Below are 57,671 nucleotides of genomic sequence, written 5' to 3' on the forward strand. Positions count from 1 at the left end.
CGCCCCGCCGTCCAAATGTATTTGCTGGACGGCGAGCCGCCGCTCGGCGGCGCGGGTGATGGCTGCGGGCGCGAACACCACTGCCGCGTCCAGGTGTTCGGAGCCGACGTCGTTGACGGCGTCGGTCGCGTCGCCGACGACGGACATGGTGATGCTCTCGAAACGGGGCAGGCTGCGGGCGGTCTGCCAGTAGCCGGGGTTGCGGGTGAACACCTGACGGCCGTCACGGGCCCATTCGGCGAGCAGGTACGGCCCGGCCCCGACGGGTCTGCGGCCGACGCCGACCGGGTCCCTGCGGACCGCGGTGGGCGATACGAGGAAGGCGAGATGGCGGGCCACTGTGCGGTCGAAGTTCGCGTTGCTGCGCCGCAGTTGGATCTGCAAGGTCAGCGGGTCGGTGGCCCGCAACGACGAGATGTCCGCGGTCGCGGGGAGTTGCAGGGAGTGGTTCGTGGAGTCGCGGTGGCGCTCCCAGTTGAACCGGACGGCCTCGGCGTCGAACGGCGTCCCGTCGGAGAACGTGATGCCGGGACGGAGCCGGAGCGTCCACGCCGTGCCGTTCTCCCGCGGGGTCAAGGCTTCGGCGATGTGCGGCTGCACGGTGCCGGTGGCCGGGTCCGACCAGACCAGCACGTCGTAGACGGCCGCCAGCCGGTTTCCCTCGACAGCGCCGAAGGTGTGGGTGTACATCGGGTCCATGCTCGCCGCGTCGGTGGGAACCGCGACGGACAGGGAACCGGCCCCACCGGGCCCGGAAGTGACCGGCGGCGACTCTTCGCCGGGGTCGGAGTCGGAGCACCCGGCGGCCACGGCCGCCGTCGCACCCATGGCAATAGCGGAGAATCTGCGGCGACTCAATACGCCGCGTCGTGAACCTGTGGGCATGGCGGAAGAAACCTCTGCAAGTGGGGCTCAGGCGGGCAGGGGGTAGATGTCGACGGGGGTGCGCATCACGTCGTCGTGGTCGGCCCGGCACACGGGCCCGGTCGCGGATGGCTCCGCGCAGCCGGACTTCGGTGTGCGAGGCGCCGACCAGGTGAGGCACTCGTCGTGCCCGATCGCGGGATTTTCATCACCATCGCGTCGACGGCGCAGAGAGCAAGCCCTCGTACGCCGCGGTCGGCCGCGCCGACCGGCGCCGGGTCCGTCGGACCGTTCAGCTGCTCTCAACGGTCATTTCGTCGAGCAGGCGGCTGAGTTCCGTGGTGTCGATGCGGTTGCCGCTCATGGTGACCAGTTGACTCAGCGGCAGCGACTCGATCATGGCCAGGATCGTGGGGTCGGTCCCAACGGACGAGCCCTCCGCCTCGCGGAGCGCCCGGAGGAGGATCGGGCCGCCGTCGGGGTGTGCCAGCCACTCCCAGATGGCCGAGTCCCACGTGACAGGCAGGGCGAGCGACGGCGCGTCGACGGTGGCGGTGGCGGTCAGGCGCAGGTCGCGTGACGACGCGCCGACGCCGATCGTGAAGTCGCCGGCTTCGAGGACCCAGCGGTCGTGGGTGATGCTGAAGAACGACAGGTCCCGGGCATGGAGTTCGAATTCAACGGGGGTGGACTCCCCGGGCTGGAGTGCGACCTTCGCGAACGCTTTGAGTTCCCGGACGGGTCGGTCGACCGACGCGTCGACGTCGCCGACGTACACCTGGACCACCTCTTTGCCGGCGACCGGGCCGGTGTTGGTGACATTGAGGCGGACCTGGAGGACGACGTCCTCGCCCTCCCCGTCGACTGTGGTGCGCAGGTCGGAATAGCCGAAGGTGGTGTACGACAGGCCGTGCCCGAAGGGGTAGCCGACGGCTATGTCCTGGGCGTCGTAGTAGCGGTAGCCGACGTAGAGGCGCTCCCCGTAGGCCACGTGGCCCTCGCTGCCGGGGAAGTTGAGGTGCGAGGGATTGTCCCGGAGCCGCAGCGGGACGGTCTCGGCCAACCGGCCGCACGGGTTGGCTCGCCCGAACAGCAGGTCGGCGACCGCGCCGCCCCCGGCCTGCCCGTTCAGCCAACCTTCCAAGATCGCCCGTGCATGGTGCTGCCACGACGCGACCTCGACCACCCCGCCGTTGGCGAGGACGACGACCACGTTGCGGTTGACCTGTGCCACGGCGTCGAGAAGCCGGAGCTGGACCTCCGGCAAATCGATGCTGTCGCGGTCGTAGCCTTCGGACTCGAAGCCCTCGGGCAGTCCGAGGAACACGAGCGCGACATCCGCTGCTTCGGCGGCGGCCACCGCGTCGGACAACAGGGCATCGTTCTTGTCCCCGGACAAGGTGAAGCCCGGCGAGAACGACAGGCGCAGGTGCTCTCCGGCGGCCTGGGTGAGAGCGTCGAGGGCGTTGTCGACCCGGGTGGGGCGGACCTTGGAGCTGCCGGCCCCCTGGAACCGCGGCGTGCGGGCGAACTCCCCGATCACCGCCACCTCCGCACGGGCGTCCGGGTCCAAGGGGAGGACCGCGTCCTCGTTCTTGAGCAGCACCGCGGATTCCGCGGCGGCCGTCCTCGCGAGAGCGTGGTGCTCCGCGAGGTTGACATCCTGGACCGGTGGTTGAGGGGCGGCCGTACGGTTGATCAGTGTGAGCAGGCGGGTCACGGCTCGGTCGACAACTGCTTCCTCGATACGCCCGGCCCGCACTGCTTCGACGAGCCGGGCGGCGCTGGCGCCGTTCGTCGACGGCATCTCCAGGTCCAGACCCGCGGCCACCGCCTCCACGGGATCCTTGACCGCCCCCCAGTCGGACACCACCAAGCCGTCGTACGCCCATTCCCCGCGCAGCACTTCGGTCAGCAGCCACGGATTCTGCGCGGCATGCACGCCGTTGACCTTGTTGTACGCGGCCATGATCGTCAGCGGCTTCGCCGCGGTCACGACGTGTTCGAAGGCGGCCAGGTAGATCTCCCGCAGCGTGCGGACGTCGACGTCGGCGCTGATGCGCATGCGGTTGGTTTCCTGGTTGTTGGCGGCATAGTGCTTCACCGACGCTCCCACGCCGGTGCTCTGCACGCCCCGCACCAGCGCGGCACCCAGGCGACCGCTGACGACCGGGTCCTCCGAGAGGTACTCGAAGTTGCGCCCACACAGGGGCGACCGCTTGATGTTGATCCCGGGGCCGAGCAGGACCGCCACCCCGGTCGCCCGGCTTTCGGCCCCGAGCGCCTCGCCGACACGGGTGAGCAGGTTGACATCCCAGGACGACCCAAGCGCCGCCGCGGTAGGAAAACAGGTGGCCGGCAGGCTCGCGTCCAAGCTGAAGCTTTCGGCCTTCGGGTCATGCATGCGGACACCGTGCGGGCCGTCGGTCAGCACGATCGAGGGGACGCCGCACCGCTCGACGTCCGCCGTTTCCCAGGCTCCCCGCCCTGACAGCAGCGAGGCTTTCTCCTCCAGGGTCAACGCCGCGAGAACGTCTTCGACATCGATCTTTGTGTGCATGGGCAATCCTTTGACTCAAGTCGAGACACGGCCGCATATCGGCGACCGGCAGGTGAGCGCGAGTCCCGCGTGTGCAGCCGGGTCGGGCGGACGGCCTGCCGCAGTGCGGTGTCGCGGGTCGGCCGTTCTGCGGGTCAGTCGCTCGTATCGGAGCCTGCGAGGGCACGTGCGATGGGAAGTTCGGCGATGTAGGGCCTGAGCTGCCCGACCCACGCCGCGTATCCGGCGCCGGTCAGATGGAGGTTGTCGAGGGTGTACTCGGGTCGGAGTTGTCCCGTGGCGTCGGCGAGGGCGGGCCACAGGTCGATGTAGGTTCCCGCGGCGTCTTTCGCGATCCGCCGGTACTCGGCGTTGAGCGTGCGGAGCATGTCCGCCAGCTCGGCTTGCCGTGGCATGACGCTCTGGACGAACAGGGCTGTTTCCGGGGCACCTTCGCGGATCGCGGCGACCAGGTGTCGCATGCGTTCCGCGGTCTCTTCTGCTGTGCGCCGGGGTCCGCGGGCAAGGAACTGCTCCATACCGGTACCGGTGTCCAGGTCGTTGGTGCCGACAAGCAGGAACACCGCGGCCGGATTCACCAACGTGGTGTCGAGACGCGCGAGGACGTCGTCGACGGTGTTGCCCCCGATCCCGCGGTTGAGCACCGGAAGCCCGGGAAACCACTCGTGCCACAAGCCACCCTCGGTGATGCTGTCACCGAGGAAGACGACCTGATCAGGCAGTGGGACGAACTGTTCGAACTGCGTGGCGCGCATGGTCATTTGCGCCGCCATCCCGGCCAGGATGCCCTGCCTGAGGGGTTCGGGGATCACGGTGGCTTCCCTTGATCGGTTGAGTGCGTCGGTGCCGTCGGCTATTCCACGGTGACCCATATCTCGGCCGGTTCGCAGTCGGTGGCGGTGGCCAGGAGGCGGATCTTGCCGGGGCCAGTGGGGCGGAGAACGGCCAGGGCCCGTCCTTGGTAGGTGTGGCGCTCGGTGGCGTCGAACCGTTCCTCGGTGGACGGTTCGGCGCTGCCGAACCCCTGCAAAACACCGGCACCGGAGACCTCGACGCGCACCGGCCGGTCGGCCGCGGTGTGGCAGGTTGCGTCTGTGTCGATCAGGGTGAGGGTGATGTAGGCGACGTCGCCGCCGGCCGCAGTGATGACCGGTCGGTCGGCTTCGGCGCGCAGCCGCAGCGGGCCCGTCGCCGACCTCAGGGCGTGGCGGCCGGTCTCGACGCCGTCCCGGTAGGAGATGGCGACGAGTTCGCCCGGCTCGTAGACCGTGTCGAACGCGGTGCGGAACCGCTGGTCCGCGCCGACCGGGTGCCGTCCGAGGGAGTGTCCGTTGACGATCAGCTCGACGTCGTCGGCGCCGCTGTAGACCTCGACGACGATCGGCGAGCCCTCGTGGCCGGGCCAGGTCCAGCTGGAGAGGGTGTCGCTCCACGCCCACGGGGTGCCCGCGTACGTCTTGCCGTGGTGCTGCGGCCGTTGGACGGCGATGTAGGGGCGTGGACTCACGCCGAAGACGATCTCGCGGTAGTAGGAGGCGGGGCGGCGGTGGCCGGTGATGTCGATGTCGCCGCAGTCCGCGGTCAAATGGGGATAGGGGGCCACGTGGGTGGGCCGCGGGGCGTCCTCGGTGAGGTATTGCGGCCGGCCGATGCCGACTTCGCCGAGATAGTCCCAGCCGATCCAGGTGAAGTCCCCGATGACGTGCGGGTGTTCGGTGACCAGTCGCCAGTTGCCGTCGATCCGGGTGGGGAAGGTCTCGGTACCGACGATGATCCGGTTCGGGAATGAGTCGCAGTCGAGGGCGTAGCGGGCCTCGCCGTAGTTGATGCCCGCGACGTCGAGGACGGCGAAGGACTCTGCGGTGCGCCCGGTCACCAGTTCGGAGGCGCTGATGCGGCTCATGCCCTCGCCGGGGTCGGCGGCCATGAGCGTGTTGATGCCGGCGCCATCGTCGGACTGCTGCCTGAGGGCGGAGAGTTCCGACAGGACGGCGAGCATGCCGTTAATGCCGTTGGTCACGTAGCGGGTCGGGTCGAGGGAGCGGACTTTCTCCGCGAGCTTGCGGCCCAGCGCGGCCCCGACCGCGGATCCGGTCTCGGGGATCTCGTTGCCGATCGAATACATGATGACGCTGGGGTGGTTGAAATCCTTGGTGACCATCGCCTCGATGTCGCGTTCCCACCACTCGGCGAAGTGCAGGTGGTAGTCGAACTCGCTCTTGCCTGAGGTCCACACGTCGAACGCCTCGTCCATCACCAGCATCCCGAGCCGGTCGCACGCGTTCAGCATCGCCCGGCTCATCGGATGGTGCGACATGCGTATCGCGTTGAATCCGGCGTCCTTGAGGATCCGGACACGGCGTTCCTCGGCGGCGGAGAGCGTTGCCGCGCCCAGGACCCCGTTGTCGTGGTGCACACACGCGCCGCGCAGCTTCACCGGTTCCGTGTTGATCCGCAGCCCGCGTACCGGGTCCAGGTGCAGGGAACGTATGCCGAACGTGACTGTCTCGGCGTCCACCTCGCCGTCATCGTCGGTCAACGTGACGCGGGCTGTGTGCAGCGCGGGCGAGTCCGGGCCCCACAGCAACGGGTCGCTGATGTAGAAGCGTTGCCGGGCGATCGCGGGCTCTCCGGGCAACACCGTGACCTTCGAGACGTCGGTGGCGACGACAGTCCCGCCCGTGTCACAGACCTCGGTGGCGACGGTGACCGTCCGGATCGCGATGGAGTCGTTCTCGACCGTGCAGGCGACCTCGACCACCGCGAGGTCCCCGTCGACGTCCGGTGTGGTGACGCGGACCCCGTCCGGCGCGATGCGCACCAGATCCCCGACAAGCATCCACGTGTCGCGGTAGATGCCCGCGCCGGTGTACCACCGCGAGTCCTGGTGGGACCGGGCCTCGACGTGTATCTCGTTGTCCTGCCCGAACCGCAGGAAGCGGTCGGCATCTATACGGAAGTGCGAGTAGCCATACGGGCGCTGCCCCGCGTAGTCCCGGTTGATGTGGACGACCGCATCGCGGTAGACGCCCTCGAACTCGAAGAAGATCCGCTTGCCCCGATACTCCTCCGGGACGAAGAAGGTCTTGCGGTACTCGAACGTCCCACCGGGGAAGTAGGCCCCGGCGCCGCCCTCCGTCCCAGACCCACCGACCGGGTTCTTGCGTTCCTGCCCGATCAGGGCGTCGTGCGGCAACGTCACCGGCTGGTACGGCACCGAGGTACCGGACATCTCGGCGAAAAGATTGACTTTCGTGCGGACTTGCCAGTCGTCGTTGAAGGAAACCCGGATCACTTCGATCTCCAGTGTTCGGAACCAGTCGCGGCGGTGCGAGTGGGTGCGTACGAAGCCACGGGCCTACGTCATCGGGATGCTCCTGCGGCCGTGTCCGACAGGCGAGGAGCCGTTGCGGTGCCGCTGCGTTCGATGGCGCGTTCGTCGGTACCGAGGTAGCTGGCGATGACCTTGGGGTCGTTGCGGACGGTGTCCGGTTCGCCGGCGGCGATGACACGGCCGGTCTCCAGGCAGTAGACGCGGTCGGAGATGCCCATGATCAGCGGCATGTCGTGCTCGATGACCAGCATCGACGCGCCGAGTTCGCGGCGGATCTCCTGGATCAGCGGACCGAACGCCTCCGTCTCGCGCTGGGCGACGCCGGCGGTCGGCTCGTCCAGGCACAGGACCTGCGCGTCCAGCGCCAGCAGACCGGCGAGTTCGACTATGCGGCGCGTCCCGGTGGACAGGTCGCCGATGAACGCGTCGGCGTACCGGCCGAGTCCGAGGAAGTCGACCAGGTCGTCCGCGTCGGACTTCTTGGCGCGCTCGCGCTTGAAGGTGTGCGGCAGGTACAACGCGGTGGACAGCAACCCGGTCCGACCGCGCGCCTCCAAGGCGATCTGCACGGTCTCACGCACGGTCAGCTCCGGGAAGAGCGCCGCCGCCTGGAAGGTGCGGCCGAGCCCCGTCCGGGCGCGAGCGGCCGGGGCCATGCCCGACACGTCGCGGCCGAGAAGTTCGACCGTGCCCCTGGCGGGGACGAACCCGCCGATCGCGTTCATCAGCGTCGACTTGCCGGCCCCGTTGGTGCCGATCAGGCCGACGATCTCGTTCGGCCGCACTTCGATCGACACCCCGTCGACCGCCGCCCGGCCGCCGAATCGCACCTTGACCCGGGACGTTGCCAGCACGGGCTTGTCGGCGGGCAGCGGCTCGCGGACCTTGCGGACGAGCACGACCGGTGGCGCGGTCGTGGTCTTCGTCGTCGGGGCGGGACCGAGCTTCCTGTCCGCCCAGGCGAGCAGGGCGTCACGTGCGCTGTAGCCGATCTGCACCAGGCCGCCGGGGAAGTACAGCAGCAGGATCAGCAGACCGAGGCTGGAGGTCAGCATCGGCACGAGCTCGTTGTCGGGGAAGATCGCCGGGAGGCCGATCACCCACAGCGACCCGAGGACCGAACCCGAGACCGACCCGAGGCCGCCGATCACCACGATTGACACGAGGACGAGGGAGTCGTCGCCGAGGAAGTACTTGTCGGCGTATGGCACGGTCTGCACCGCACCGGCCAGCAGCGCGCCGCCGAGCCCGGCGATGCCGCCTGCGAGGGCGAACGTGCGCAGCTTCACCCGTGCCGCGGCGACCGTGTACGCCGCCGCTGTCGCAGGGTTGTCCCGGACGCCGATCGTGGTGCGGCCGACGCCGGATTTGCGCAGCCTCGCGACGACGCACATGACCAGCACAAGGACGATCAACACGAGGTAGTAGTAAGCGCGTTGGCTGGTGACGTCGATCCCGAAGACCGAGCTGCGGGGGAAGGACGCGGTGTCCATGCCCTCGTCGTGGAACATTTCGCGGCGGTAGAAGAACTGTTCAGCCGCGATCGCGAACGCGAAGGTGCTCACTGCGAGCAAGAGCCCGCGTACGCGTAGTGCGCCGGCGCCGATCAGCGCCGCCAGCGCGGCGGTCACGAGTGTCGCCACCAGCACTGCCGCCGGGAACGTCAAACCCCGGAAGCTGTAGACGCTGTCGCCCGCCTCGATGCGCAGGCCGCGGTTCAGCGCCGCCGCAAGCAGCGCCCCCAGGCCCGCGAACGCCATCTGTCCCAGGGAGAGTTGGCCGGCCCAGCCGGTGAGGATCGTCACCGAGGTGGCGCAGATCGCGTACGCCAGGATCACCGTGTAGGTCAGGTGCCGCGACGGCTGGGTCACCAAAAGCGGCACGATCACCGCGACCAGGCCGAGGAACAGCAGCGTGGCGCGCTCCATGTGCCGCACCCACCACACGCCCTTGAGGCGTTCGGGGACCGGCTTGATCTTCGGGGCGAAGGAGAACGACGACGACTCGGTGTCGCGCCCACGGCTGACGAAGAACACCGCCACCAGCACCAGGACCAGCAGCACCAGATCCGTCAGACCCGGCTGGTCCAGCCAGTTGAACTGGATGAACGACTGCAACAACCCCAGCAACACACCCGCACCCAACGCGATGGGGAACGACACCATGCGCGCCAGCACGGCGGCGGCCAGCGCCCGCAGGAGGGTTCCCGGGCCGAGGGTGGTGATCTGGGTGAGCGACGTGTTCTGCGCCGAGATCAGGATCAGGCACAGTGTCCCGAGGAGTCCTGCGATCGCCCACACCGCCGTCGACACCAACTTGGGGCTGATGCCGTTCAAACGCGCCAGTTCCGGGTTCCCGGCGGACGCCTTGACAGTCTTGCCGAGGATCGTCCGGCCGAGGAACAGGGCAAGCAGGACCGCCGCGACCGGAACGGTGACCAGGATGCTCATCTGAGCGCTGGTGACTGTGAGGTCATCGGTAGGCGACCATGTTCCAGACCACGGAACCGGGTAGACATCGTTGGTGTAGTCGTCCATCTCGGGCAGGGATGTCACGATTGTCAGCGCGAGTTGGGCAACGCCGATGGTGGCGACCAGGACGATCACGCGCGGTGCGTTGAACAGCCGCCGCACGACGACCAGGTCGACTATCGCGCCGAAGATCGTGCCGACGACCAGGGCGATCGCCAAGGCGATCCAGTACGGCACGCTGTAGCGGACAACCAGCAGCGCGAACAGCACGGACCCGATGAGGCCCATGTTGGCGACGGCGAAGTTGATGACGCGGGTGGAGCGGTGCACGAGCACGATGCCCATGGCGAGGAGCCCGATGACCAGGCCGGTGACCGCGCCGTCGAACAGCAGTTGTGTGGTTGGCATTTCCATGGGTGTCAGCCGCCTTCCCGGCCGAGGAAGACCGCGCGGGCGAGGTCGTCGCGTTCGGCGAGTTCGCGGGCGGGCCCGGTGAAGCGGACCTGCCCCTTCTCCAGGAACACCGCACGGTCCGCGATGGCGAGGGCGATGTTCAGCGACTGCTCGACGACGATGATCGTCAGGCCGTCCTGCTTGAGCCGCTCGATGATCGCCAGGAGGTCCTGCACCACCACCGGCGCGAGCCCGAGGGAGAGTTCGTCGATCAGCAACACCTCGGGATCGTGCATCAGCACCATGGCCAGCGCCAGCATTTGCTGCTGACCACCCGACAAGGATCCCGCGACCTGGCCTTGACGGTCCCTCAGGTCCGGGAACAGGTCTAGCACGTACGCGAATCGCTCGTCCCGACGCGCCGCATCCTTGCGGAACCGGAACGCCGCCATCTCCAGGTTGTCCCGGACGGTCATGTCGGTGAACACGCCCTTGCCACCCGGCAGGAGGTGGATCCCGTACCGGCCACGCTGCTCGGGTGCGACGTAGGTGATCGTCTGGCCGTTCAACCGGACCACCCCGCGCTCGGGGGTGCCGAGGCCGCAGATCACCTTCAGGATGGTCGACTTGCCCGCACCGTTCGTGCCGAGAAGGGCCAGGGTCTCCCCGCGCTTGACATCGAACGCGACGTCGAACAGCACCTGTACCTGGCCGTACGAGAAGTCGATGTTGTTCACCTGGAGCACCGGGATCGTCTCCGGGTCCTGCTTCTGCCGCTCGTTCTCCTCCAGCTCCTCGCGCAATTCCTGGACCACGAGGGAGAGATCGTTGCGGATGGTCTTGGCGCCGCGCAGCATCAGGAGCCCGCCGATGGCGCTCGCGGGTATGCCGATGACCAGCATGGCGACACGAGGGTCGTACGCGTCGCTGATCAGGCCGGACAGGATCGCCCCGCCGGTGGCGCCGATGAAGAAGATGTACAGCGAGCCCAGCGCCGTGCCCAGACCACGCAGGCGGTACGGCACGACCGACTGCATGATCGGGGCGGTCATCGCGAACGCCACGGAGCTGAGCATGCCGCCCGGGATCGCCAGCAACATGAACGCCCAGCCGGTCGGCATGAACCACTGGATCGGCAACAGCACGGCGCCCGGCAGGAGCAGGTAGCCCAGCAGCGCCACCGCGCGGGAGGGGTCCTGGTGGTAGAGCCGGTCGTACCACGGCCCGACGAACGGCAGCAGCGCCAGAACCGCCACGCCGGTCGCCGAACCCCACACGCCGCGCTCGAAGGTGGACATCCCGAAGTGGTCGTCCGCCCACAAGCTGCTCAGGATCGCACCGGTGAACAGCGTGAACCCGAGCGCGGAGAACGCCAGGATGGCGCTCTTCATCGTCTTGATGCGCAGCAGCCGCGCGAACGCAGCCTCGATCGAGATCGGCATCGGTTTCTTGTCCTCGACGACCTCGCCGAGGACCGACTTCATCTCGTGCTGCCCGCGCTTGGGCTCCGGGAGCCGGAACGCCCAGATGGCCACGAACAACGTCGGCAGCCCGAGGATCAGGAACGACCAGCGCCACCCGTCATCACCGCCGGCGAGCGTGGCGATGCCCGCGACGAGCAGGGGACTGAGTGCTCCTGCCGTACGCGCGGCGCTGTAGTTGAGCGCGGACATCCGCCCGCGCACCCCGATCGGGTACGTATCCGCCAGCAGGGAACCGTTGACCGGGATCGTGCTGGACTTGGCCACCCCGACGCCGAAGCGGGTCAGGAAGAACAGGAACGCATTGGCTGCCATCCCGCAGGCGAGCACCATGGCCGAGAACATGATCCCGGCCCAGCCGATCACGCGGCTGCGCCGGAAGCGGTCGGCCATGTAACCCATCGGCAGCGCGCCCAGCACCAGGAACGCACCCGACGCCGCCGAAATGAACACGATCGCGGAGTCGCTCAACCCGAACGCGTCGCGGATGTCCGGTGCCAGGATCGACAGCGCCGCGGACTCCAACTCGTCCATCGTCGCCAGCGTCACCAACGTCATGAAGGTCATCGACCCACCGGCGGCGAGTCCCTGGCGAAGCGTCACATGCTGGTCGCCGACACCGGGGAGCAGTTCGTCCGCGAATAGCACCTCACGCTTCGCCTCCGCCTGGCGAGCCTGGCGTTCGGCTTCCGCGTCGATCAGTCCGGCGGCGAGCCCGGCCGCCGAAGTGGTGCCTCCGCTCTCGGCGGGCCCGGTCGGGGCACTCACGGCGTCGGCCGATTGGCGCGCGGGGACAGGACATGGGACATGCGCATGAGGTACTCCGAGAGGACGGGGGGCGGCGGGCGAGTGCCGGTGCGGGCTATACCGTCGGGCGCTCGCGTGGACGCGTTGCGGCCGGATTCGGGCGGGTGACCTGACTGTGGGGGGCTCGCGCCGAACGGAGTCGGCCGGGGTGCCGCCCGGCCGTCACGACGAGGGCGGCCGGGCGGTGTGCCGGTGGCTCGGACGGGGGTGGCAGTCTGTGTGCCAGGCTGCCCGGGAGGCCCGTCAGGTGGTCCGGAACTTCTTCGCGGCCGGGTCGTAAGTGAACAGGCGCGGCGGGACCGCGCCGTGTGGGGTCTCGCGGGTGTAGTCGGCCTTGTCGCTCAAGCTCGGGATCTGCAGGGGGCCCAGGGTGAAGCCGGCGTTCTGGAAGGTCTCGTAGTTGAGGTCGCGGCCGGCCTTGTCGGCGATGGCCTTGAAGAGCGTGAGGTTGCGGCACGCCGTCTGCATCGAGGTCTGCGGCGAGGGGGTGCCGGCGGGCAGAGTGGCGGGGTCGACCGTCAGCTTGCCCTTGAGGTCGGGTATAGCCGCCTCCACGGTGGCGATGCATTCCCGGAGGGCGGGGTCGTTCCAGTCGACCTTGGTGCCGGCTGCGGTCGCGTTGGTGAGTGTGGAGAAGTCGTGCTGGGCTTGGTCGCCGGTGTAGATCTCAGCGCGCGTGACGTCGGTGAACAGCAGCCGGGGGCGGTACGAGGTCTTCTCCAACTGCTTGGGGAACTCGCCGCCCATGCCGCCAACCACGACGATGGTGTCCGCGCCCGCGGCCTGGAACTTCTGGATGAATACACCGAGTTGCTGGGACACCGCCGCAGCGTCCCGCATGGACGCGTCCATGATGCCGGTCTCCACCGGAGTGACGCCGAAGTCCCGCAGCGTCGGAAGAACAAGGTCGTTGACGGCGGCCTGCTCGTTGACGGGGCCGACGACAGCGACCTTCTTGCCCGCGAGGGCGTTGTTCGCGGCCAAGACCTTCACAGCGTCGACGACAGCGTCGCCGTCGATGTCGGAGAACCACGGGGCCTGGGCGGCGGCGTAGTTCTTGTCGCCGAGTGAACCGCCGACGACCGCCGTCTTGTTGGTCTGCACGTAGCACATCGGCTCGTTGGCGTTGAACGTACCGATCGCCGCGAACACCTTCGCGTCCTGCGTCAGCTTGACGCACGTCTCCTGCGCTGCTGCCGGGGAAGCGACGTTGATCGCGCCGAACACCGGCTCGATCTTGCGGCCGTTGATGCCGCCCGCGTCGTTGATCTTCTTGATCAGCGCGTTGTACGTCGCCTCGTAGTCGCCGTGGTCGATCTTGAGGAACTGCTTGACCGCGGAAAGGTCGGGGTAGGTGATGCCGAGCTTGATCGAGGTGTCGGTCACCCCGGGAGCGACCCTCGGCGCTGGCGGCGCGACAGGAGCGCCGGAGGCGGTGCTCGCGGGGTCGTCCTTCTTCTCCGCGGTGCAGCCGCTGACGACGAGCGCGGCAGCCGCGGCCAAGACTGCGGCGGCGCGAGTTCTGGAAGAGTGCGATCTCATTTCGGGGATCCGTTTCTCGTCGGGGAAGAGCGGGTGTTCGTCCTGGGAAGTCGGCGCGGACTTGGCTTCAGAGAACGCATGGGCCGCCGGGCCGCGCTGTCGGGGTGGAACGAGCGGAGACCACATCGGACCCCTGCCTGTCGTCTCGGGGCACGTCCGTTCGGGCCGCCCAAGCGCTTTGGCTCGCGGTCAGTTGAAGTCCTCGACATGCCACTCGTCGTGCCAGTCGAGTACGGGCATGTCGCCGTCGAAGCGGATCGGCAGCCAGACGTAGTCGGCGATGGAGGTGTTGGCGTCCAGCAGGTCGGACAGCCCGTCGGGCACTTCGCGTTGCTCGTCGGCGGTCGGCAAGCCGCCGCCCGACGTCATCGCATCCGCCATGCCTTTTACCACTCGGCCACAGATCTCGGCGGACAGGTTCGGCAGCCACCGGTCGGCCAGCGCGATGTACAGGTCCTTCTTGTGCGGGTGCCTGAACACTGAGGAGATCTGCGAGCGGTACGACGTACCGGTCGTATCGCCGGGGTGCGGGTCGCCCAGCACGGTCCACGGGCCGTGGTAGCTGTCGGCGACGGCGACCTGCGACGAGTTCGGGACGTAGCCGGACGTCCCGGAGGTGACCAGGTAGTGCTTGGCGCCGCGCCGGAAGTACGCGGGCGCCTCGCGGACGAACGGCGGGTGTGGCTGCGGGAAGTGAGTGGAGTAGTAGCCGGTCACGTCCGTGTAGTCGGCGGTCAGGTCCGCGCAGATCAGCTCGCTGTGCACGCGCTCGAAGTAGTAGTAGCCCTTGCCGTCGTGCGGATCCACGACCAGGTCGAAGTCGCCCGCGCTCATGCCGAGCGGGCGAAGTCCCGTACGCACGATGCGGTATGGGCCTTCGATGGCCTCGGCGACCAGCACCGTGGACTCCTGGATGTCGCCCATGATCTTGAGCCAGCACACGAATCGTCCGGTGCGCTTGTCATGGATGATGTGCGGCCGGTCGACCTGCTTCGACGGGTGCAACGGGCTTGCGAGATCGTCCGGTTCGGGTGGGATGATCAGCCCGCGGTCCTCCCAGTTGTAAAGGTCCTTGGACGCGTAGCAGCGAATGCCCCAGTGCCAGATTCCGCTGCCGGGGACGGTCTTCTCCTTGTTCTCCCCGTACCAGTAGAACGTGCCATCGACGTGCAGGATCGACCCACCGTGTGCCTGGATGCGCTCGCCTTTGGTGTCGAGCCAGCGCGTGCCCGGACGGATGCTTTCCTGGGGCGGATTGCCCACGTGCTGGTCCCTTCGAGTCTTCACTGGTCGCGCCGGGTTCCGCCGCACCCGTGTTTCGGGCCTGTGCGACTCGGCGACGCGTGGTCGTCGCGGCGCCTTCGGTGCCCACCCACCCATCCCTCCGCGCGGGTGCGGGGCGAGGGCTGCTCTCGGCGGTACCCAGCGCTTGTAATGCGATTTACTAATGCGAATCAGGACGCTAGGCGGCTTGACGGCGCACCACAAGACATCCGCCTGTAACGTTTCAGTAACCTCCGCGTATGGTCGTAACGGCGGGACTCCGTGTAGCACTCATGTACGGAGTGGCTCACCTGTGCGCCTATCGCGCGCTCGGCTCTGGAGCCCCAGAAAGGAGGCGCTCAGTAACACTCCTCTGGCTTTCCTGGTGCGAGAGCCGAGGGCCGCGGTAATGCGCTTAACTGGCGCCCTATCCTGGTGTGTGCGGGCTTCCCAGCCCGGTACTCCGAGCGATGAGAAGGCCATGACCCGACCTGTCAAGCGCATCACCAGCAAGGACGTGGCTCGCGCTGCCGGTGTCTCCCAGACCACTGTGAGCTTCGTGCTCAACAACCGCGCCGGTCACGCGATCCCGGAGGAGACCCAGCGCCGTGTGCTGGAGGCCGCCCGGCGCCTGGACTACCGGCCGCACGCCTCCGCGCGTAGCCTCGCCGCCGGGCGCAGCGACATCGTCCTGCTCTCCGTCCCGGACCTGCCCATCGGCTCGGGCATCAGCCGGTTCATCGAGCAGCTCGCCGCAGCCCTCGCGGGCCACAGTTTGACCCTGGTCACGCACCTCGCAGGTGCACATGGCCGCCCCTTGCCGGATGTGTGCGCATCGGTCGGCGCGTCGGCGGTGGTCGGGTTCACGTCGTTCGACACCGACACTGTCCAGGCCCTGTACCGGGCGGGGGCCGACGTGGTGCTCCCGTCGGACACCGACGAATCCTCGGCCATGCTCCCCATCGGCCGCCTCCAGGCCGAGCACCTGATCAGCCGCGGACACCGGTGCCTCGGCTACGCACTGCCCGAACACCCTGGCATGCTCCCGATGGCTGAACAACGCCTTCGCGGCGTGGCTGACGCCTGCGCGGACGCCGGCATCGACCCGCCAGTGGTCGCGAGCACCAGCCTGGAGGTCCCCGCCGCAGCCGAGGCCGTGGCTCGCTGGAAGCGGGAGTCCGTTACCGGAGTCTGCGCCTTCAACGACGACACAGCCCTAGCGGTCCTGGCGGGCATGCGCGAACACAGCCTCACCGCTCCCACCGACATCGCCGTCATTGGCGTCGACGACAATCCCACCGCACCCCTGGCCGACCCGCCGCTCACCACTGTCGCCTTCGACCTTCGCGAGGCAGCACACCGCCGCGCCGTCGCCCTCGTCGCCGCTCTTTCAGGCGAAACGCCCAGCCACGCGGAAGCCCCTTTGAACGCCCGTTTCGTGCAGCGCTCCTCCACCTGACACACGCCCCCATGTCAGCCCGGATGCCCATCGACCACACAGGCGGCACTCAGCTCACGCGGAAATCGCCGGCCCCTGCTCCAGGCACCCCTGGCGCTTTGACGTGCGGGGCTCATACGAACGCCAGCTGTGCCCAAAGCAATCAGCGGCGCAACAGTGTTGATCATCTGCTGCAACTGGTCAGCACCGTCGGCCGGCACGGAGGAGGACAACGACTTCTTGGTGCGGAGTCTCCTGGCTTATCCGATGGCGGATATGTGGGCGGCGGTGCGCCAGGCGAGGGCCATGATGGTCAGGACGGGGTTGGCGCCGCCGTTGGTGACGTGAAGGCTGGCGTCGGCGACGTAGATGCGATCGGTGCCCCAGACTTTGCCGTTCTGATCGGTGGCACCGTGGCGGGGCGAGTCGGACATGCGGGCGGTTCCGGACTGATGCTGGCCGCCCGACAGCGCCCTGCGCATCGCAGCACCGGGCTGCCAGACGCGGGTGGCTCCTGATGCACGCAGCCATTCCTGGGACCGTTCGGATAGGAAAGCGAAGGTGCGGAGATCCTCGGGATGCTGGAGGCCTTCGAGCCGGGCAACGGGGAGTCCGAGTTCGTCGGTCACGGTGGAGGCGATTCGGACACGTGCGTCGCGAGTCGGAATCTCCTGGATCGGTGCCCAGACGTTGATGGTGCGCCGGTAGGTCCCGGCCGTGGCACGGCGGGCGTCAGGCCCGGCCGGGTCGATGCCGGGGGGCAGGCCCATCAGGTAGTGCAGGGCGGGGGTCTTGACGAAGTCGTGGCCGAGCAGGCCACCGCCGACGATCCCGTCGTTGCCGTGGGAGAAATGGCGGATAGCGGTGGAAGGGCCGGGGCCGAGGCCGTTGTGGACCTCGGAGTCGAACAGGCCGAACGCCACAGCATAGGTGTGGCCCTGCAGACAGTCGCCCACCCAGTCGTTGCCCAGCTCGCTCACCTGCAGCAGGCGGGCGGTCTCGATCGCTCCGCCGGCGAGCACGATTCGCCCCCCACGGATGACGCGCGAGGCACCGCCGGCGGCGATCTCGACATCGCCGTTGTCGGACACCCGAGTGGCCTGGGCTTCGGTGATCAGGTGGGTTCCGAGGTCGATGGCGTGGGGCAGGACTGTGCTGTGGGTGCCGTTGCGGGCGTCAACGGGGCAGGCGAAGCCGATGCACTGGCCGCAGCGTATGCACGCCTCCCGGCCGTTTCGGGGTTCGGTGTTCAGCAGCAGCGGCACCGGGCCGGTCGGCCAGCCGAGCGCTTTGGCGCCGACGTCAAGCACGTTGGCTTCGGAGGTAGGCGGGAAGGGCGCCATCGGGTAGTCGCGGTTGCGGAACCCTTCGCCGGGGTGAGCGCGTCCGGCGACACCGACTTCCCATTCCACCTTCTCGTAGAACGGTTCCAAGTCGTCGTAGGAGATGGGCCAGTCGGCGAGCGCTGACCCGTCGGGGACGCCGTACAGCGAAGCCATCCTGAAATCGTCGGGGAGGAACCGCCATGCCTGGGCACCGAAGAAGCGGGTGCCGCCGCCGACGGTGATCGCGTTGTGGTGGTAGCGGACGTCATCGGACTGCACGGCCGTCTCGCCGTCCTCGCCAAGCACCGCCCGGGGGTGCCCAGCCGGGGTGTCGAGGTCGCCACCGGAGAAGAACCGGTGGTTGCGGACGTGGTCGATCGCCAGATCGCGGGCGCCGAACCACGAGCCGCGCTCGACCACCAGGACGGACGCTCCGCTATCGGCCAGGACAAAGGCAGCCACCGCGCCACCTGCGCCGCTGCCGACCACGATCGCGTCGTAGTAGGCGCGCAGGTCGCTCAGCGCCCATACGGGCGGGCGCGTGACCAGCGGCACCTCGACGGTCGGGCGACCCGCGGGGTAGGGATCGAATCCGACTTCGGCCCAAGCCCCTGAGTCGGGGGCGGCGTAATAGTCGATCAGTGGGCGGTCCATCGAGTTCGCCTTCCGTGAAAAGTACGGTGCAGGTGGTGCGGTGCGCCGACGGGGCAGAGCGGGACGCACGTACGGTCGTCATGGGACCGATGCGACGCCGCTCAGGACGAGGTGGAGGGGGTGCCGTCGGCCAAGATCCGGGCGCGGACGGCGTCGAGGGTTGAGGCCAGCGCGACGGTCTCATCCAGGGTCATGACCGGGCTTTCGGTGAGGCCTTGAGCGAGGCAGCGGTGGACCTCGTCGATCTCGAAGCGCAGCCCGTTGCCCTCGTAGGAAGCGTCGATCCGCTCGGATCCGCCCGCATGAGTGGTAACGGTGAGCGCTTGGGGCCAGTGCATGGGCGCCGGGATGTCGATCGTGCCGTCACTGCCCACGATGCGAGCGGTACACGCCATGCTTGTGCGGATCGCCGCCTTGACCACGCCGAGTCCTCCGTCGGAGTGGCGAAGCACCGCTGCGACCTGCTCGTCGACACCGGTTCGGCCGATGATGCCGTCCGCGACGACGTGCGCGACTGGCCCCAGCACCAGCGAGCAGAGTTGAACAGGATAGACACCGAGATCGAGCAAGGCGCCGCCACCCAGTTCAGGGCGGAACAGGCGGTGCTCGGGGTCCACCGCCATCCGGAACCCGAAATCGGCCTCCACCAGGAGCGGCTCACCGATGCGACCGCTGTCGAGCACGTCGACCAGTCTGCGGTAGGAGGGCAGGAAGCGGCTCCAGATCGCCTCCATCAGGAACAACTTCCGTGCCCGGGCCTCGCGTGCCATTCGCCGGGCCTGCACGGCGTCCAGCGCGAAGGGCTTCTCGCACAGCACATGCTTGCCGGCCGCCAGGAAGGCGAGGGTGTCCTGCTCATGCTGTGACTGCGGGGTCGCCACATAGACCACGTCGACATCCGGGTCGTCGGCCATCGCGGCGGCTGCCCCGTACCTGCGCGCGATCCCGAACCTGTCCGCGAACGCCTCCGCCCGCACAAGCGAGCGGGACGCCACCGCAACGATCTCGCCGCCCTCGACCGATCCCATCGCCTCGGCGAACCCGGCCGCGATGGTGCCTGGCCCCACTACGCCCCACCGGATCATCGCCATCCCCTTCTCCTCCTCGAAACGAAGTCCGCAGCGGCGACCAGGCGAACTTGGCCGCGGCCGCGTGCTGTTCTTCGCGCCGGCCGTCCCATGGCACCCGCCGACAGGCGTGTGTTCGACCGTCGGCGGAAGCCACATTCGCCCGTCGCACGCGGGCCCGTGCTTGTCATGTTGTGCTCTTGGAAGAAGAGGGCTCTTCCGTCATGAGATTCAGGCGCTTGGCCCGGCGGATTCGCTGCTTCTTCGGATCCGCGACGGGAGCCGCCATCTGCAGTTTGCGGGTGTAGGGGTGCTCAGGAGCTGTCGCGACGTCAGCCGCTGTCCCGATCTCGACGATGCGCCCCTGGTGGAGAACGGCGATCCTGTCACTCACCTCGTTGACGACGCCGAGGTCATGGCTGATGAACAGGTAGGCCACACCGGTTGCACGCTGGATGTCCTTCAGCAGCGTGAGCACCCGAGCTTGCGTGGTCACGTCCAGAGCGCTGGTGGGTTCGTCGCAGATGATGACCGCAGGGTCCAGGGCGAGTGCCCTGGCGATGGCGATGCGCTGCCGCTGTCCGCCGGAGAACTCCCGGGGGGATCTCCGTGCGGAGTCGGCGGGGAGTCCGACGGCGTCCAGTAGCTCCTGTACGCGCGTGCGTCCGTCTCGGGCCCCGGCTGCCAGGAGTGGTTCGGCCAGGATGTCGCCGATCGACATGGACGGGTTCAGCGACGAGTACGGGTCCTGGAACACGACCTGGATGTCTCGCGCGACTTTGCGTCGGCGGGCCCGGGAGAGGTTGTTGATGGTCTCCCCGCGGAATTGGATCGAGCCGGCCGTCAAGGGCGCGAGCCCGAGGATCGCGCGGCCGATCGTTGTCTTTCCCGATCCGGACTCTCCCACCAGGCTGAGTGTCTCCCCGGGATCGAGGCCGAAGGAGACGCCATCGATCACCGTGGTGTCGGCGCCCCGCCGCCCGCCGTACCGTACGACCAGGTCTTCGACCTTGAGAACCGTGTCCGTCACGTCACACCTCCGCGATTTCGACGCGGCGTGCGGACGCGAGCAGTTCTTGCGTGTAGGCCTGCGTGGGTGCTTCGAAGAGGGAGTCCACGTCGCTCCGCTCCACTATGCGCCCGTCTTTCATGACGCTGACGTTGTCGCAGAGGTCTGCGACAACGCCGAGGTTGTGGGTCACCAGGATCATGGCGAGGCCGCGCTCGTCACGCAGTTCTCGCAGCACCTCCAGCACCTCGGCCTGCACGGTGACGTCCAGGGCGGTCGTCGGCTCGTCCGCGATGATCAGGTCCGGGTCGGAGGCGAGGGCACCGCAGATCAGGACGCGCTGTGCCATGCCGCCGGAGATCTCATGGGGGTACTGCCGGAAGACTCTCTCCGGCTTCTTGATGCCGACCCGGGCGAGGAGGGCGAGCAGTTCACGCTCGGCTTCGCCCTTGGTTACGGTCTTGACCGCCCGCAGGCCGTGGGTGAGCTGCGCCCCGATGGTGAAGCAGGGGTCCAGGTTGGACATCGGCTCCTGCGGAACGTAGGCGATGCGCCGACCACGTGCCTGACGCATGAGTTGCCCACTCGCCAGCAGGTCCTTGCCGTCGAGGAGGATTCGCCCCCCGAGAATGACCGCCTCACGGGGCAGGATGCCCAGTGCGGAGAATGCGATCTGGGATTTGCCCGATCCGGACTCGCCCACCAAGCCGTGGACTTCGCCCGGTCGGACGTCCAGGTCGACGCCGTGGACCACCTCCCGTATGCCGGTCGCACCGTCCGGGTATCCGATGCGCAAGCCACGAATGGACAGGATCGCTCCTGCGGCGGGTGCCGGTGCTTGTACGAGGGCTTCCGTGTTCTTCTCGCGTGCCTGCCGGGTCGTTTCCCGGAGCCGGCGTGGTGAGGGCATCGCTCGGTGCGCCGAGGACTGGAGTGCGTCGCGCAAGGCGTTGCCCAGCAGGACGAGGGCCAGGATGGTCAGGCTGATGAGGAGAGCGGGCCATGCCACACCGGCCTTGCTGGTGTAGATGTTGCTGAAGGAGTCCTGCAGCACCGTGCCCCAGGATGGCGTGGAGGGATCACCGAGTCCCAGAAAGCTCACGCCGGCCTCAATGCCTATGCCCGCGGCGAGGACGAACGAGCTGTTGATGACGACCGGGGCGCGGACCGCCCAGAGGACGTGGCGGCCCACGATGCGCGCATCGGAGAGACCGACAACTTTCGCCGCGTCGATGTAGAGCTCGCTTCGGACACCCACCACGACGGACTTGACCAGTCGGTAGTACGTCGGTGCGATAAGGAGTCCGAAGACGAGCATCGCAGCGACGATGTTGGGCCCGGTCCTGGCGTAGAGGGCAAACAGAAGCAAGACCCCGGGCAGCGTCATGACGATATCGGAGACCCAGTTGGCGACGGTCTCGACCCTGCCCCGGTAGTAGCCGGCGACGAGGCCGCTGGTCACGCCGATGACGAGTGAGACAGCCAGGAGGAGCCCGCAGGCCAGCGCCGTCTGCCGCGTGCCTGACATCAGCCGCGACAGGATGTCCCGGCCTGAGGCGTCCGCGCCCAGAACGTGCCCGTCACTGAACGGCGGCGCGTTCACCGCGGACAGCTCCGCGGTGTTGGGGTCCACCGGCGCGAGCCAGGGGCTGCCCAACCCGAGGATCACGACGGACAGCAGGAAGGCCAGACAGCACGCGGCGACCGGGTTGGTCATGAGCCGGCGGAGTACGGAGCGTCCGTTCACGGTCGGCTCCGACTGCGGCTCTGCCGCCGGGGCGAGGTCGGGCACACTCACCGTCATCGTTTCCTCGCCTTCGGGTTGAGTGCCGCGTTCGTGAGGTCGCCCAGCACGTTGACGACGAGGACGATGACGATGGCCACGACGAGGACTCCCATGACCACCGGCACGTCCCCTTGTTGGGCCGCCTGGTTGCCGGCTTCGCCCAGACCCGGGAGTGCGAAGATCTGTTCGACGAACACCGCCCCGCCCAAAAGGGCGATGATCTGCAGGTTCAGGGCCATGAGCCCGGGGCCGCCGGCGTTGCGCAGAACATGGCGGAAGATGATGCGGGACTCGCTGATCCCCCGCGCCCGCAGCGTGCGGACGAAGTCCATCGAGAGCGTGTCGATGACCGCTCCGCGGAACTGCGAAGCCGCACTGGCGACCGACCCCGCCAGCAGAGCCAGTACGGGGAGCGTGACGGATTCGAGCCAGCCAACGGGGCTTTGATCCAGGGAGACGTAGCCGGTGGCGGGGAAGAGCCGAACCGAGATGGCGAAGGCGAAGACCAGGCCGATCGCGATGACGAACGCCGGGATCGCGGCCCCCAGCACGGCCAGGAACTGGACCACCCGGTCGACCCAGCCCCCGCGGACGGCGGCGACGACACCGATCAGGACGCTGAAGACGGCCGTCAGGATGATCGACAGCAGGACCAGGGTCAGGGTCACCGGCACTCGGGAGGCCAGCAAGGAGTTCACGGACTGTCCCGTGAAGAACGACTCGCCCAAGTCGCCGGTGACTACCCCCTTCAGCCAGTCTCCGTACTGCACGAGCAGTGGCCGGTCGAGACCGAGATGCTTCATCTCCAACCGGACGTCGGAGTCTTTGGCCTCGGTACCCAGGACCGCCCGCGCGATCCCGGAGCCGTTGCCGTACATGAGTGCGAAAGTGGTGAAGCTGACCAGGAGCAGGATGACCACCGCCCGGGCAAGCTTCTTCAGCAGAACACCGAACACGTCCGGCTCCCATCCCCTCCCGGCCGGGGGTTACTTGAAGTCCCGCAGCAGCGGGTTGAGGGCGTTGAAGTCGGTCGCCTCGGGCACCTTGATTTTGGAGCTGTAGGCGTAGAACGAGTCCGGGTACGCCATCGGGACGAACCATGCCTGGTCGACGATGTAGCGGTTGATCTCCTGTTGGATCGCGACCGACTCCTGACCCTGGCTGGTGACGAGCCTGTCCCAGAGCGACTTCACCGTCGGGTCGGCCTGGTGCATGACGTTCCAGATTCCGTCAGGCTGCACGTAGTCCTTGATGTCCTGGAGGGACTCGCCGTAGTTGCCGAGCGGCCACAGGGGCACGGGGTACTTGCCGCTGAGCAGTTCCTCGATCGCGTTCGGCCCGGACAGCGTCTCCTGCTCGACCTTGATGTTGAGCTGGCCGAGCTGCTGAGCGATGATGGGCACCAGTTTCTCCATGCCCAGACCTGCCATGACGGGGAACGTCAGGGTGAAGCCGTTCTCGTAACCCGCCTTCCTCATCAGCTCCTTGGCCTCGGCGACGTTGTAGGGGTAGGGGTCCTTGAGCCCTTCGATGTACGCGGCCGACCCCTGGCGGAAGATCTGATGCGCGGGGGTGGCCTTGCCCTGGTAGAAGTCCTTCGCCATGGCTTCCTTGTCGAAGACCATGTTCATGGCGCGGCGGACGTTCAGGTCACCCAGCGCCGGGATCTTCTCGCCCATGTGGTCGGTCAGAAGCAGCCGTGTGGTGGTGCCGCGCATGGTGAGGATTTCGAGGCCGGAGGACTCGGCTTCCTTGTACATCGACTGCTCGATGAGGGTGCCGTCGATCTGGCCGGTCTTGAGGGCGTTGAGCGCTGCGGTCTGGTTCTTGATCACCTTGATGACGAGCTTCTTGTACGGGTAGGACGCGGTGTCCCAGTAGGCGTCGTTCTTGGTGAAGGAGTACACGGAGCCGCTGGTCGTTGCGGACTCGTTGAGCGTGTAAGGGCCGGAGCCGACAGGGGCCTTGTTGAGGTTGCCGGAGGCCAGGTACTTCGGACTCGCCAACTTCGTGTCGCCGGTCACCTTCAGCAGCAGCGGGTCCGGCTCCTGCACGGTGGCTACCGCGGTCAGCGCATCCGGGGTGGTGACCTGTACCTTGGCGAGCCGGGCGGCTTGACCGCCGTGGGTCCCCTGGTATTCCAGCGTCGCCTTGAAGGCCGCCGAGTCGACCGGCGTGCCGTCCGAGAACTTCATGCCGGGCCTCAGATGGAACGTCACGCTGGTGTTGGTGGGGTTCACCTCCCAACTCGCGGCGCCGTCCGGGTACGCCTTGCCGTGAGTGTCAAACCGCACCATGGTCTGGTAGACCGCGTCGGCCGACCACCCCTGGAATCCAGGCTGGTTCGCGGGGTCCCAGCCCTGGATGTCGGCAGTGCTGCCCAGCACGAGCGTGTCCTTCGTGCCACCAGATCCGGATGAGGAATTCGTGTCGGTGCACCCGCTCAGCGCCGCCAGCGCGGCCAGCGCCGTCGCCACCGTCAGTGATATGTGAGCGAGTCTTTTGGTGCGCCGCATAATCGGCTCCTAGGGAAGCAGGACAGGGATGGCCGAACATGGCCGCAGGAACCGGTGGAAACGTCATGCACCTAACGAAAGGTTCGAAGTGGCCGATACCGGCTCTACTGCTCGTGGAACGTTTCAAGGGGAGGCTAGGCAGCGAGCCAAAGCCGGTCAAGGGAGGCCGTTGTCATTCAGCGGTAACGGTTCCGTAACGCGCATTTGTTGACGGCGCCATACTGCGGCTCCATTAGGCACATAACCTGCGGGTTTGCCGCGCCCGCCCTCTCGACGGCACACGGTGGTGGGCACCGGACCCCGCACGCCGACACCCGCTCGGTACCACGGCAAGGATCACGACGACCGTGGATCGTTCCAAACGCATGGGAGCCGTAAGTAGGCTTGTTTGCCCCGCTCGTCAGGCCGAGCGGCGGGAGGACTTGCGTGCTGCCGGGGACGCGCTCGTTCCACGAGGCATCAGCCGAGGCGAGACGACGTAATGCACAGGCTGCGTCCGGCCGTTCAGCCGCTCCAGCAGCAGCCGCGCGCTCGTCTGGCCCGCGAGGTGGCCCGACTGGTCGACGGTCGTGAGGGAGACCCGGCCGATCGTCGAGGTGTAGATGTTGTCGTACCCGGTGACCGTGATGTCCTGCGGCACCCTCAGGCCGTGCTCCTCCGCTGCCCGCAGGGCGCCGAATGCGGCGATGTCCGCACCGGCGAAGACGGCGGTCGGCGGTTCCGACCTGGCGAAGGCTTCCAGGGCGGCCCGGTATCCGCCTTCTTCCGAGTAGGTGGTCTCGATGACGTCAGGTTCGAGACCGTGTCGCTTCATCGCATTGACGTAACCGTCGCATCGCGCGGTGTGAGACAGGACGAAGGGCCTCTTCAGGCGCCCCGTGGGTTGGCTCGTGTGCAGGATGCGCCTGTGGCCCAGGCCGACCAGGTGATCAACCATGAGTCGCGCGCCGCCCTGGTCGTCGTCAACCACTGTGTCGTAGTGGGCGGAGCCGCCATGACGTGCGACCACCAGAGTGGGCAGCCCCGACGCGAGTTTCTCCAGCCACGAGGTGGCCACGGTCGGCGCGATGACGACGAGGGCATCCACCTGCCGATCGATGAGGGCTTCGATACTCCTTTGCTGGCGCTCCGGGGGGATTCCGCCGGCGACGATGATCTCCTGGTACGGGCTCGGATCAAGCTCCTCCGCGATTCCTTCCGCAAGCTCCGTCTGGAAAGGGGACGAGAGCTCGGTGAGCATGACACCGATGGTGTAAGAGCGTCCTCGCATCGCGCGGGCGGCGGCCTGAGGCCGGTACCCCAGCTTCTCGATCGCTGCAGACACTTTGGCCTTCATCTGCGGGCGGACGCCGGGGGCGTCGCGGATCACGTTGGAGACGGTGGAAACCGAGACCTGCGCCTCTCGCGCGACTTCCTGGATCGTTGCACGGCGGACCTTGGGGGTTGACGAGGTACCCGCTCTGCCGACGCGCCGCGGTCGCGTCTGGCCACCGTTCGAAACGCGCACTTCGTCGAGCGATTCAGGTTCAACAGCGTCGTTTCCCACAGGTGTCATGGTACAGGCGCATGATGCTCCGCAGGTCGGGCCGGTCTGGTGCTGGTGTCTTCCTAAGCGCTTCTGCTTATGGAACGATACAAAGCCCGGGGCCCGCCTTGAGAGCCCCCTGGGTTCCCTGCGTGACAACGTGGACGTCCCGTCTCGGGCCCGATCCCAGTGCTGAGAAGTCTGGAGACTTGCATGGTCGTGGCTGCCGCTCCCCGCGCACCTCGGTTCGAGCACCGCACTGACGATGGACCTGTGCTTGGTATGGGAACAGGTACCCCCCGCCTGTCGTGGGTCGTCCCGACGGCGAGCGAGGGCTACGAACAAACGGCGTACGAAGTCGAGATCACGCGCGAGGGCAGGCGCGAGAAATACCGGGCGGACAGTGGTGAGCAGGTGCTGGTGCCCTGGCCGGCCCCGCCGCTCGCATCTCGCGAATCCGCGGAGGTGCGGATCCGCGTCGCGCACAAAGCGGAATGGAGCGAGTGGAGCGAGCCCGGCGTCGTGGAGGCCGGCCTGCTCGACGTCTCCGACTGGGCCGCGGCTTTCGTGAGCCCGGTCGGCATCGGCGGCATGCACGCGCCCGCGCCGATGCTGAGCGGTTTCCTGCACGTGCCGGGCGATGTGGTCATGGCCAGACTGCACGCCACGGCTCACGGTGTGTACACCGCCACGCTCAACGGGCGCCGCGTCGGCGACCTTGTCTTGGCGCCGGGCTGGACCGCCTACCAGCACCGGCTGCGTTACCAGACGTACGACGTCACGGGCCTGGTCCGCCGCGGGCACAACGAGCTGGATTTCCTACTGGGCAACGGCTGGTACCGCGGTCGGCTTGGCTTCCAGAGCGAGCGGGCGCTCTACGGCGACCGACTTGCGCTGTTGGCGCAACTGGAGGTCACGACCGCTGACGGCCGCGTGCACATCCTCACCACCGACGGCTCGTGGACAGCGCGCGAGAGCGAGGTGCTCGCCGATGATCTCTACGACGGCCAGCGTACTGACCTACGGCGACGGGGCGCGGGATGGCACCCGGCCACGGGCGGCGTCGAAGTGACGGAGGGCGACCTCACCCGCCTTGTGGCCTCTGAGGGGCCCGGCGTGCGGGCCGGCTCCACCTTGTTCCCCGAGCGGGTGTGGACCTCGCCCTCGGGGCGAACACTGGTTGACTTCGGCCAAATCACTGTCGGGTGGGTGCGTTTGCGTGTCGGCGGCCTCCAGCCAGGTAGCGAGGTCGTCGTGCGGCACGCCGAGGTTCTGGAAAACGAAGAGCTCGGCACCCGTCCGCTACGCACGGCCAAGGCCACCGACAGCTACATCGTCACGGGCAATGAAACGGAAGTCCTCGAACCGTCACTGACGTTCCATGGCTTCCGGTATGCCGAGGTGTCCGGCGTGCCGGGTCTGCGCGGTGAGGATATCGAGGCGGTGGTGGTCGGGTCGGACCTGCGACGCACCGGGTGGTTCACCTCGTCGCACGAGTTGCTCGACCGGTTCCACGAAAACGTGGTCCGCAGTATGCGCGGGAACTTCGTCGACGTGCCAACCGACTGTCCGCAACGGGACGAGCGGCTCGGCTGGACCGGTGACATCCAGGTGTTCGCGCCGACGGCGGCCTTCCTGTTCGACACTGCGGGCTTCCTCGGCTCATGGCTGGCAGACCTGGCAGTCGAACAGCAACCCGACGGGTCCGTCCCGTTCGTGGTGCCGGACGTGCTGCGCAGCCCCTCGCCCACGGCTGCCGCCTGGGGTGATGCCGCGACGGTGGTGCCGTGGGTGCTGTACGAACGCACCGGCGACCGCAGCGTACTGGAGCGGCAGTTGCCGAGCATGCGCGCCTGGGTGGACCGGATGGCGAACCTAGCTGGATCTGACCGGCTGTGGACGGGGGGCTTCCAGTTCGGCGACTGGCTGGACCCGACCGCGCCACCGGAGGACCCCTACCGCGCCAAGGCCGACCCTGACGTGGTCGCCACCGCGCATCTGGCCCGGTCGGCGGAGATCGTGGCCGAGGCGTCCCGAGTGGTGGGCCGGCCCGAGACGGCGGACCGCTATGCGGCTCTGGCGGCCGAGGTTCGGGCGGCTTTCGCCCGTGCCTTTGTCACATCAGCAGGCCGTGTCCTGTCCGACGCGCAGACCGTCTATGCGCTGGCCATCGAGTGGGCGCTGCTGCCCGACGAGGAGCAACGCAAGGAGGCAGGTCGCCGATTGGCGGACCTCGTGCGCACCGGCGGTTTCCGTATTGGGACCGGCTTCGTGGGCACCCCTCTGGTCACCGACGCACTTACCTCGACCGGGCATGTTGACGTCGCTTACCGCCTGTTGCTGCAGACCGGCTGCCCCTCGTGGCTCTATCCCGTAACCATGGGGGCGACCACGATCTGGGAGCGCTGGGACAGCATGCTGCCCGACGGGAGTATCAACCCCGGTGAGATGACGTCGTTCAACCACTACGCGCTCGGCGCGGTCGCGGACTGGCTGCACCGGCGGGTCGCCGGCCTCGCACCCTCCGCGCCCGGCTACCGAGAGATTCTTATCCACCCCGTGCCGTCCGCTGCGCTGACCTCCGCCTCCGCCCGTCACCTCACCCCGTACGGCGAAGCCCGCGTGGCCTGGATACGCGCCGACGGCATTTTCCGTCTGGAGGCACGGGTCCCCGTGGGAGCCACCGCGCAAGCTTGGCTGCCCGGCGCCGATTTCCCCGAGACGGTCGGGCACGGCGAGCATCGCTGGGAGGTGCCCGACCCGTTCCCGCTTGTGCCCGAGCCGCGTACACCGGTCACTGTCCGCGACGTGCTCGACGAACCGGCGACGTGGTCCGCCGTAGCCGCTGCGGCCTCCCGGACAGGGGTTGCCCCTGGCGGAGAGGTGGAGACAGGCCGCCGACTTGCCGCACACCTCGACGCGCCCGTGGCCGACCTCCCCCGGGCCCTCGCACCCCAGGAGTTCACACCCGGCGCAAGTGCCTTCAAACGTGAGGTCGACGCCATCCTCGGATCGCTCCCCAATTGAGAGATCGCCGCGACGATGCACACCACGAGAAACGATCGTGCGGATCGACCCCGTAGATGTCGACGGACAATCCGGCTTCAGCCGGGTCGAGTTGGTGCCCGGTGAATCCCGCCACATCACCTTCAAGGTGGCAGCCGCTCAGCTTGGCTACACCAATGTCGCCCGCGACTTCACCGTCCGAGTGACCGGCATGTTCGCCGAAGGGGCGCATCGTCCACTTCAGGGAATTCTCCACGACGGGGAAGCAGCCGATCGTGATCACCAGAATGAAGGGGCAAGGCGTGTATGACTCCATCCGTCCGGGGCGGATCTGGCTGGACACCAACGGAAACCGCATTCAGGCGCACGCCGGCTCCCTGCTCTACGAGGACGGCACCTACTACTGGTACGGCGAGAACAAGGAGCACACGAAACCGGGTGGTGACACCTGGACCTGGGGAATCCGGTGCTATTCCTCGACCGACCTCTACAACTGGACGGACCTCGGGCTCATCATCCCCCCGGTTCTCGACGACCCGGAATCGCCTCTGCACCCGTCCCAGATGATCGACCGCCCTCATATCATCCGCAATCCGCGCACCGGCAAGTACGTATGTTGGCTCAAGATCATGGGTGTCGGCGACGAGCAACTCTGCACAGTCCTCACCGCTGACTCGCTGCTCGGCCCCTACGAGATCGTTCGCACGGGACTCAGACCGCTGGGGATGTTCGCGGGCGACTTCGACCTTGCCGTCGACCCGGTCGACGGCAAGGGCTACTACTACTTCGAGCGCGTCCACAGTGAGTTGATCTGCGCCGATCTCACCCACGACTACACGGACGTCAGCGGTCACTACTCGACCCACTTCCCTCGTCGCCACCCTCCCTTGGTGCGCGAGGCACCCGCGTACTTCCGACGGAACGGCCGGCACTACCTGATCACCTCCGGTACTTCGTGGTACTTCCCGAACTCCTCGGAGGTCGCCGTGGCGGACACCTACCACGGCCCGTACACCGTCATTGGAAACCCTCACCCCCCGGCTGCGACGCGTACCTCGTTTCGGTCCCAGATCAGCTCGGTCTTCCGGCATCCGACGCAGCGGGACCTCTACATTGCGCTCGCGGACCGATGGCTCCCGCAACTGTCGGAGGAGGAGTCGGACCAAACCGAGGCCTTCCACCAGCACTACTCAGACAAGGAAGCCGGGAAGTGTGGTGCCCCCATCACGCTTCCGCAAGCAGATACCTCGATCGCGGACTACGTATGGCTTCCCCTCCGCTTCGACGGGGAGAGGCCGGTGATCGAGTGGCACGACGAGTGGCGTATCGAGGACTTCAGGACACGGTGACCGCGCCGGAGCAAGTCCGTCAGAAGCTGAACTCGCCGCCAACCATGTGTGCCACTTACGATCGCATGCGTCGACGCTCATGGTCGTGCCGATCGTTCCCGAACGGTAGACATTTCGAGGAAGGTATCGATGCCGCTGCTCAGGTCGGCGGTGCAGGCCGGCTCCGCACCGTCAACCATGGGGTGCCGACAACCCTCCGCTCCGCCCATCGTGCTGCACCTCCACCAACACGGTGCCCACTCCAACGAGTTGGATTCGGCTCCTGGCGGCATCGCTGCTCGGAACACCAGCCGGTCAGGATGCCTCTTCCGCTCCGGGGACGATGACAGCACTCAACCCTCGGCAACAGCGGCTCGACCACCGCATACAACTCGTCGCAGACCACCGAAGCTTCGCCCGAGCCAATGTGAGTCACCATCAGGTGTCGGCGTGCTGGGTTTATCCGGTGGCGGCGGCGTAGGTGGCGGTGCGCCAGGCGAGGGCCATGATGGTAAGGACGGGGTTGGCTCCGCCGTTGGTGACGTGGAGGCTGGCGTCGGCGACGTAGATGCGGTCGGTTCCCCAGACTTTGCCGTGCGGGTCGGTGGCGCCGTGTCGAGGGGAGTCGGACATGCGGGCGGTTCCGGCTTGGTGCTGGCCTCCGGACAGCATTTGTTTTGCCGTGCCCATCTGCCAGGTGCGGGTGGCGCCGGACGCGCGGAGCCATTCCTCGGCGCGTGCGGTCAGGAACGCGTGCGTGCGCAGGTCTTCGGGGTGTTGGAGTCCTTCGAGGCGGGCGACGGGCAGCCCGAGGTGGTCGGTGACGGTGGAGGCGAGGCGGACGCGGGCGTCGCGGGTGGGTATCTCGTGGACGGGAGCCTGGATGTTGATGGTGCGCCGGTAGTTGTCGGCCAAGGCGCGGCGCGCGCCGGGTCCTGTGCGGTCGACGTCGGAGGGCAGACCGAGGGCGTAGTGCATGGTGGGGATCTTGATGAAGTCGTGGCCGAGGAGGCCGCCGCCGACGATGCCGTCGTTGCCGTGGGAGAAGTGCCGGGTGGCGACGGAGGGGCCGGGGCCGTAGCCGTCGTGGACATCGGTGTCGAAGAGGCCGAACACGAAGGCGTACAGGTGTCCTTGGAGGCAGTCGCCGACCCAGTCGTTGCCCAGCCCGCTGAGTTGGAGGAGCCTGGCGGTCTCCACGGCGCCGGCCGCGAGGATGATCCGTCCGGCGTGGATGACGCGTGAGGTTCCGTCCGCAGCGATCTCGACGTCGCCGCTGTCGGAGATCCGGATTACCTGCGCGTCTGTGATCAGGTCGGCGCCGAGGTCGAGGGCGCGGGGCAGGACGGTGCTATGGGTGCCGTTGCGGGCGTCGACGGGGCACGTGAACCCGACGCACTGTCCGCAGCGGATGCACGCCGAACGGCCGTTGCGCGGCTCGGTGTTCAGCAGCAGCGGAACCGCGCCGGTGGGCCAGCGGAGCTTCTCGGCTCCGGTCTGGAGCACCGTGTGCGCGATGGTCGGGGGGAACGGCGCCATCGGGTAGCCACGTTCGCGGGGGCCTTCGTCGGGATGGGCGCAGCCGGCGACGCCGAGTTCCCATTCGACCTTGTCGTAGAACGGTTCGAGGTCGTCGTAGCCGATGGGCCAGTCGGCGAGGGCGGATCCGTCGGGGACGCCGTACAGGGAGGCCATGCGGAAGTCGTCGGGCAGGAACCGCCAGGCCTGCGCGCCGAAGAACCGGGTGCCGCCGCCGACGGTGATCGCGTTGTGGTGGTACCGCAGATCGTCGTACTCCACGGCCACCTCGCCGCGCTCGCTGCCCTCGTCGGGCACCGCGCGCGGGTGGCCGGGGGGTGTGTCGAGGTCGCCGCCGAAGAAGAACCGGTGGTTGCGGATGTGGTCGGCCGCCAGGTCCCGGGCGCCGAACCACGAGCCGCGCTCCACCACGAGCACCGACGCCCCGGCGGACGCCAGCACGAACGCGGCGACGCCGCCTCCGGCGCCGCTGCCGACCACGACCGCGTCGTACCGGTCCCGCAGTCCGCGCAGTTCCCGCGTCGGCGGGCGCTGCACCAGGGGCACGTCGACGGGCGGGCGGCCGGCGGGGTAGGGGTCGTAGCCGATCTCCTCCCAGGCGCCCGAGTTCGGGTCGGCGTAGAAGTCGATGGGTGAGCGGGTCATCGAAGCGCCTTTCGTCACAGGCGTGTTGGCTGGGCGTCCACCGGCGGGGCGGTCCGCGTGGCATTGGCGAGGACCTGGGTGCGGACGGCGTCGAGCGTGGAGGCGATCGCGACGCTCTCGTCGAGTGTCATCAGCGGGCTCTCGGCGAGTCCCTGGCCGAGGCAGCGGTGCACTTCGGCGATCTCGAACCGCAGCCCGTTGCCCTCGTAGGAGCCGTCGATCCGCTCGGCGCCGCCGGGGCGGGTGGTGACGGTGATCGCGTCGGGGCAGTGCATGAACGCCGGGAGGTCGACCGAGCCGTCGGTGCCCGCGATCCGGGCCGTGCAGGCCAGGGTGGTGCGGATCGCGGCCTTGACGACGCCGAGTTTGCCGCCCTGGTGCCGGAGCACCGCGGCGACCTGCTCGTCGACGCCGGTGGCTCCGATCACACCGTCCGCGACCACGTGCTCAACGGGGCCGAGCACCAGCGAGCACAACTGGACGGGATAGACACCCAAATCGAGCAGAGCGCCGCCGCCGAGCCGCGGGTCGAACAGCCGGTGTTCCGGCTGCATTGGCCACCGCATCCCGAAGTCCGCCTCCACCAAGAGCGGTTCGCCGATCCGCCCGCTGCCGATGACGTCCTCCAGCGCCCGGTACGCCGGCAGGAAACGGCTCCACACCGCCTCCATCAGGAACAACCCGCGGGCCCGCGCCGCGTCCGCCATCCGCCGCGCCTGCCCGGCGTTCATCGCGAACGGCTTCTCACACAGCACGTGCTTGCCCGCCTCCAGAAAGGCGAGGGTGTCCTGCTCGTGCCGCGATGCCGGAGTCGCCACATAGACGACGTCGACGTCTGGGTCGGCAGCCAGATCCGCGTAGTCGCCGTACCGGCGCGCGACACCGAACCTGTCCCCGAACGCCGCGGCCCGGTCGATTGAGCGCGACGCCACCGCGACGATCTCCCCGTCGGCCACGGATGCCATGGCCTCCGCGAACCCGGCCGCGATTTCACCCGGCCCCGCCACACCCCAGCGCACCGTTCCCAACCCTGACCTCCCAAATCCGGTAAGCCACCGGCCTCGTACCGCCCCAACGGCGCACTCGCGGTGGTGACACCTCCAGGAATGGAAACGAATCATTCAGATGAAAATGCCTGGGCGGAGCACTGGTCGGCGAGAGCGGGCACTGGTTGGCGATGCGCATTACTAATGCGCTGTAGCAAGGTCGCATTCGGCGCTGCTCATGACAAGACGCACGTTGGCAACAGTCCGATAACGGAAGCCGCTGGAAACATGGCCCACCAAAGGCCGGCTCCTGGACGGTTGCCGCCCGGGGTGCCCGGCACGGTTCCTCCTGTCGCAGTTGGGGCGTTCTTGCGGGCATCGCAGGCTGACGTGTGGGCTCTCAAGCGGGGGCGGCATCAGGCGCCCACGCCGACGGGCTCCACGGGACCCGAGCACGCGGTTCCGATGCGTGTTGCCCGTCCTCCCGGATCGCGGCGACGAGGTGACGTGACCGGTGGGCGTCGGCGCCACTGCGATCCGGCCGGCACGACGACTGCTACTGGTCGCGATCCCGGCCGACGGGCACGCCGTCGCGGCAACGTCTCTGCTCCGAAGGCGAGTTGCCATTGAATGGGCACGTGGCCCGCACCGCACGGCCGTCGCCCGAGACCACCCGAGCGCCACCGATCACCCGAAGCCGACAGTCCGTGCGGGCGAGCTGCCGCGGCCTCGGGTCGGGCGGTCGACACGATCTGCGACCTCCCTCTACCTTTGACTTACTAAGTAATTAGTAAGTAATCTGGAGGTCTCATGAAACACCCACCGACAGTCGACGTTCCGACCGCCTTCGAGACCGCGGTCGCGGCGGTGCGAGCCGGAGACACACCCGAGACGCAGGCCAAGCTGCTGTTCGAGGAGCTCTCCGCGGGCGAGCGTCTGTGGCTTCTCGACGGCGACACGCCGTTCTGGGAGGGCACTGCCGCCATCCGTGCCGAGGGCTACAACGCCCGCCCGTATGTGCACGGCGCGGTCGACCGTCTCGGGATCCCGGGAACCCGCTTCGTCGATGGCCCGCGCGGGTGTGTGGCCGGGAGGGGTACGGCGTTCCCGGTGCCGATGGCCCGCGGGGCGACGTGGGACGTCGCCTTGGAGGAGCAGGTCGGCGAGGTCATCGGCCGTGAGATCCGGGCGCAGGGCGGCAACTTCTTCGGCGGCGTCTGTGTCAACCTGCCCAGGCACCCCTCGTGGGGGCGTGCGCAGGAGACGTACGGCGACGACCCCCACCACCTCGGGGAGTTCGGGGCCGCGCTGACCCGCGGCACGCAGAAGTACGTGATGGCGTGCGTCAAGCACTTCGCGCTCAACTCGATGGAGAACGCCCGCTTCAAGGTGGACGTGACCGTCGAGGAATCCGTGCTCCACGACATCTACCTCCCGCACTTCAAGCGGATCGCCGACGCGGGTGTGGACGCTGTCATGACGGCGTACAACTCGGTCAACGGCGAGTGGGCCGGGCAGAACCAGGTCCTGCTCACCGAGGTGCTGCGCGACCTGTGGGACTGGCGCGGGATCACCGTCAGCGACTTCGTGATGGGCCTGCGGGACGCGGCAAAGTCACTCAATGCCGGCCTGGACCTGGAGGAGCCCTTCGCGCAGCAGCGCGCAGCCCACCTCGCGCGGCAGCTCGAAGCGGGGGAAACCTCCTGGGAGATGGTCGAACGGGCCGGGCTGCGGCTGCTTGCCGCGCAACTGAGGTCCTACGCCCGCCGCGTGGACGGTGACTTCGGGCCGGACACGATGGCGTCGGCCGAGTCCCGGGCGCTGGCCCGCACCGTTGCGGCGCGGTCCATGGTGCTGCTGAAGAACGACGATGTCGACGGTGTTCCCGTGCTTCCGCTGGAGCCGTCCCGGGTCGGCTCGATCGCGCTGATCGGCAGGCTGGCCGTGGCGGCGAACATGGGCGACCACGGCTCGTCGGACGTCCGTCCCCCCGCGCACTGCACACCGCTCGACGGCATCACCGCCGCGTTCCCGGACGCGGTGGTCACCGTCGTCTCCGACGACGACCCCGAAGCCGCCGCGACCGCGGCCCGCCAAGCGGACGTCGCGATCGTGGTGGCGGGCTACGACGCCGCCGACGAAGGCGAGTACATCGGCCCCGACGTGGTGGCCGACCCGAGGATCACCGCGCTGATCCCGCCCCCGCCGCCGGAGATCGCCGCCGCCATGTCCACCACCCCGCCGCCGGACGCCGCCGACGCGCCCTGGGGTGGCGGCGACCGCGCGTCCTTGACCCTCCGCGAGATCGACGAACGGATCATCCGCGCGGTGTCCGCGGCGAACCCGCGGACCGCGGTCGCTGTCGTCGCCGCCGGCGCGGTCACGACCGAGGCGTGGCGCCACGAGGTCCCTGCCGTCCTGCTGATGTGGTATGCGGGCATGGAAGGCGGCCACGCCCTCGCCGACGTCCTGACCGGGGCCCACAACCCCACCGGTCGCCTGCCGTTCTCCGTCCCCGTGTCCGCCGACCACCTCCCCCCGCACGACCGCGACGCGACCGCGATCACTTACGGGCGGCTCCACGGCCAACGCCTCCTGGACCACCTCGGTGTCGACGCCGCCTTCCCCCATGGGTTCGGGCTCTCGTACACCACCTTCGTCGTCACCGCCGCCACCGCCCTCGCGGTCGATCCGGGCAGCGTGCGGCTGAGGGTCGACGTCGCCAACACCGGTACGCGCGACGGCCGCCACGTGGTCCAGGTCTACGGCCGGCGCACCGAACCCGACCACGCCGACGAAACCGCCCTGCTGGGATTCGCCTGCGTCGACATCGTTGCGGGCGCGACCGCCTCCGTCGACGTCGACGCGTCGCTGCTGCCGCTCGCGCGCTGGGACAGCACACAACGCCGACGCGTCCTGCCCGGCATCAACGCGGTCGCACTGGACGTCGGCGCACACGCCCGTGACCCCCACGCCGTCGCCGTGCCACTGGCATCCGACGATGACGCCCCCTCACCTCGCGCCTGACCTGTCGGCCGGTTCATCCGCAACTGCGGGCCGCGCGTGGACGTCGAGCGCCCGCGCGCGGCCCGCAGCCCCGCAATGTTTCCGTTTCCCCGACATGCCAGGATGACCTGTGCCCACCACCGACCACGGATCCGGCGTCCGCGAACGCCGCAGCGCCGAACGCCGCCGACGCATCATCGACGAGGCGATCGAGGTCATCGGCCGCCGCGGCTACTACGGCTTCAGCATCCAGCAAGTCGCCGATGGCTGCGGCCTCACCGTCGCGGGCGTCCTGCACCATGTCGGCAGCAAGGACGGACTGCTCCTCGCCGTCCTCGAAGACCGCGACGAACGCGACGCCGAGTTCATCGCCGCCCGACACGACGACGACACCGAACCGCGCCACTTCCGACTGCTCGGCAGCCTGCGCGACATCGTGCACCGCAACAGCAACCGACCGGAAATCGTCCGCCTTTACACGATGCTGCGCATCGAGTCGCTGGACCGAGGCCACCCGGCCCACGACTACTTCCGCACCCATGACCAGAAGATCCTCGACGCCCTCGCGGGCGCCCTCACGGACGCCGTCCCCGAACCGGTCTCCACTGCACGCCAGATCCTCGCCATGATGGGCGGCCTCGAAGAACAGTGGCTCGGCGCGGAACAGGGCTTCGACCTCCTCACCGAGTGGGACCGCGCCATCAGCCGCATCATGCCCGGCAACACGCCCCCGAGTTGACCCACGCGGCACTGTGTTGACGGCGTCGTGCCGTGCAGCGGCAGAGCACTCCGGACGGCGTGGATGAGGCCCAGTCGCCCACGACCGGGTTCTGCTCAGGAGCCTGGGACGGCACGGGCGTGACCCGGTGCGCGGGGCGACGCTTCTTCTTCCGTGGTGGGTGACTGGGTCATTGGTGCGGAGTTGCCGAGGCGGCACCGGCTTTGCTGGGGCGGGCGCGGCTCGGGTTCATGGATCGCGCAGAGATCCGCGCTTGTTTTGCACGGAGCCCGGGTCCTTGAACCGCGCCCACCCCGAGATCGGTCACAGACGGGACCGGGACGTACGCGCGTTAATCGGCGCGGCGGCGCAGCGGTCGTGTGGGACCGGCACGCCGGTCCCGGGGGCGTGTCACCGGGTCGTACCCCAGGAGCGTGCGACCCGGAGGGCGTTGGCCACGATGGTGAGTCCGGGGTTGACGCCGCCGCTAGACGGCAGCAGGGAGGCGTCGCTGACGTAGACGTTCGGTGATCCGTGCAGGCGTCCGAAGCGGTCGGTCGCGCCTCGGGCCGGGTCGTCGGCCATCCGGGCGGTTCCGCAGGCGTGTTCGGTGGCGGGGATCCGGGGCGGCGGGGTGCGGGAGGTGCTGCCGGGCCTGGCCATCAGGTCCATCGGCTGGGAGCAGTCCGTCGCTTCGAGCCATCTCATGGATTCCCTGGCCAGATACCGGTTGTTGTCCTGGGTGGCTTGGACGTTCGGTCCGGTCACGATCGGCGCCGGGACGCCGTCGCGGTCGCGCAGTGACGGGTGGAGGCGGACCCGCCCTTCGGCCGAGGAGAGTTCCTGGGCCATCGACATCAGGCCGATGAGACGCGGTGCGGTGTCCCGCATCCATCGCTTGTGGCCGGTTCCGTAGAGGTCGGCGCCGAAGAGTGCCGCCAGCGAGGACAGCATGAGCGGGTACGGGCAGAACATGTCGAAGACGACGCCACCGCCGATGGGCGCCCGTCCGTCGTGCACGAAGTCGAGTGTGCCCACCGAGTGGCCCGGGCTTCGGAACAGGCCCACCGGCTCCGGGGCGAGGCCGACCACGAAGGTTGCCGAGTGTCCGTGCAGGAATCGCCCGACGTTGTCGTTTCCCAGGCCACTGGCCTGCAGCAGGCGCGGGGTCTCGACGGCTCCCGCCGCCACGACGACCCGGTCGCAGGCCACCGTCCGCTCGACGCCGTCCACCAACAGCCGGACGCCGTCGGCTTGTTGGGCGCGGTGCGAGACCCCCACCACGGGCGCGCCGGCCAGCAGGTCACAGTTTCCGGTCCGCAGCGCCCGGGCGAGAAACGTGTTCTTCGCCCCGTTCTTCGCGTCGACGGGGCAGGCGTGGCCCAGGCACTGGCCGCACTTCGCGCAGGGCGGCCGTCCGTCGCGGGTGACGCTGTTGATCGCGAACGGAATGGGACCGGTGTTCACGCCTATGCGCTCGCCCGCCTTCCGGAACAGTGTCCGTACGGGGTCGTCGGGCAGCGGGGGCATCGGGTATCCGCGGGAGCGGGGGGTCCTTGCGCTCAGGGCATCGTCGTGCCCCGCGACCCCGAGTTCCCATTCCGCGTCGCTGTAGAACGGTTCCATCTCCGCGTAGCCGACGGGCCAGTCGAGGACGTCGGCTCCTTCGGGCGTGCCGTAGGTGCTCTCCATCGCGAAGTCCTCGGCGAACATGCGCCAGGCCATGCCCTGCCACAGCCGGGTTCCCCCGCCGACGGTCATGGCGACCAGGCCCCAGACATCCCCGCCGGCGGTGGCGTCGACCGACCACTCCGAACCGTCCGCGAGGACGGTCACCCGCGGGTTGCCCGGGCCGGGCCCCACCGAGGTGGCGTAGACCGCGCGCTTGCCGTGCAGGTGATCGCTGCGAAGCCGGTCGGTCGGCATCAACGGCGCCCGTTCGACCACCAGGACATCCGCGCCGTCGGCGGCGAGCACCGATGCCGCGACCGCCCCTCCCAGGCCTGAGCCGATGACGACCGCGTCGTACCGGGGCTTGAGCCGGGTCGGCGCGATGGTCGGGGTCGGCGTGTCGGGCCGCCGGGTCGGCCCCGGATCGAAGCCGAGCATCGCCCACCCGGCAGGCGGGTGAACGCCGTCCCTGCCGTAGAAGCCCTCCGTTGCGACGCGCACCGCGGCGAACACCGCCTCCCCGACGGCCGGGTCGGCGGCAGCCGCGGCAAGGAGCCGGTCCTGCTCGACGGTGTCACGATCGGCGAAGTCCGCCCCGTCGGCGCACGCGTCGGCCAACGCGGCGGCAAGCCGCTCCAGCGGCTCGTGGCACCACGCGAGGTCCGCGTCCCACTCGGCGCGCAGGTAGTCCCCCACGCCGCCCTCCCACCCGCCCGGCCACTCATCGGGCGGGATGACCCGGTCGACCACCGCCCGGAACAGGTGCTCGTTCGCTGCGAAGCTCACGGCTTCACCACCTCCACAAATGTTTTGTCTGTGCGCTTTGCGGCGCGGATCGCGATCTCGGTGCCTCGCGTGGACGCCGCCGTGGGCTCCGAGCTCCGCCCATCTCGCGGTTCCTGTCGACGAACTCGATCTCGGCCGGGGCGTTCCAGAGTCAGAACGCCCCGGCCTCGTCCTCCGTGGAAGCCGACTATGGAGCCATGAATGTGATGGTTGGATGATCGGCGAACGGTAGCGATTCCTCGACGCGGCGAGCCTCACCGCGCGAGAACGTCCGGGACACATCGATGGCCTGATCCCGACGTCGGACGCTGGAAGCGTCGCAGCGTATCCCCGACGTCAGGCGGGCGACCGGCATCAGAATGCGTCTACACGGACCACGCCACGAACCCGCGAAGCCCGTCTGCTACTTGAAGTCGGCCGTGCTCTTGCCCACATCCGCGAGTGTGACCGGTTTCGGATAGTTACCGGTGAGCTTGACGACGGGTGCGTCGCAACGGTAGGCGCCGTTGTCGGGCTCGAAGTCCGCCGGCTTCCACCCCTCGGGCGTTGCGGTCACGACGTTGAAGCAGGCGACCGGCACATCTGGGCCGGACACGTCGAGTGGTGCCTGGAGACCGCCGCCCGTCCAGGCCGTCTCCTTCTGCGCCGTCTCGAAGACGCACTTACGGGTGAGGTTGTCGCCGCACGACGACGCCGACTTGGCGAACAACAGCCAGGACGAGAACGCGCGCACGGTCGCCAGCGTGACCTCACTCCCGGGCGCGTACTTGGCGTACAGGTCGACGACCTTCTGGGTCGCGGGGTTCTCGGCGGCCTTCTCCAGCGGGAACACACCGCTCAGGTCCGCGACGTTGTTCTGCCCCGCCAGCGCCTGGTTGCCGGCGAGCTGGAGGAAGTCGTCGCCGTAGGCGTTGCTGTTCGCGTCGATCCAGTCGAGCTTGTAGCCGATGGTCGTGAGCGCCTGCTCCAGCTTCGCGAGCTGGTTGAACTGGCCGTAGAACAGCAGGCCCTTGACGTTCTTGTTCTTGATCGACTGCGCGTACGGTGTCCAGTCCGATACCCCCTGCGTCGGGTACAGGTCGCTGTACGTGACCTGGCCGCCGGTGGCCTTGATGCCTTCCTCGGCCATGGCGACCAGCGGTTTGACCGTAGGGGAGTCGCCGCTGATGACGCCGACAGCGCCCGCTGAGCCCGGGTAGGCCTCCTTCAACAGCCAGTTGTAGAAGCCCGAGTAGGTCAGGTACGTCGTGTTGCCGGGCTGAACCGATACCTGCAGATCGGAGCCGGAGCTGTCCAACCCGACGGGCTGGGCGGGGAAGTCCGGCAGCATGCACGACAGCCGGTCCTTGACGCCCATGCTGTCCAACGCGGCGCCGCCGCCGACGAGCGCGAAGTCGTCACGGCACGCTTCGGTCATGCGCTGGCGGACTTCCATCATCTTGGTGTCGTGGACGTTAGCGACAAGCTTGCGGCCGTTGATGCCGCCGGCGTCGTTGCACCACGAGGTGAACACCTTCGCGGCGTCGCCGAACTCCTGCTTCTTCGTGAAGCCGACGTCGCTGAAAACACCGACCTTGATCTCGCCGGCCGTAACCCCCTGAGCGGGCGAACCCGTCGGGCTACCGGGCCGGCAAACGTTCTTCAGATCTCCGATGTCCGCTGACACGGCGGACGATTGCGCATCGGTCGGCGCCGACTCGGAGTCGGAGCTGTCACCGCGGTCCGAACATCCCGCGGCGAGCAGAGCAGTCACCGCCAAGGCGGCGATCAGGGTTCTCTGTGTTTCCACGCACTGCCTCCTCAAAAGGCTGGTCCCCGCAACGGCGTACGGGTGGCTTGCGCTCGGCCCGTCCGGTTCGCGGCGGCGCGGAACGAGCGCGGGTTGCGGCGCGAAAGCCGGTCGCGGCTTCTCAAAGCAACGAGAGGCCGTGTCCAGGCACAGCGGCGGCCGGACCTGGACGACCTGCGGTTTGAGACGGGCCGCAGCCGCCCCTGGCTTAGGTTACTAAGTACTTAGTAAGTATGAAAGGGGGCTTGTGAAGGAGTCATCATCGTCCGGTGCTCCGACGGCGTTCGAGGCCGCGGTGGCGGCCGTTCGCGCCGGAAACGCCCCGAGCGCGCGGCTAGGAAGCTGTTCAAGCAGCTTTCGTCGACAAGCGCCGTGGCTCCTGGACGCCTCCACTTTCCGCCGCATGTGGTCCCCTGGACCCGGTCCAGGCCTCAGCCCGTGATCCTTCGGGGATTCGGACTCGACGTCGAACGTGGTTTCTGAACTTCTCGGATCGCGGCGACGAGTTGTCGTGATCGCTGGGCGCCGATACGCAGGTCCTTGCGGAGGGTCTCGGCTGAGATCGGACGCCGGTGTGCCTGCCAGTGTCGTAGGTCGGCGGCGCGTGCCAGGGCGAGCAGATCTTCCTGCCCGCCCGCTGCATCGTCAGCGCCTGAGGACGCCGCGTCGTTCATGGCAGATACCTGTTTGACAGTTTTGACGGTTGGTCGATCGCTTTCAATCCGCAGAGACGCCGGCTCCTCCGTGGTAACTCGTTGGTTGAGAACTTCGAGGAGCCCGGGGCCAACCTCCGCCCAGCCGATGAGCAGAAGGGGCCCGACCGCGTCGAACGCTGCTTTGCCGTAGTGCTGGGTGATCAGTGGCTCGGTGACGTTCAGCGCGAGGGTCATGACGCTGGAGAACACCAGGAGCCGTCGTGCCGGCCGCGTCACGGTGGCGTCTGCGCCGTCCAGGACGAGCCGTCGGATCGCGAGGAGCAGTCCGAGGATTGAAAGGTCGACGGCTGGGGCGACCAGGGGTGCGACCCAGGGGAGTACGCCGAGGCGTAGGGCGAGTGCCCAGACATTGCCGAAGCCGAAGAGGAAGGTCAGACCGACGACGGCGCCCATGATCAAAGTGACGGCTCGGACCGCGGATTCCCGAGGATCGCGGGGGTGGTCGGCTGCGCTGGGCGGGGGTGCGGTTGCGGTCGCCATCACAGCACCGCGATCTGCTGCGCGCCTCGCGACATGGCATGTGTGTAGTGTTCGAGTCCCCCCTCGGACACATAATTGCCCCACGAACTTCGGTTCCAGGGCAGCATCGATCGGCACCCGTGCTTGGCCTCGGCCGAGGCGGGTGTTTGTCGTTTCCGGGGTCTGCTCTGTCGATCACCTTCCTCATTTCTCGGTGCTGGCTGTCGGTTGCGCGCTGACCGGTGTCCGGTGCCGGTCGGCGCTGGGAGTCATCGACCGATAACGATCCTCTCCTTCCGTTCGGTGTCCGCGGTCACGGTGCGACCGGCTTGGTCGTAGATCAGGCCGATCCCGTCGGCGCGGAGGTGGGCGAGTGCGCCCGTGGGGTCAGGTGCCGTGTCCTCGCCGGTGCGCATCAGATGGAGCGTTGGCAGATGGGCGAGGATCTGGTCTTCACGGGCGTATGCGTTCGGCGTCCGGTGTGGATCACGAGGCGTGGCGCTGGAGTGCCCGTGGCGGCAGCGGTACGCGGCGCGGCCGTTCGACCAGCACGACTCCATGAGCCGACTGCAGTGCCCGCAACGAAGCAGGCCGGCGAGCCGGTACGTCCTCCCGACGGCCTTCTTCTCGGCTCGGATGGCCTGTGCGGCGACGAAGTCGGCTTCGCTGACCAGGGCCGGGTGCGCCTGCTTCTCGGAGATCACCCACTCGTCGGGGGTGTTGCGGCGCATGACGTCGCGGTGGCCGAGGTTGGTGTTGTCCGGGTCGATCAGTTCGTGGTCGGTGCGTTGCCGGTTCCACACCTGGCGGCCGGTGTACCTCGGGTTGCTGAGGACGCCCTGCACCGAGGTGAGCGTCCAGGCAATCGCGGTTCGGTGCGGGTTGCGTTCGCGGTCGGCTGCTGCTGGGCACGGGACCTTCATGTCGTTCAGCGCGCGGGTGATCCTGGCGACGCTGTGGCCGGCGAGGCGTTGTTGGAACATCCAGGTGACGATGGGGCCGGTGTCCGGGTCGATGTCCATCTGTCGTAGCTGAACGCCGCGGCGGGCGAGTGCGCGGTTCGGGTGCGGTCCCGCGTCCACGAGCCGGTATCCGTACGGTGGTCGCCCGCCGAGGTAGCGACCTTGGTCGCGGGCCTGGACCAGCATCGCGGTGCGTGAACGGACACGAGCTCGGGTGACCTCGCGCTTGGCCAGGACACCGAGCAGGACCATCAGTTCGTCGTGGGCTGCGAGCTGCGGGTCGACCTCGCCGCCGAGCTCGGGCAGCCAGACAGGGACGCCGTAGTGCTCGAAGACCGGTGCCATTGCGGCGAACTGCTGCCCGGAGAAGGCGCGTTCACTCGATCCGATGATGATGGCGTCGAACCCGCGGTCCGGGTCGGCGAGAGCTGCGAGCAGAGCAGCAGCCTCGGGGCGTCGGGGCCAAGGCAGCGAGCGGCTGTGGCCGACGTCGAAGTACTCCGCCACGATCCGCCCGTGACCGGAGGCCACGGCATCGGCGCGCAACCGCTGCCACGCCCGTGACGTCACCGGGTCCTGGTGGTCCTCGGTGGACACTCGGCCGTAGAACGCGAACCGCAGGCCGCCTGCAGGGGCGGCACCGTTCACGCGTGCCCCGGGCTGGCAGGCCCATGCGGCCAACTGGCCCCGGGCAGCACCGGATTCGATCCGGCCCGTCACCGCGCTCGCCGTCATGGCCACCCTCCAGAACGTCAGCCGTCTTGCCCGGCAGCGTTTCCACGGCGTACCGGAATCCCACCGTCCGCCACGCCAGTTGGTCAGATCGAGCGATCCTGGTTTCGGTTCGGGCGCGTTGGGACAGCCGCAATCTCTCGGCGATGTCGTGGGCAAGATGGGCGTCTCTGCCACGCGCAGCACGACCGGCCGAGGCGTTGCGCTGACGAGCTTCTGCGGGAGTCCGCCAAAGCCGGGGCGGTTCACTTGTCGGATGGTCCCGTGGGATGGATTTCGCGGTTCTGGTGCCGGAGATGCGACGGCTTCAAAAACGCTTTTCCGGATCTTCTGAAGGGGTGGCCGTGGATGACGTGCTGGAGCGGATTCCCGCACGGCGGCGGAACCCAATGCGGCGCAGGAACGGAGCCGGCCGAGGAACTGGGAAGCCGTTCGGGCTGAAAGAAGGGACTCGGCAGCGCGGAGCGGGTGCTTATCCGGTTGAACGCGCAGCTCGAAGCAGAGGCGGACGAGACGTCCGGGCCGACTGCCGGGAGGATCGCGGGCTCGGCGGTGCTGCTGGTGCCGTACCGGGAGAAAGGCATGGACGAGGCCGCTCTGCCCGAGCGGCGGTCAATGGTGGGCAGAGCACGACGTACAGATTCGGCACACCGCGACCGACCGTGATCGCCGTGATCAGATTGTGCAGGCCCGCTTTGGTCTTCCAGGGAGCGGAAGCCGGGGCGCCGACGGACCTCGTGTGGCAGTAGCTGCCCGTCACGACCGACAGCAGCCTGGATCCGGTCGGACACCGTGCGGGTGGTTCGGTGGCGCGGCGTGCGGTGCGGGCCAGGATGGGGCCGGAGCGGGTGTCCGCGGTGGCGTACGCGATCGCCCGGTGGTGGGAACAGGCTCTGTGCTGGGAAGACGAGGAGATCTGGCCGTACTGACTCTGTGGGCCGGATCGCGGGGCAGCTGACGAGGAGGGTCCGGTCATGCGGGTGTCATCTCAGGGCGTTACGGTGGTGGCTCTCCTGGCGGATCCGGACGTGCCGACGGAGATCGCGCAGCGCTTGGCCCAGACTCTTCCTGCTCGGCTCGCCGACAAGTGGGGCCAGGGGCGACGGTTCGACGTCGAGGTGGTCAGTGAGCCCTTCACCGCAGGCGCCGAGGACCCGTCCACCTTGATGCGCCGGATCATGGATCGCGGAAGTGCGGAGAGTTGGGACATCGTCGTGGCCCTCACCGACCTTCCGCTGCACTCACACGGGCGCAGGCTCGTGGTTAATCTGAGTCACGAACACGGCTTGGCGCTGCTGTCTCTTCCTTCGCTGGGGGGCTTGCGGCTGCAGACGAGAGCGCGGCGGGCCGTGGAAGAAGCCGTGCTCGGCTTGGCGGGTCCGCGGGCCACGGGGGCTGAAGTACCTCCGCAGAGTCCACCGCTGCGGGGACTCTTTGCCCGTCGTTTCACATCTATCCACCCGGGCCCGGTCGGTGAGGATGAGACCGACGATCTTTGGTACGTCGTCAGCGGGCCGCGCGGTTACCTGAGGGTGCTCGTCGGCATGGTCCGCGCCAACCGTCCGTGGCGGTTGGTGCCGGGCTTGTCGAAAGCCCTGGCGGCCGCACTCGCCACCGGGGCGATCGCCACCTTGACCTCCGACATCTGGAGCCTCGCTGAGGCCTTGAGCGTGCCACGCCTCGTGATCGCCATGGTCGGGTCCGTCGGGCTCATGATCGGCTGGCTGATCGTCGACGGGGAACTGTGGGATCGGTCAGCAGGGCCCTCGCGGGAGGCGAAGCAGAGGGCGCGGCTCTACAACGCCTCGACTGTCGTGACCGTGGGTATCGGGGTGCTGGTCTGCTACGTGGGTTTGATGGTCATCAACTTGGTGTGGGCGCTGTTCATCCTCAACGACCGAGTGTTCGCTTCTACGACACGAACTCCGCTGCACGCCGCGGAGTACTGGACGTTGTCCTGGTTCGTCGCTTCGGTCGCCACCGTGGGCGGCGCGCTGGGATCAGGTTTGGAGAGCGACGAGGCGATCCGGGCCGCTGCCTACTCCAAGCGCGAACAGGAACGTCTTCATACCCTCCAGAACGACCACGGTGACCAGCCCTCGAAGTGAACCGATGCCGACACGAATGGCTCCCGAACGCGCGTGTGGTACCGTCGCTCACCGCTGGCAGGCGACCGAGCGTTCGGGTTCCACGCCGCAGCCCTTCGGGCCAGCCCAGGCCCGCTGAACCAGGGACTGTCCCCGGGCCGGCGGGCGACACGCACCGGGCCATCATGGCGATGACGGTGCAAGGCTGTCGCGGTAGGGCAGGTCAGTCACCCTTCTTCAGCCGCTTTGCCGTCGGCCGTGCCGGACCGGCCCCGAGGACGACGTCGAGCGCTGGGGCTGAACAATCGGCGCCAGGGGATGGTCATCGATCGCCGAGGTACACAAGGGTGTGCCGGTCTGTGGGTGGAGACCGACCAGGGGGCGCGCGTCCGCCGAGCGCGGTGCCGTCAGGAGGCGCGGCGCGGCAGACGCGCCCTGGCAGGGCCTTCCGACTAGGCTCGCATCCGTGAGATGGCTGCGGACCTTCGGGGAGGTCGCGCGATCCGGGCTCACGATCGAGGAGACGCGGCTGGAGCCACTTCTCGCGCTGCGCACGGCTGCTGGGGTGGCGATCGTCATCGGGCCGGCGCTGTGGCTGGTCTCCCCTGCGTACGCCGCGTCCGCCGCCCTTGGTGCCTACTCCGCCGGTGGGGCAACCTTCCAGCGCACTTGGCGTCCGCGCAAGGTGATCGCGCTCGGTGCGGGCGCGGGTCTGGCGCTCAGCACCTTCGTGGGCTACCTGGCGGCGGGACGACTCGTGACGTTCCTCCCACTGCTGGCTGTATGGGCCTTTGCCGCGGGGATGGCATGGGCCCTCGGATCGACCGCCGGGATCGTCGCAGCGACGACGGTCGGCAGCATGCTGGTGACCGTCACCCTGCCCACGAGCGTCGGGCAAGCCCTGGAACACGCCGGGGTCATCGCGCTCGGAGGCGTGACGCAGGCCGTGCTGATCTTGCTGTTCCCGATCCGCCGTTGGGGGGGCGCATCGTGACGCGCTCGCCGACGCCCTGGCCGCCGTGGCGGACTACGCCCGCCGGCTGCGGGACGACCCGACCGCCCCGTTCGACCCGGAGCCGTTGATGACGGCCCGGGACGCGGCTGCCGTGACGCCGTCACAGGCCCGCACCCGTCCGCCCGTACTTCACGGCCCCCGGGGCCTCGCCGAGCGCATTCTGCCGGTCGTCGCCGCGCTCGCCGACCCGCACGTCGGCGCCCCGGCGGAGGGACCCGGGCGGGACCGCGCACGGGAGTTGCTCAACACGGCCGCCGACGTTCTGGACGCGGCCGCCCGCTCGATCCGCTGCGGCGCTCCCGCGGAGCTGCCTCCCGGGAGCTCGGATGTCCTGCGCATCGACGAGGAGGACGAGGTGCTGGAGGGGCCTGCCCGGCAGGCCGCCGAACGGCTCGTGGGACTGCTCGCCGAGGCGTTGGAGATCGCCGAGTGCGGCAGCGCGGGCGACAAGGCGCCTGCGCCGCCCGGCCCCGCGAGCGCCCAGTTCCTGGTGCGCCCGACAATGTTCCGGCTGCTCCCGGTCGCCGTCCGGGCGATCCGCCGTGAGCTCCGCCGTGACTCGCCCGTGTTCCGGCACGCCGTCCGGCTGGCGGCGGTGGCCACGCTGGGCTATTTGATCGCTTCCCGGTTACCGCTGGACCACGGCTACTGGGCGCCCGTCGCCTCGGTGATGGTGATGCGGCCGGACTTCCACCAGACGTACGCGCGTGCGGTGGCCCGTCTCGCCGGGACGCTGGCGGGGGTCGCGCTCGCCACCGGGACGGTGCAGGCTCTGGGTCCGGACGCCCATGTGTTCGGCGCGCTGGCGGTGGTCTCGGCGGGCCTCTCATACACGCTCATCCGTACCGGCTACGCCTACTCCCAATGCTTCACTGCCGCGTACGTCGTCTTCTTGCTCGGCTTGGGCGGCCAGTCATGGGAGCAGACGGTCCCGGAACGGATGGTGCTCACCCTGCTCGGCGGGGCCCTGGCGATGCTGGCGTACGTGGTGTTCCCCGCGTGGGAGACGCCCCGGCTGCCGAGCCGACTCGCGGACTGGCTCGCCGCCAACGGCCGCTACGCGGCCGCAGTGCTCCGCAGCTACGCCGAACCGACGCGGGAACATCGCGACGACATGCGCAGGGCACTGCTGGCGAGCAGGGAGGCACGTGCCGCCTGGCAGGGGGCCTACGACCAGGCGAGGCGGGAACCGGTCCGCCCCAGGGGGCTGACGTCGCGCGAGGCGGAAGAGGCGCAGAAGGCGCTGGAGGGGTTCGACAGGGCGGCCATGCTCATGGAGAGCCACGTCCCGCGGACCGACAGCCGTTTCGCCCCCGAGGCGGAGCGGCTCGCCGAAGCCCTGGAGGCGGACACCGCGCAGGCGGCAGTCGACGTGCGCGAGCACAGGAATCCGGACTGGGGGCGTGTGGAGGAAGCCCTCCACGCGTGGGATGGCGCCGCCGAGGACCGGAGCCCGGTGCTACGGCGCGGGGCGGAACTGCAGAAGCGGGCCCTGGAGGACCTCGCGACAGCGGTGAGCCGCACACCTCTGGAACGGGACGTCGGCTCAGCTCGCGAGGAGCAACGGGTGCGAGCGGCCGTGGCTGCGGAAGGCAACGGGTCAGGACCCGCACACCGGGGTGGGTGACGGCTCCGGCGACGGGGAGCGCCGCGCCTCTGGAGCCGGACACGTGTGGCGAGTCCCTCAGGCCTCCCGGGTCGGTGTCCTTCGACGCACGACACCGACAACGTGCCGCCCCGCCGCGCCGTCCTGCGGGGTGTCAGCTGCGTCCGTTCAACACGATCTTCCACACTCGGGTGGCCACCTGGAGGTTGAGCCGGTCCTCGACGTTCGCGAGGTCGTTGCCGCTGATGTCGCGGATGCGCTGGAGGCGGTAGCGGAGCGTGCTGCGGTGGATCGCGAGGGATTCGGCGGTCTCGTCGTAGTTGCCGCCGCAGTCGAAGTACCGGGCCAGGGTCGCCACCATGGCCGTGTGGTGTCGGGAGTCGTAGTCGATGAGCTGCCCGAGCCACTCGCGCACGAACGTCTCCAGTTCCCGGCGATCGTTGCCGGGTCCCAGGATGCGGTACAGGCCCAACTCGTCGTAGAACGTCGTGCCGTAGCGCTCGCGGGAGTGGCGGCGCACCTCCAGGGCGCGCTGCGCCTCCTGGTAGCGGTGGGGGATGTCGTCCGGGGAGTCGCACGGGCCGCTCACCCCGATCGCCCCGGACGGTGTCCCGGTCTCCCGGGCGAGAGCCTCGTACAGCGCGCGGGCGTGCGGCCTGTCGTCGGCGACGAGGACCACGTGGTCGGATCGCCGGGTCAGCAGGGAGCGCATGCCCACGGCGGAGGCCGCCCGGTCCACGGTCTGCGCGAAGGAATCATCCGAAGCCCGGTTCGACCACTGCGCCACGACGACGTAGTGGCTGCGGCGCAGGTCGTGTCCCACGGCCTCGGACCGGGCGTAGGCGCTCTCCTCATCTGCCCCTGCCAGGAGGTCGTCGACCAGCTCCCGCCGCAGCCTCAGCTCAACTTCGGCCAGATTGCGCAGGTGCGCCAGCTCCCAGGCGAGTGACCTGGCGGCGTTTTCCAGCGCAAGCACGGTGTGTTCGTCGGCCTCGCCCTCGGTATCGACCAGGGCCAGTACGCCCAGGATCTCGCCGTGCGGGCGGACCAGGGTGATCAGCCGGTCCTTGATCCGCACGGGTCCGATCTCCCGGGCGGCGGCGTGCAGCATTTCGTCCTGGCGCACGCGGTCCGGTTCCGGGTAGGGGTCGGGGCGGTCGGGGCCGCTCCAGGCTCTCAGCCGGCCGAAGCGGTCCTCGACCAGCGCGGGGAGTCCGGTGAGTCCGTGCAGTGCGCGGGTGACGGCCTCCGCGCCGCCGCCCGAGGCGGCCGCGTCGGTCATGAGCGCATGGACGGCCTGCTGGTACCCCAGCTCGGCGACGACGGAGACCAGCCGCTGCTGGAGGGCTGTGCGTTCCTCCTTGAGCCGGTGCAGCTCCAGCGCGTCCTCGTGTCGGCGGCGGTGGGCGTAGGCGACCGACAGAGCGGCGGCGGTGTGCCGGACGAGCGTGGCCAGCAGGGATCGCTCGGCCTCGGTGGGCCGGGAGTGGGACGTCACCACGAGGTAGCCGTGGAGTCCCTCGGGGCCGCGCAGCCCCAGAGCTCGGCTCCAGAGCCTGCCGGGTAGGGCCACAGGGCCGTCCTGCCCGGCCAGCTCCCGCACCGTCCGGTCGACGGCCGGGGTGTGGATCTGCCCGGCCCTCGGACTGGGGACCAGATCGCCGTCCACCCTCAGGTATCCGGCTTCGGCGCTGTATGGCCCGACGGCGGCTGTGCGGTCCATGGCCAGGCGCAGGATCTCGCCTTCGTCCCGGGCGTCGAACAGGGCGCGGGAGAGCGCCGTCAGTTCGTGGAGGGCACGGTCGGCCGAGGTTGGAGCAGGTGGGCGGCGCCCTCTCCGCGTGGCCGTGGCGTGCCGCTCGCCGCAACCCAGGGGAAGGCCGCCCTCCCCGTCGGAGCGGTGGCGGTACAGGGTGTGCACCCTGCCGACGGCCATGGGATCACTCCGTTCTCTCCGGGCTTCGAAAGGGCGAGCGGCGTTCCGGGGGCCCGCTCCGGGCCGGGTTGTCCGAGACGTTCGGATGCTTCCTCTCATACTCGTGGGACGAGCGGGCACGTGCATTTCCGACCCGCCAGGGGCAGGCGTGTAGCCACTGGGCTCGTAATCCTGGAACGTGTTCGAAACCCTTCGTGCGCGCGGGCAGGCAGGGCTGGCTGGTGACCGAGCGGCATTGCGGGTCCGGTCGCCGCCGCAGAACGCGCTCACGACGCCGAACGCGCCGTTGGCTGCCACTCCACGGGTGACTTCGGGGCTGCGCTTCACGTCCACGGTGGGCGGTGCGCGTCGTGGTCGTGGTGTCCCGACCAGCGGGGTGTGGGACCTCGTGAACCGGCTCAGCCCATCGTCTCCGCCCTTGGCGGGCTGAGCTTCGGAGCGGCCGTCCGTGCGCTGTCGGGCATGTTGCCGCACGTCCCTGCGAAGCGCTCGCCGCGGCGCGCTGCAGCCCCCGGCGGAGGTTCCACCCAATACCCGGAGAGTCGGCGCGGCCGCCCGCGCCGGGAGGGAGAAGTTCCCCATGGCCAAGGCAGTGGGTATCGACTTGGGCACCACCAACTCGGTGATCGCCGTGTGGGAGGGCGGCGAGCCGTCCGTCGTGCCCAACAGCGAGGGCAACCGCACGACGCCGTCCGTGGTGGCCTTCACCGAAACCGGCGAGCGCCTGGTGGGCCAGCTGGCCCGGCGCCAGGCGATTCTCAACCCGAAGGGCACCATCTACTCGGCCAAGCGGTTCGTCGGCCGGCATTTCGACGAGATCTCCGACGAGGCCAAAGCGGTGGCGTACGACGTCGTCGAGGGCGATGGCGGGGCGGCCCGCTTCAAGGTGCGCGACAAGCTGTACGCGCCTGAGGAGATCAGCGCTCAGGTGCTGCGCAAACTCGCCGACGACGCCGGCAAGCAACTGGGGGAACGGGTCACGGAGGCGGTCATCACGGTGCCCGCCTACTTCAACGACGCCCAGCGCACCGCCACCAAGGACGCCGGACGGATCGCGGGCCTGGAGGTGCTGCGGATCATCAACGAGCCGACGGCGGCCGCCCTCGCGTACGGCATGGACAAGAAGCAGCACGAGACCGTCCTCGTCTTCGACCTGGGCGGCGGCACCTTCGACGTGAGCATCCTCGACGTCGGCGACGGCGTGGTGGAGGTGCGCTCCACCGCCGGCGACAGCCACCTGGGCGGCGACGACTTCGACCGGCGTCTGGTGGATTACCTCGCGGATGACTTCCAGAAGGAGAACGGCATCGACCTGCGTAAGGACCCGCAGGCGCTGCAGCGGCTGTTCGAGGCGGCGGAGAAGGCCAAGACGGAGCTCAGTTCGGTGACGCAGACGCAGGTCAGCCTGCCGTTCGTCACCGCGGACGCTTCGGGCCCCAAGCACCTCACCGACTCGGTCATGCGGTCCACGTTCGAGCAGATCACCAGCGACCTGGTGGAGCGCTGCCTGGGCCCGGTCCAGCAGGCGATGGCCGACGCCAAGGTCGGTGAGAGCGACATCGACGAGGTCATCCTCGTGGGTGGCTCCACGCGTATCCCGGCGGTCCAGGCCCTGGTCCGTCGGTTGACCGGCGGCAAGGAACCCAACATGAGCGTCAACCCCGACGAGGTCGTGGCCCTGGGTGCCGCGATCCAGGCCGGGGTGCTCAAGGGCGAGGTGAAGGACGTCCTGCTGCTCGATGTCACACCGTTGTCGCTGGGCGTGGAGACGCGCGGCGGAGTGATGACGAAGATCATCGAGCGGAACACCACGATCCCGGTGCGCCGCACCGAGACCTTCTCGACCGCCGAGGACAACCAGCCGGCCGTCGACGTGGTGGTCCTCCAGGGCGAGCGCGAGCGGGCCGCCGACAACCGGGTGCTCGGCCGGTTCCAGCTCACCGACATCCGACCGGCGCCGCGGGGCGAACCACAGGTCGAGGTCACGTTCGACATCGACGCCAACGGCATCCTCAATGTCACGGCCCGCGACCGGGACACCGGCAAGGAACAGGGCATCACCATCAGCGAGAGCTCCAACCTGGACCGCGGCGAGGTCGAACGCATGGTCCAGGAGGCCGAGCGCAACCAGGGCCAGGACCAGGCACTCCGCGAGGCCGTCGACGCCCGCAACGAACTCGACGCTGTCGCGTACCAGGTCGAAAAGCGCCTCGCCGAACTGGGCGACGCGGCACCCGCGCACGAGAAGGCACGCGCCGAGATGCTCGTGTCCGACGCGCGGGCGGCGATCAAGGAAGAGGCGGGCGTGGAGCGCGTGCGGCCCCTGACCTCCGAACTCCAGCAGGCGCTCGCCGGGTTGGCGACCCGTCAGGGCGCCGCCACGGACGGTCCCGGCCAGGACGCCGCCTCGGGCGGTACCACGAGTGCCGGTGGCGGCGACGATGTCATCGACGCCGAGTTCGACAAGGAGTGAGGTGCGCCATGCGCAGCCACTCCCAAGAACCGGACCGGGCCGCATCGGATCCGGTCGAACCGGACCCCGAAGGCGCCGCGCGTCCTCCTCGCGGGGATTTGCCGCACCCTGACCCGCAGCCCCCGCGGGAAGCGGCGAACGATGAACCTGGCCCCGACGCCGCCGGCCCCGCGCCTGCCGAGGACGAGACCACCACCGCGATACAGGAACTGGAGGACCGCTGGCGGCGCGCGCTCGCCGACCTCGACAACCTGCGCAAACGCCACGCGCGGGAACTGGAGCGGGAACGGGCGGCTGAGCGGTCCCGCACGGCGGCCGCTTTCCTGCCCGTCCTGGACAACCTCGAACTCGCCCTGACCCATGCCGACGCCGAACCGGGCGCGGTCGTGGAGGGCGTCCGCGCCGTACGCGATCAGGCGGTGAACGTCCTCGAACTGCTCGGCTACCCGCGGCGGGTGGAGACAGGTGTCGCCTTCGACCCGGCCCGGCACGAAGTGGTCGGCGTCGTCCAGGCCCCCGACGCCGAACCGGGCACGGTCGTCGACGTGTTGCGCCCGGGCTACGGGGACGGCGAACGGCAGCTCAGGCCCGCCGCCGTGACCGTCGCCAAGCGGGAGTGAGCGGTCATGGCACAGGACTTCTACGAGGTGCTGGGCGTGTCGCGGACCGCGAACCAGGACGAGATCCAGCAGGCGTACCGCAAGCTCGCCCGGAAGCACCATCCCGACGTCAACAAGGACCCGGGGGCGGAGGAGCGCTTCAAGGACCTCAACGAGGCCTACAGCGTCCTGTCGGACCCGAAGACCCGGGCCCGCTACGACCGCTTCGGCGAGGACTTCCGCAAGATCCCCGAGGACTTCGACGAACGGGTCGCGGCCGGCGCGGGCGGCGGCTTCCGCGCTCGGGGGACCGCGGGCGCGGGCGGCCCCCGTGTCCGGTACGGCACCGGCTTCGGCGACGACTTCGCCGGGGAAGGCGTCGACATCGAGGACCTGCTCGGCTCGCTCTTCGGGGCAGGCGCCACCCCCTCGGGTGTACCGGGAGCCGATCAGGAGGCCGAACTGCCCCTCACCGTCGAGGAGGCGTACAGGGGCGGCCGGCGCACCGTCACGCTCGCCGGTCCCACCGGGCAGCCGCGGCGGTACGAGGTCGCCGTCCCGCCGGGCGTGACCGACGGGCAGCGCATCCGGCTGACGGGCGAGGGCGGCCGGGGCGGTGGTGACGCCCCCGCGGGCGACCTGTACCTGCGGGTGCGTATCCGGCCCCACCCCCGGTTCCGGCTGGACGGCCGCGACGTGCACGTCGACGTCCCGGTCGCCCCCTGGGAGGCGGCCCTGGGCGCGACTGTGCCGGTGCCCACCCCCAGCGGCGGCACGGCCAAGGTCACCGTGCCCGCGGGCTCGTCCAGCGGCCGACGGCTGCGGCTGCGCGGCGAAGGCATGCCGAACCCTCGTGGCGCGAACGGCGACCTGTACGCCGAACTCCGCGTCACGGTGCCGCCCACCCTCGACGACCGGGAGCGCGAACTGTTCGAAGAACTCGCCGCCACCTCCTCGTTCGACCCCAGGAGGACGCCATGAACGACCGACCCGCAGGAACAGCAGGCAGCGTCCGGGCCGGCGCGGGCGACCGTCCGGTACACCCGGGCGCACACGTCACCGCACCGACGGCTGCCCGGTACGCGCTTGTGCCTGTCCCCAAGCTCTCCCTGCACGCCGTGGCCCGACGCTCGGGGCTCCACCCCGATCTGATCCGCCGGTTCGTCGCCCTCGGCCTGGTCGACGCCGAACGCGACGCCGCGGGGCACCTGGTGTTCGACCCCACGGCCCCGGCGGTCCTCGCCCGCGTTCAGCGGCTGCGTTCCGGACTCTGCCTCAACTACGCATCCATCGGCTTGGTGCTCGACCTGCTCGACCGCATCAGCCTGCTCGAAGCCGCCCTGCGCGGGCGCGGTACGAGGAGTGAACCACCCCCATGGACATGAACCGCCTCACCCAGAAGTCCCAGGAAGCCCTCCAGGAAGCCCAGTCCGCGGCGGTCCGCATGGGGCAGACCGAGGTCGACGGGGAACACCTGCTGCTCGCACTTCTCGATCAGCAGGACGGTCTGATCCCGCGGTTGCTGCAACAGGCCGGCACCGATCCGGAAGGACTCCGCGCGGCCGTACGCGAGGAACTCTCCCGCCGCCCGAAGGTCACCGGTCCCGGCGCGACACCCGGCCAGGTCTTCGTCACCCAGCGCCTCGCCCGCCTGCTCGATGCCGCCGAACGGGAGGCCAAACGCCTCAAGGACGAGTACGTGTCCGTGGAGCACCTCCTGCTCGCCCTGGCCGAGGAGGGCTCTGCAACCACCGCCGGACGACTGCTCAAACAGGCCGGCATCACCACGGGCTCGTTCCTGGACGCGCTCACCCAGGTCCGCGGCAACCAGCGCGTCACCTCCGCCAACCCCGAAGTGGCCTACGAGGCTCTGGAGAAGTACGGCCGCGATCTCGTCGCCGAGGCCAGGGGCGGCAGGCTCGACCCGGTCATCGGCCGGGACGCCGAGATCCGCCGCGTCACCCAGATCCTCAGCCGCAAGTCCAAGAACAACCCCGTCCTCATCGGCGATCCCGGCGTCGGCAAGACCGCCGTCGTCGAGGGCCTCGCCCAGCGCATCGTCCGCGGCGACGTGCCCGAAGGACTCCGCGACAAGATCGTGTTCGCCCTCGACATGGGCTCCTTGGTCGCCGGCGCCAAGTACCGCGGTGAGTTCGAGGAACGCCTCAAGGCCGTGCTGTCCGAGGTGAAGGCCGCCCAGGGCCGAATCCTGCTCTTCGTCGACGAACTGCACACCGTCGTGGGAGCCGGCGCCGCCGAAGGCGCCATGGACGCGGGCAACATGCTCAAGCCGATGCTCGCGCGCGGCGAACTGCACATGATCGGCGCGACCACCCTCGACGAGTACCGCAAGCACATCGAGAAGGACGCCGCCCTCGAACGCCGCTTCCAGCAGGTCCTGATCGACGAACCGAACGTGGAGGACACCATCTCCATCCTGCGCGGACTACGCGAACGCCTGGAGGTCTTCCACGGCGTGAAGATCCAGGACACCGCGCTGGTGTCCGCGGCCACCCTCAGCCACCGCTACATCACCGACCGGTTCCTGCCCGACAAGGCCATCGACCTCGTCGACGAGGCATGCGCCCGGCTGCGCACCGAGATCGACTCGATGCCCGCCGAACTCGACGAGATCACCCGCCGCGTCACCCGCCTGGAGATCGAGGAGGCGGCCCTGTCCAAGGAGACCGATCCCGCCAGCGAAGCCCGCCTTGAGGAGCTGCGCAGGGAGCTGGCCGACCTGCGCGGCGAGGCCGACGCCAAACACGCCCAGTGGGAGGCCGAACGGCAGGCGATCCGCCGCGTGCAGGAACTGCGCCAGGAACTGGAGCAGGTCCGCCACGAGGCGGAGGAGGCCGAACGCGCCTACGACCTCAACCGCGCCGCCGAACTGCGCTACGGCCGCCTCCAGGACCTGGAGCGCCGGCTCGCCGCGGAAGAGGAGCAACTGGCCGCCAAACAGGGCCAGAACCGGCTGCTGCGCGAGGTCGTCACCGAGGAGGAGATCGCCGAGATCGTCGCCGCCTGGACCGGAATCCCCGTCGCCCGCCTCCAGGAAGGCGAACGCGAGAAGCTCCTGCGCCTGGACGAGATCCTGCGCGAGCGCGTCATCGGCCAGGACGAGGCCGTCAAGCTCGTCGCCGACGCCGTCATCCGCGCCCGCTCCGGCATCCGTGACCCCCGCCGGCCCATCGGGTCGTTCATCTTCCTCGGCCCCACCGGCGTCGGGAAGACCGAGCTGGCCAAGACCCTCGCCCGGGCCCTGTTCGACTCCGAGGAGAACATGGTCCGCCTCGACATGAGCGAGTACCAGGAACGGCACACCGTCAGCCGGCTGATGGGAGCCCCGCCCGGATACGTCGGCTACGAGGAGGGCGGTCAGCTCACCGAGGCCATACGCCGTAAGCCGTACTCGGTCGTGCTGTTCGACGAGATCGAAAAAGCGCACACCGATGTCTTCAACACCCTGCTGCAGATCCTCGACGACGGCCGCATCACCGATGCCCAGGGCCGCACCGTCGACTTCCGCAACACCGTGATCATCATGACGTCGAACATCGGCTCCGAGCACCTCCTC

General features: G+C 68.9%; 35 protein-coding genes and 1 pseudogene (1 of these 36 running past the window's edge). 14 read left to right on the forward strand and 22 right to left on the reverse strand.

The window, feature by feature from the left end; all coding sequences use genetic code 11:
- The 8 genes from ACRX5W_RS20335 to ACRX5W_RS20370 all read right to left on the reverse strand — a co-directional run.
- On the reverse strand, positions 1–690 hold a 690-nt coding region (locus tag ACRX5W_RS20335), incomplete at its 3' end, for an ABC transporter substrate-binding protein (protein ID WP_436789652.1).
- A 466-nt stretch (positions 691–1,156) separates the two neighbouring features.
- Positions 1,157–3,424 carry a beta-glucosidase family protein gene (locus ACRX5W_RS20340; RefSeq protein ID WP_436789653.1) on the reverse strand — a complete coding sequence of 756 codons (2,268 nt, stop codon included), beginning with the start codon at positions 3,422–3,424 and terminating at the stop codon, positions 1,157–1,159.
- 134 nt (positions 3,425–3,558) lie between these two features.
- A complete protein-coding gene (locus tag ACRX5W_RS20345; RefSeq protein ID WP_436789654.1) occupies positions 3,559–4,236 on the reverse strand; it encodes a DUF459 domain-containing protein in 678 nt (225 codons plus the stop codon).
- Between the two features lie 41 nt (positions 4,237–4,277).
- On the reverse strand, positions 4,278–6,719 hold the full coding sequence (locus ACRX5W_RS20350; protein ID WP_436789655.1) for a glycoside hydrolase family 2 protein: 2,442 nt from the start codon (positions 6,717–6,719) through the stop codon (positions 4,278–4,280).
- 68 nt (positions 6,720–6,787) lie between these two features.
- Complete coding sequence (locus ACRX5W_RS20355) at positions 6,788–9,643, reverse strand: ABC transporter permease subunit (RefSeq protein ID WP_436789656.1); 2,856 nt, start codon at positions 9,641–9,643, stop codon at positions 6,788–6,790.
- A 5-nt stretch (positions 9,644–9,648) separates the two neighbouring features.
- Positions 9,649–11,871 (reverse strand): ATP-binding protein, encoded by a 2,223-nt coding sequence (locus tag ACRX5W_RS20360; RefSeq protein WP_436789657.1) that lies wholly within the window; start codon positions 11,869–11,871, stop codon positions 9,649–9,651.
- Between the two features lie 282 nt (positions 11,872–12,153).
- Positions 12,154–13,452 (reverse strand): ABC transporter substrate-binding protein, encoded by a 1,299-nt coding sequence (locus tag ACRX5W_RS20365; RefSeq protein WP_436789658.1) that lies wholly within the window; start codon positions 13,450–13,452, stop codon positions 12,154–12,156.
- A gap of 189 nt (positions 13,453–13,641) precedes the next feature.
- Complete coding sequence (locus ACRX5W_RS20370) at positions 13,642–14,715, reverse strand: family 43 glycosylhydrolase (protein ID WP_436789659.1); 1,074 nt, start codon at positions 14,713–14,715, stop codon at positions 13,642–13,644.
- 481 nt (positions 14,716–15,196) lie between these two features.
- Here ACRX5W_RS20370 and ACRX5W_RS20375 point away from each other — a divergent pair, with 481 nt between their 5' ends.
- On the forward strand, positions 15,197–16,174 hold the full coding sequence (locus ACRX5W_RS20375) for a LacI family DNA-binding transcriptional regulator (protein ID WP_436789660.1): 978 nt from the start codon (positions 15,197–15,199) through the stop codon (positions 16,172–16,174).
- A 239-nt stretch (positions 16,175–16,413) separates the two neighbouring features.
- Here ACRX5W_RS20375 and ACRX5W_RS20380 read toward each other — a convergent pair whose 3' ends face one another.
- The 7 genes from ACRX5W_RS20380 to ACRX5W_RS20410 form a co-directional block, all read right to left on the reverse strand.
- Positions 16,414–18,132, reverse strand: coding sequence for a GMC oxidoreductase (locus ACRX5W_RS20380; protein ID WP_436789661.1), 1,719 nt, complete (start codon positions 18,130–18,132; stop codon positions 16,414–16,416).
- 101 nt (positions 18,133–18,233) lie between these two features.
- The gene (locus tag ACRX5W_RS20385; protein WP_436789662.1) at positions 18,234–19,223 is read right to left on the reverse strand and encodes a Gfo/Idh/MocA family protein; all 990 of its coding nucleotides are present in this window, start codon (positions 19,221–19,223) and stop codon (positions 18,234–18,236) included.
- Positions 19,224–19,386: 163 nt separating this feature from the next.
- On the reverse strand, positions 19,387–20,229 hold the full coding sequence (locus ACRX5W_RS20390; RefSeq protein WP_436789663.1) for an ABC transporter ATP-binding protein: 843 nt from the start codon (positions 20,227–20,229) through the stop codon (positions 19,387–19,389).
- A gap of 1 nt (position 20,230) precedes the next feature.
- Entirely contained in the window at positions 20,231–22,006 is a 1,776-nt protein-coding gene (locus ACRX5W_RS20395) for a dipeptide/oligopeptide/nickel ABC transporter permease/ATP-binding protein (RefSeq protein ID WP_436789664.1), read from the reverse strand.
- A gap of 2 nt (positions 22,007–22,008) precedes the next feature.
- On the reverse strand, positions 22,009–22,950 hold the full coding sequence (locus tag ACRX5W_RS20400) for an ABC transporter permease (protein WP_436789665.1): 942 nt from the start codon (positions 22,948–22,950) through the stop codon (positions 22,009–22,011).
- Positions 22,951–22,980: 30 nt separating this feature from the next.
- A complete protein-coding gene (locus tag ACRX5W_RS20405) occupies positions 22,981–24,510 on the reverse strand; it encodes an ABC transporter substrate-binding protein (protein ID WP_436789666.1) in 1,530 nt (509 codons plus the stop codon).
- A gap of 400 nt (positions 24,511–24,910) precedes the next feature.
- Positions 24,911–26,017, reverse strand: a complete 1,107-nt coding sequence (locus ACRX5W_RS20410) for a LacI family DNA-binding transcriptional regulator (RefSeq protein WP_436789823.1) — start codon at positions 26,015–26,017, stop codon at positions 24,911–24,913.
- A gap of 300 nt (positions 26,018–26,317) precedes the next feature.
- Here ACRX5W_RS20410 and ACRX5W_RS20415 point away from each other — a divergent pair, with 300 nt between their 5' ends.
- Genes ACRX5W_RS20415 through ACRX5W_RS20425 form a run of 3 tightly spaced genes read left to right on the forward strand, consistent with a single transcriptional unit; the run spans position 26,318 to position 30,390 of the window.
- Positions 26,318–29,062 carry a family 78 glycoside hydrolase catalytic domain gene (locus tag ACRX5W_RS20415; RefSeq protein WP_436789667.1) on the forward strand — a complete coding sequence of 915 codons (2,745 nt, stop codon included), beginning with the start codon at positions 26,318–26,320 and terminating at the stop codon, positions 29,060–29,062.
- Between the two features lie 37 nt (positions 29,063–29,099).
- Positions 29,100–29,351 (forward strand): fibronectin type III-like domain-contianing protein, encoded by a 252-nt coding sequence (locus tag ACRX5W_RS20420; protein ID WP_436789668.1) that lies wholly within the window; start codon positions 29,100–29,102, stop codon positions 29,349–29,351.
- A complete protein-coding gene (locus ACRX5W_RS20425; RefSeq protein ID WP_436789669.1) occupies positions 29,344–30,390 on the forward strand; it encodes a family 43 glycosylhydrolase in 1,047 nt (348 codons plus the stop codon). Before ACRX5W_RS20420 ends, ACRX5W_RS20425 begins: the two co-directional genes overlap by 8 nt.
- A gap of 438 nt (positions 30,391–30,828) precedes the next feature.
- On the opposite strand, the gene ACRX5W_RS20430 is transcribed toward ACRX5W_RS20425, so the two are convergent.
- A complete protein-coding gene (locus ACRX5W_RS20430) occupies positions 30,829–32,553 on the reverse strand; it encodes a GMC oxidoreductase (protein ID WP_436789670.1) in 1,725 nt (574 codons plus the stop codon).
- A 14-nt stretch (positions 32,554–32,567) separates the two neighbouring features.
- A complete protein-coding gene (locus tag ACRX5W_RS20435; protein ID WP_436789824.1) occupies positions 32,568–33,572 on the reverse strand; it encodes a Gfo/Idh/MocA family protein in 1,005 nt (334 codons plus the stop codon).
- Positions 33,573–34,349: 777 nt separating this feature from the next.
- Between ACRX5W_RS20435 and ACRX5W_RS20440 the strand changes: the two genes are divergently transcribed.
- Together ACRX5W_RS20440 and ACRX5W_RS20445 are read left to right on the forward strand one after the other, a co-directional pair.
- Complete coding sequence (locus ACRX5W_RS20440; protein ID WP_436789671.1) at positions 34,350–36,566, forward strand: glycoside hydrolase family 3 C-terminal domain-containing protein; 2,217 nt, start codon at positions 34,350–34,352, stop codon at positions 36,564–36,566.
- Positions 36,567–36,675: 109 nt separating this feature from the next.
- A complete protein-coding gene (locus tag ACRX5W_RS20445; RefSeq protein ID WP_436789672.1) occupies positions 36,676–37,284 on the forward strand; it encodes a TetR/AcrR family transcriptional regulator in 609 nt (202 codons plus the stop codon).
- Between the two features lie 390 nt (positions 37,285–37,674).
- On the opposite strand, the gene ACRX5W_RS20450 is transcribed toward ACRX5W_RS20445, so the two are convergent.
- The 4 genes from ACRX5W_RS20450 to ACRX5W_RS20465 all read right to left on the reverse strand — a co-directional run bounded on the left by ACRX5W_RS20450 (position 37,675) and on the right by ACRX5W_RS20465 (position 44,381).
- A complete protein-coding gene (locus ACRX5W_RS20450) occupies positions 37,675–39,720 on the reverse strand; it encodes a GMC family oxidoreductase N-terminal domain-containing protein (protein ID WP_436789673.1) in 2,046 nt (681 codons plus the stop codon).
- Between the two features lie 403 nt (positions 39,721–40,123).
- Complete coding sequence (locus ACRX5W_RS20455; protein ID WP_436789674.1) at positions 40,124–41,509, reverse strand: ABC transporter substrate-binding protein; 1,386 nt, start codon at positions 41,507–41,509, stop codon at positions 40,124–40,126.
- Between the two features lie 431 nt (positions 41,510–41,940).
- The gene (locus tag ACRX5W_RS20460; protein ID WP_436789675.1) at positions 41,941–42,618 is read right to left on the reverse strand and encodes a DUF2637 domain-containing protein; all 678 of its coding nucleotides are present in this window, start codon (positions 42,616–42,618) and stop codon (positions 41,941–41,943) included.
- A gap of 335 nt (positions 42,619–42,953) precedes the next feature.
- Entirely contained in the window at positions 42,954–44,381 is a 1,428-nt protein-coding gene (locus ACRX5W_RS20465) for a recombinase family protein (RefSeq protein ID WP_436789676.1), read from the reverse strand.
- 803 nt (positions 44,382–45,184) lie between these two features.
- On the opposite strand from ACRX5W_RS20465, the gene ACRX5W_RS20470 reads away from it, so the two are divergent.
- The 3 genes and pseudogenes from ACRX5W_RS20470 (at position 45,185) to ACRX5W_RS20480 (ending at position 49,107) form a co-directional block, all read left to right on the forward strand.
- Entirely contained in the window at positions 45,185–45,307 is a 123-nt protein-coding gene (locus ACRX5W_RS20470; RefSeq protein ID WP_436789677.1) for a hypothetical protein, read from the forward strand.
- A 45-nt stretch (positions 45,308–45,352) separates the two neighbouring features.
- A complete protein-coding gene (locus ACRX5W_RS20475) occupies positions 45,353–46,486 on the forward strand; it encodes a hypothetical protein (protein ID WP_436789678.1) in 1,134 nt (377 codons plus the stop codon).
- Between the two features lie 445 nt (positions 46,487–46,931).
- Positions 46,932–49,107, forward strand: a pseudogene (locus ACRX5W_RS20480) (FUSC family protein).
- Between the two features lie 133 nt (positions 49,108–49,240).
- Here ACRX5W_RS20480 and ACRX5W_RS20485 read toward each other — a convergent pair.
- Positions 49,241–51,022: a PucR family transcriptional regulator gene (locus tag ACRX5W_RS20485; RefSeq protein ID WP_436789679.1), complete on the reverse strand. Its 1,782-nt coding sequence runs from the start codon at positions 51,020–51,022 to the stop codon at positions 49,241–49,243.
- 580 nt (positions 51,023–51,602) lie between these two features.
- Between ACRX5W_RS20485 and dnaK the strand changes: the two genes are divergently transcribed.
- The 5 genes in view from dnaK to clpB are tightly spaced (at most 8 nt apart) and all read left to right on the forward strand, a layout consistent with a single transcriptional unit that may run on beyond the window.
- Complete coding sequence (gene dnaK / locus ACRX5W_RS20490) at positions 51,603–53,495, forward strand: molecular chaperone DnaK (protein ID WP_436789680.1); 1,893 nt, start codon at positions 51,603–51,605, stop codon at positions 53,493–53,495.
- Between the two features lie 8 nt (positions 53,496–53,503).
- Positions 53,504–54,115, forward strand: coding sequence for a nucleotide exchange factor GrpE (locus tag ACRX5W_RS20495; RefSeq protein WP_436789681.1), 612 nt, complete (start codon positions 53,504–53,506; stop codon positions 54,113–54,115).
- Between the two features lie 6 nt (positions 54,116–54,121).
- Positions 54,122–55,075 carry a DnaJ C-terminal domain-containing protein gene (locus ACRX5W_RS20500; protein WP_436789682.1) on the forward strand — a complete coding sequence of 318 codons (954 nt, stop codon included), beginning with the start codon at positions 54,122–54,124 and terminating at the stop codon, positions 55,073–55,075.
- Positions 55,072–55,479, forward strand: coding sequence for a chaperone modulator CbpM (locus ACRX5W_RS20505; RefSeq protein WP_436789683.1), 408 nt, complete (start codon positions 55,072–55,074; stop codon positions 55,477–55,479). The genes ACRX5W_RS20500 and ACRX5W_RS20505 overlap by 4 nt, the downstream gene beginning before the upstream one ends.
- A protein-coding gene (clpB, locus tag ACRX5W_RS20510; protein ID WP_436789684.1) for an ATP-dependent chaperone ClpB crosses the window boundary here: on the forward strand, positions 55,470–57,671 show its 5' portion. The gene runs 438 nt beyond the window's last position; the window shows 2,202 of its 2,640 coding nt (coding positions 1–2,202); it begins with the start codon at positions 55,470–55,472; its stop codon lies beyond the right edge, outside the window. Before ACRX5W_RS20505 ends, clpB begins: the two co-directional genes overlap by 10 nt.

Origin of the sequence: Yinghuangia sp. YIM S10712 (assembly GCF_051388935.1) — a bacterium.
GTDB lineage: Bacteria > Actinomycetota > Actinomycetes > Streptomycetales > Streptomycetaceae > Yinghuangia.

What these genes read in the sequence shown, in the direction of transcription:
- ACRX5W_RS20495 (WP_436789681.1), top strand. Translation starts at nt 53,504, where the DNA reads ATGCGCAGCCACTCCCAAGAACCGGACCGGGCCGCATCGGATCCGGTC.
- ACRX5W_RS20440 (WP_436789671.1), top strand. Translation starts at nt 34,350, where the DNA reads ATGAAACACCCACCGACAGTCGACGTTCCGACCGCCTTCGAGACCGCG.
- ACRX5W_RS20485 (WP_436789679.1), bottom strand. Translation starts at nt 51,022, where the DNA reads ATGGCCGTCGGCAGGGTGCACACCCTGTACCGCCACCGCTCCGACGGG.
- ACRX5W_RS20340 (WP_436789653.1), bottom strand. Translation starts at nt 3,424, where the DNA reads ATGCACACAAAGATCGATGTCGAAGACGTTCTCGCGGCGTTGACCCTG.
- ACRX5W_RS20465 (WP_436789676.1), bottom strand. Translation starts at nt 44,381, where the DNA reads ATGACGGCGAGCGCGGTGACGGGCCGGATCGAATCCGGTGCTGCCCGG.
- ACRX5W_RS20430 (WP_436789670.1), bottom strand. Translation starts at nt 32,553, where the DNA reads ATGACCCGCTCACCCATCGACTTCTACGCCGACCCGAACTCGGGCGCC.
- ACRX5W_RS20475 (WP_436789678.1), top strand. Translation starts at nt 45,353, where the DNA reads ATGCGGGTGTCATCTCAGGGCGTTACGGTGGTGGCTCTCCTGGCGGAT.
- ACRX5W_RS20505 (WP_436789683.1), top strand. Translation starts at nt 55,072, where the DNA reads ATGAACGACCGACCCGCAGGAACAGCAGGCAGCGTCCGGGCCGGCGCG.
- ACRX5W_RS20500 (WP_436789682.1), top strand. Translation starts at nt 54,122, where the DNA reads ATGGCACAGGACTTCTACGAGGTGCTGGGCGTGTCGCGGACCGCGAAC.
- ACRX5W_RS20365 (WP_436789658.1), bottom strand. Translation starts at nt 13,452, where the DNA reads ATGAGATCGCACTCTTCCAGAACTCGCGCCGCCGCAGTCTTGGCCGCG.
- ACRX5W_RS20375 (WP_436789660.1), top strand. Translation starts at nt 15,197, where the DNA reads ATGACCCGACCTGTCAAGCGCATCACCAGCAAGGACGTGGCTCGCGCT.
- ACRX5W_RS20380 (WP_436789661.1), bottom strand. Translation starts at nt 18,132, where the DNA reads ATGGACCGCCCACTGATCGACTATTACGCCGCCCCCGACTCAGGGGCT.
- dnaK (WP_436789680.1), top strand. Translation starts at nt 51,603, where the DNA reads ATGGCCAAGGCAGTGGGTATCGACTTGGGCACCACCAACTCGGTGATC.
- ACRX5W_RS20415 (WP_436789667.1), top strand. Translation starts at nt 26,318, where the DNA reads ATGGGAACAGGTACCCCCCGCCTGTCGTGGGTCGTCCCGACGGCGAGC.
- ACRX5W_RS20460 (WP_436789675.1), bottom strand. Translation starts at nt 42,618, where the DNA reads ATGGGCGCCGTCGTCGGTCTGACCTTCCTCTTCGGCTTCGGCAATGTC.
- ACRX5W_RS20355 (WP_436789656.1), bottom strand. Translation starts at nt 9,643, where the DNA reads ATGGAAATGCCAACCACACAACTGCTGTTCGACGGCGCGGTCACCGGC.
- ACRX5W_RS20405 (WP_436789666.1), bottom strand. Translation starts at nt 24,510, where the DNA reads ATGCGGCGCACCAAAAGACTCGCTCACATATCACTGACGGTGGCGACG.
- ACRX5W_RS20385 (WP_436789662.1), bottom strand. Translation starts at nt 19,223, where the DNA reads ATGGCGATGATCCGGTGGGGCGTAGTGGGGCCAGGCACCATCGCGGCC.